This window comes from Nitrospira sp. Nam74 (genome assembly GCF_965152615.1).
In genome coordinates, this window is record NZ_OZ224220.1 from 1,718,236 (window position 1) to 1,775,906 (window position 57,671).

Below are 57,671 nucleotides of genomic sequence, written 5' to 3' on the forward strand. Positions count from 1 at the left end.
TCTTGACATGCCCGGTTTCGGCCGATAGAATTACAGCAGCATTTCCGATAGTTTGCCTACGTTTTCGTCTCACCGCAAAGCCACAGAGGAGGTAGGATGTTCGAACGATTCACGGATAAGGGTCGCAAGATCATCATCCTAGCCAGGGAGGAAGCAGAGCGCCACCAGAATGACTATCTGGGCACGGAACATTTGGTCTTGGCCATTCTCCGTGAGACGGACGGCATCGCCCTCATGATCATTAAGAAAATGGGTCTCTCCACTGAGCAGATCAGGTTGGAGATCGAACGGAATCTTCCCGGTGGCGGGACCACCATGACGTTCGGTGAAATCCCGTTCAGCCCTCGCGTGAAGAAGGTTATCGAATATGGGGTCGAAGAAGCTCGCCTGCTCGGTCACAACCATATCGGCGGCGAACATTTGCTGCTTGGACTTCTGAGAGAAGAAGAGGGCATCGGCGGAAAAATTCTTCGAAGCTTGGGCGCGAACTTGCTGACGGCTCGACAACTGACGGTGACGTTCCTCCGCAAGTCGGCGCCACGTGAACGCGATCGGAAAAGCAATACGCCGGCGCTTGATGAGTTCGGTCGCGATCTGACTCAATTGGCGCAAGAAGGTCAATTAGATCCGGTGATCGGACGTGCGGACGAGATTGAGCGCGTGCTGCAGATTCTGAGCCGGCGCACGAAAAATAATCCTGTTCTGATCGGAGAGTCCGGCGTCGGCAAGACCGCGATCGTGGAAGGTCTAGCTCAGCGTATCGTGCAATCCGAAGTCCCCGATAACCTGCTGTCGAGGCGTGTGATCGCGCTGGACCTCGGTTCGCTCGTCGCGGGCACTAAATATCGAGGCCAGTTTGAAGAACGGCTCAAAGTCGTGATGAAAGAAATCGCCCAGGCGGGCAACATCATCATCTTCATCGATGAGCTTCACACCTTGGTTGGAGCCGGCGCGGCAGAAGGGTCGATTGATGCCTCGAATATGTTGAAGCCCGCATTGTCGCGCGGTGAGATTCAGTGCATTGGCGCCACGACGTTGGACGAGTATCGCAAGCACATCGAAAAAGACGGCGCCCTCAAGCGGCGTTTTCAGCCGATCTACGTGCAGCCGCCAAGCATCGATGAGACGATCCGCATTATTCAAGGTCTGCGCGATCGGTATGAAGAACACCACGGCGTGGAGATCACAGAAGAAGCAATTGTGGAAGCCGCCAAGCTGTCTGATCGCTATATTACTGACCGGTTCCTTCCGGACAAGGCGATCGATCTCATCGACGAAACGGGGTCTCGTGCCAAGCTGCAGACGTATGCTTTGCCCGGCGAATTAAAGGCATTGGAGCAAGAGCTCAAGAAAGTGTCGCGTGAGAAAGAAGTCGCCATCTCACTGCAGAATTTTGAGGAGGCGGTCAAGTTTCGTGAGGAGGAGGAGCGGCTCCGGAAGCTCCTCGAAGAATCGAAGCGAGAGTGGAAGAAGACTCAGGAAAAGAATCGGCCCGTCATTTCGAAAGAGGACGTGGCCTACGTGGTCTCAAAGATGACCGGTATCCCGCTCTTCAAATTGGAAGAGGAAGAATCCAACAAGCTGCTCAATATGGAGGAGTTTCTCCATAAGCGGATCGTGGGGCAGGAAGAGGCTATTTCCGCCGTCTGCCGTGCGATTCGTCGCTCACGCGCCGGGATCAAGGACGCGAAGAAGCCGATCGGCTCGTTCATTTTCCTTGGACCCACCGGAGTCGGAAAAACGGAATTGGCGCGGGCCCTCGCTGAATTCCTGTTCAATACGGAAGATGCGTTGGTTCGAATCGATATGTCGGAGTATCAGGAGAAGTTCACGAGCTCCCGTCTCTTTGGGGCTCCTCCCGGATATGTGGGGTACGAAGAAGGCGGCCAGTTGACCGAGCGTGTCCGGCGGCGTCCGTATTCAGTCGTGCTGTTCGACGAAATTGAAAAAGCACATCCGGATATCTTCAACGTGATGCTCCAGGTCCTCGATGACGGAGTACTCACGGATAGCCTCGGGCGCAAGGTGGATTTCAAAAATACGGTCATCATTATGACCTCCAACCTGGGGACGAAGTTGATCCAGAAAGGCGTCTCGCTCGGCTTCCATCGAGTGGAGCAAAGCGATCATGATCGTCGGATCAAGGACGATGTGCTGGGCGAATTGCGTCGGTCCTTCAGTCCGGAGTTTCTCAACCGGATCGATGAAGTCGTGGTCTTCCACCCGCTTGAGAAGGAGCACTTAATCAGCATCACCGATATTCTGATCAAGGAACTCAACGCGCGCCTGCTCGAACGGGGTGTGCAGTTGGAAGTCGGCGATGACGTAAAGCAGTGGCTGATCCAAGAAGGCTATCAACCGCTGTACGGTGCGAGGCCCATGCGTCGGACGATCCAAAAGAACATCGGCGATCCGCTCTCGGAAGAATTGCTCAGAGGCCGGTTCAAAGATGTGCGGAGGATCAAGGTCGTATTGCGAGACAACGCACCCAATTTCATTGAAGCGGAGGCGATGGCCGGCGTCTAATCAGGCAGCTATCGCACATTCAACACGCATCGGTCAGTTCAAGTCACAATTAGCACGACCCTCGGGTGATTTCCACTCGAGGGTCGTGCTGTCTAAAAGCTAGTTCGGATTGAGTGATTACACAAGGTGACGGCATCGCAGCGAAATCAATATTTCCCGCTTCTATTTCTTCCGTGCAGGCTTCGGCTCTGACCCTGTTAGGCCTCGAAACATCATGTGATGAAACGGCGGCCGCCGTGATGCGTGGAGAGGGCATACTCCTTTCCAGCGTGCTGTATTCTCAGCACGATGTCCATCGGAGATATGGCGGTGTGGTACCCGAGTTGGCTGCGCGTCGGCATATTGAAACGGTGGAAGCGGTGGTGGCCGAGGCGATGACTCAGGCGAAGATTGAGTGGTCGGATCTCCATGCCGTGGCCGTCACGTCCGGACCTGGATTGGCTGGCGCATTGCTCGTCGGGGTGAGCGTTGGAAAAGCATTAGCCTATGCGAGAGGCATTCCTCTCATTGGAGTGAATCATCTCGAAGGTCATATTGCGTCTGCGTGGATGGAGTGCCCCGATTTGCCGCGCCCTTGTATGATCCTGGTCGTTTCGGGTGGGCACACACATCTGTACCTGACCGGGTCCGTGGGAGCCTATCAATTGGTGGGGCATACGCTCGACGACGCGGCCGGCGAGGCGTTTGATAAGGCAGCGAAGATGTTGGGACTGGGTTTTCCCGGCGGACCTGCACTGGATCGACTCGCCCAATTCGGTAATCCTGCTGCCGTTTCCTTTCCCCGGCCCTATCTAAAAAATAATAACTTGGATTTTAGCTTCAGTGGAATCAAGACGGCGTTACTGTATTATCTGCGCGACTTGGAGCGGTCGGGGACTCCGAGACCATTGGCCGACATTGCCGCGAGCTATCAGGAGGCCATTGTTGAAGTCCTTGTGGATAAAGCGTTTGCCGCCGTGAAGGAGTACAAGGCCTGCGCGCTCGCGGTGGTGGGGGGCGTGTCCGCCAATTCACGCCTCCGCACGCTGCTTACTGCTCGGGCTAGCAAAATGGGCATTCCGTTAGCCATTCCCCGAGGAGCCTTCTGCACCGACAACGCGGCGATGATTGCAGCGGCCGGGCGTCAAGCCTATTTAGCCGGACATCGGGCGTCCTGGGAGTTAGAAGCGGATCCTGAATGGTCATTGCACACCACCGATTCGAACGCCCCATCCTCTGTGCCGAGCGGTAGAGGCAAGGGATCGACTCGATTACGTCCTGCAGGGAGATCCTAAGATTCCAACCATCCTTGGGAATATTCATGGCTTAAAAGCCGGGCAGCTTCTGCGGCTTCAGCATCTCTACCGGCGTCGTGTGCCGGTTGACAAGGTGGTCACGCCTGAACTCGCTCGTGCCTGCACGGAACTGTCGGCCGAGATTCGCTGCCAGATCGGCCTCGTCATCAATCGGCGTGGCAGCATCGAACAAGTCATTGTTGGAAATGGCCGAGAATTGATCTTAAACGACCTCTGGAAATACCGAGTGGGGGCTCGGTCATTGCGGGGCGTGAGACTCGTTCATACTCATTTACAAAATGAGCCCCTCAGTCAGGACGATTTAACCGATCTCGCACTGTTGCGACTGGATTTGATGGCCGCAGTCGGCGTGGGCCAAGACACGCTTCCCGCTTCAATGTATGTGGCGCATATTCTCCCGGCAAATCCGAAAGGGCAATTATGTGAAGTATTGCCCGAATCGTCGTTCCATGCGTTTCATTTGGATTGTGCCGAATTCATACACGCGCTCGAAGATGAGCTGGCACGCGAGGCGGCCAGCCATGAGATCAAGGCCGGAAACTCCACGGCCATTGTCGTCAGCGTCTCGACCAAGGGCCGTTTGCTCCAGGAAGAACGGGTGGAGGAGCTCATCGAACTGGTGCAATCCGACGGTATGACCGTCCTCGACACGGTACGGCAACGCCCAAAGGAAATCCACCCGAAATATTTGCTCGGTATCGGGAAGCTGAAGGAAGCGGTCATGAAGGCCTTGCAGCAGGGCGCGGATCTCTTAATTTTCGACCAGGATTTGACGCCGGCCCAGGTGCGCGCTATCGCCGAGATTACCGATATGAAGGTGGTGGATCGCACCCAGGTCATTCTCGATATTTTTGCGCGTCGTGCTCATAGCCGCGAGGGCAAGATTCAGGTTGAGCTGGCCCAATTGCGATACCTGCTTCCCAGGCTGACCACTGCAGGCCGCACCCCTGTCCTATCGCGGTTGGGTGGAGGCATTGGCGCGCGAGGGCCTGGAGAAACGAAATTGGAGACGGATCGGCGAAGAGTTCGCGATCGGATCACCCATCTGGAACGGGAATTGTCGGCCTTCACACGCCACCGTGACCAACGCCGCGCTCAGCGCTCCCGACGAATGATGCCTGTAATCTCCATTGTCGGCTACACGAACGTGGGAAAATCGACCCTGCTGAACGCCTTAACGGATAGCCATGTGTCGGCCCAAGATCGGCCGTTCGAGACGCTCGATACGGCGAGTCGCCGTCTGAGGTTTCCTCATGATCGCGAGGTCATCATCACCGATACTGTAGGGTTTATCCGGGATCTTCCTAAAGATCTGCTCGGGGCCTTCAGTACGACCTTGGAAGAACTGCAGGATGCCGATGTCCTCTTGCATCTTGCGGATGCCGGTTCCCGAGATCTTGATGGTCAGATCCAAGCGGTCGAAAAGACGCTGTCCGATCTAGGGCTGAACCATATTCCGCGCCTCTTGGTGCTCAACAAGATTGATCGCCTGGAGGCGAAGGACGCTGAGGTTTTGCGTAAACGCTATCAGGCGGTCGCCATCTCAGCGCTTCGCCCTGAAACATTGCCACCCTTGATCGACTGCCTGGATCGGTCTCTGAACCACGCCAAGATCGCAGGCAACGGTCTGGATACTGATCCGATCAAACGACCGTTTGCGATGATGGAAAATGCCGCCGGGTCTTAGTCGCATTGAGGTCTCATGAGAACCGCCAAAGCGCGACCGGCGTCGAGCCGATCCATCAGGCAGCGCGTGTCGCGAATCCTGTCCAGGCTCCATCAAGCCATGCCGAATGCCAAGGTGGAATTGAATCATCGCAATCCCTTGGAACTGTTAATCGCGACAATCTTATCCGCCCAATGCACTGATCAACGAGTCAATGAAGTGACGCCGGCACTCTTCCGCCGATATACGAATGCGGCAGACTATGCCAAGGCCGATCCATCCGAGTTAGAAACCATCATCATGCCCACCGGTTTTTACAAAAGTAAAACGCGCAGCTTGATCGGCACCGGCAGGATGTTACTGGAGCGATTCGGCGGGAAGGTGCCGCAGACTATGGAAGAATTAGTTCAATTGCCCGGGGTGGGACGTAAGACGGCGAACGTTCTCTTGGGCAATTGTTTTGATCAGCCCGCCGTGGTGGTCGACACACATGTGAAGCGAGTGGCGCATCGACTGGGGCTGACGCAGAGTCAGGATCCCGAGGTGATTGAGCAGGATTTGCAGCGGGTGATGCCGCTTGATGAATGGACTTCAGGCTCTGAGCGGCTCTTATTACACGGCCGCTATATCTGCGTGGCGAAGCGTCCGAAGTGCGAACAATGCGCCATCTATAGCGATTGTTCATGGGAAGGAAAGCGACCGCGATGATCATCAGCATGACCGGATACGGACGAAGTGAAGGCGCCTGGTCTGGCGGAACGGTGACGGCCGAATTGCGATCCGTCAACCACCGGTTCTGCGAAATCGTCGTTCGTCTTCCAAAGGCACTGTCTTCGCTGGAAGAAGAACTGAAGCGGATGGTCCAGCAGCGTTGTGCACGAGGACGAGTTGAGCTGACGGTGTCATTATCAGGGGGCAAGGAGATTGGCAAACAACTGAGTCTTGACCAGGCCCTCGCAAGACAGTACCATGGCTTGCTTCGTGATCTGAAAAAGCAATTACGCCTAAGCGGTTCAATTGACGTCGCGATGTTGGCCGGCTATCGAGATCTCATTTCGGTCAGCGATCGTCCCGTTGACGAGAAACACCTCGTTCAAACCGCGAAACGAGTGACGACGGAGGCGTTGTCGATGCTGGATCAGATGCGTCGGCGTGAAGGAGCGGCGCTTGAAAAGGACCTGAAGCATCGTCTGCACACCGTTCGGGAAGAAATTGGGCATGTGGAGAAACGGAGCCCGCACGTTGCGCAGGACTATCTCGGACGCTTGAAAGCCCGCATAGCAAAGTTAACCGAACTTCCCGAGCTTGACGAAGGGCGGCTTTCCCAGGAATTGGCTCTGTATGCGGATCGGTGTGATATCTCCGAGGAAGTGACGCGGTTGGCCTCGCATCTTGCGCAGTGTGACACGACATTAAAGGCTGAGGAGCCGGTGGGTCGAACACTTGATTTTCTCCTTCAAGAAATTGGCCGAGAAGTGAATACGATCGGCTCTAAGGCCAATGATGCCGACATCGCGATGCATGTGGTGAAGCTTAAGGGCGAATTGGAAAAAATCCGCGAGCAGGTTCAGAATATCGAATGACGGAAGACGCTATCGGTAATCAGCTCTCTTGCATCGAGGCCGACTGGTGACAGCGGACAGCTCAAGGCGCAATTAAATTTATGGAACGTCGGGGTTTGTTGTTTGTCGTGTCTGCGCCATCCGGGGCCGGGAAAACGACGCTGTGCAAGGAATTGGTGGCGCGCGTTCCTCACCTTAAGCATTCAATTTCGTATACCACTCGATCGCCGCGACCCGGGGAGATGCACGGGAGGGAGTATTTTTTTGTCGAGGCTCGCTACTTTCAAGACCTCGTCGAGCGCGATGAGTTTGCGGAATGGGCGCAGGTGTATGGCCATCGATACGGGACCCCTCGCACGCCGTTGATCGAGATGATGGACAGGGGGATTGACGTGCTCTTGGAGATTGATGTGCAGGGAGCGCGGCAGATCAAAAAGATTTTTGAAGATGCCATATACACGTATATATTGCCTCCATCGATCGACGCCTTGCGACTCCGGCTGGAGCAGCGGGGCGGAGACTCCACGGAAGAGATCCACCGCCGTTTGCAGAAGGTCCGCGAGGAAATGTGGAGCTATCGGGAATACGATTACATCGTCAAAAACGACGATATGACACACGCGATCAAGGAGCTTGAGGCCATCGTGCTGGCCGAACGGATTAAAACCAAACGCGTCGATTTGCATTGGCTCGAAGAAAACTTTATTCGGGAAAAGGAGCTCCATTCACGGAGCGCCAACGATCAGTCTGATTGAAAAGGAGAGAACGATCATGATCGACATGCTGGCCTTACTGCCGGAAAACAGCAAAAATAGATATGATTCACGCCATCGACTCGTGATTGCGGCCTCGCAGCGAGCCAAACAGATCATGCAGGGTTCACGGCCGATGATCTCAACGAAATTTACGAAAGAAACGACGGTGGCCATCGACGAAATGGTGCAGGGCCGTCTCGAGTTCCTCATGGGTCCCGATGCCCGTCAAGCGATGAAGGAGATGAAGCGAAAGCGGGAGAGTGAGTTCGAACGGATGGCGACGGCCGGTACGACGCTGGGAGAGGATGCGCGAGAGATTAAGAAAGAACTGAGTGTGTACGTCGATGACTCGCCAAAAGTGCAAGAGGTGGAACCTGAGGCCGCCGCTGATTCCGAGCCGGATATTGAGGAGTAGCTCCCGCCAATTGCGATGAATCTGCTCGGCGCTCGAATTGTCCTCGGCGTGAGTGGCAGCATCGCTGCCTACAAGGCGGTGATGCTCGTGCGCACCCTCGTCCAAGAAGGGGCTGAGGTGACCGTGGCAATGACGGAATCGGCGACCAGATTTGTCAGCCCGCTCACCTTCGAAGTGCTGTCAGGGCGTCCCGTCGCAACGAGCGTTTTCCACCCCGGTCAAGCAATGCTCCATCTTACTCTTCCGGAACACGCTGATGCGATCGTCATCGCTCCGGCCACCGCCAATCAACTCGGAAAATATGCGACGGGGTTGGCGGACGATCTCCTCAGTACGATGGTGCTCACCGCAACCTGTCCCCTGATTCTGGCTCCCGCGATGGATGGAGGGATGTGGGATCATCCGGCTGTCCAGGCAAACGTACGCACGTTGCGTCAGCGAGGGGTGAAAGTCCTTGATCCCCAAGAAGGCGCGCTCGCGTCCGGTAAGGTTGGGAAAGGGCGTCTGACCGAAGAAGGCCTCATCATGGCCGCCATTGAAGCGGCCTTGATGCCGCAGCGCGATTGTGCGGGCCACCACGTCCTGGTCTCGGCAGGGCCGACACAAGAAGCGATCGACCCCGTTCGATTTATTTCCAATCGTTCATCGGGGAAGATGGGATATGCCTTTGCGGAAGCGGCTCGACATCGGGGGGCGGAGGTGATTCTAGTCACGGGCCCAACGGACTTGCCGACCCCTCCGGCGATTGAGTCGGTTCGCGTCTGTACCGCCGAAGAAATGACAAAAGCCATGCAATCACGACTGTCCTGGGCGACTGTCGTCATTATGGCGGCCGCAGTGGCTGATTTTCGCCCCAAGCGTCCATGGTTGAAGAAGATCAAAAAGGGCGGCGGTGCCTGGCAGCACCTTGAGTTAGAGCCGACCGATGATATCCTGACGCTATTGGTTCAACAACGTTCCTCACAACTGATTGTGGGATTTGCCGCTGAGACGGAAGCCGTGGCTGAACACGCAGCGGACAAGTTGAAGCGCAAAGGACTGGATCTCATCGTTGGCAATAATGTTGCTGAAGCGGGGTCTGGCTTCGGGTCGGATACCTCTGCTGCCGTCTTGATCGATCGGGAAGGACGAACAACGTCGATTCCGGTGATGTCTAAGCGGGCGTTGGCCGATAGAGTATTAGACGCCATCTTGATGCTTGGTCCACAGCGTAAGCCCGCGCGGTAGCATGCATCAGTCCGGGCGCTCATCTCACGCCTCCACGCTGCCCAGTTCCGACTTCGCCTTTCTTTGAAACCCCATCGGCCACGGGCATATAGAGTTGCAAGATTTCACCGTGCGATCTCGCCTAAACTCCGTGTGAACATGGATAAGTCCACCGGGACTCACGGACATTCCCGTCAGCGACTTTGTTTGACCCCTCGGATAGGCCCTGCTAGAATAAGCGCCATTTTCGTAAAAATAACTGGACGAACAGCGGACATTTCTCACGATGACCAGCATTCTTGTCCTACATGGCCCAAACCTGAATCTCCTCGGGACGCGGGAACAATCGATATATGGATTGCTCTCTCTCAAGGAGATTAATGCGACTATCGAAGATTTGGCGAGACAGGAGGGCGTTCGAGTGGACATCAGGCAGTCCAATCTGGAAGGGGAATTGGTGACGTGGATTCAAGATGCGAAGAGTCGGTTCGATGCCATCGTCATCAATCCAGCCGGCTACACGCATACCAGCATTGCAATACGCGATGCAATCGCCGCTGTGGCGATTCCAACCGTTGAGGTGCATCTTACCAATATCTACAAGCGGGAATCTTTCAGACATCGTTCCTACATTGCCGGGGTCGCGGTCGGGCAGATTTCCGGCTTTGGTCCAACCGGGTACTTGCTTGGAATGAGGGCGGCCCTGAGCCATCTGAAGTCGGTCCGTTCCCAGGCACAGTAATGTATGCTCGTGACAGAAGAAGGGAGATAGGTTTGTGATTTCGACCGCAGATTTCCGTAACGGATCTCGATTGCTCATTGATAAAGAGCCGTTTTATATCGTTGAATTTCAGCATGTGAAACCGGGAAAGGGCGGTGCCTTCGTCCGCACGAAATTGAAGAGCTATAGAACAGGGAACGTCCTCGACCGCACGTTTCGGTCGGGTGAAAAATTGGAAGAACCGGATCTCGAAGAACGCGACATGCAGTTCCTATATGCCGCGGGTGATACCTATACCTTCATGGACACGGAAACGTTTGAGCAATTCACGTATGAAAAAAAACAGTTGGGCGTGAATGCCGACCTGTTGAAAGAGAATACGATCTCGAAGGTGCTCATCTATGAGCATCAGCCACTGGCGGTGGAGTTGCCGATCTTTATTGAGCTGAAGGTCGTGGATGGAGAGCCGGGTGTCCGCGGGGATACGGCCTCGGGCGGCACGAGGCCGGTCATTGTCGAAACGGGCGCTATGATCAAGGTTCCTTTGTACCTTGAGATCGGCGAAGTGATCAAAATCGACACGCGGACCCGCGCGTATGTGGAGCGTGTACGGTGAAAAAGTCAAAGCGGTCAGCACGCGCCGGAGGAACCCGACACTCCTCGGTCGGGCCGCCCACCGTATCCAGTCGTCCACAATCTTTCAAAGACGACAACGGCCCGCTGGACGAGCCCAGCCGGTCCATTCAAAGCTTTATCAATCTGCTAAAACAGCATAATCTGGCCGAGCTGGAATTCGAGCGTGAAGGCTTTCGCATTCGATTGAAACGTGAGTCCGCTCCCGGAACGGCGCTCGTGACGAAATCCGACAGCATGACGGGCGGCACACCGCCACAGACGGATAGCCAGGCCGTCTCAGTCTCGGAAAATACCGCCGGGATGGTCACGATCACATCGCCCATCGTCGGCACGTTTTATCGATCTCCGTCCCCCGATGCCGATCCCTATGTGGAAGAGGGAGACGTTGTGAAAAAGGGGCAAGTGTTGTGCATTGTGGAAGCCATGAAGTTGATGAACGAAATCGAATCTGAGCTGCATGGGCGTGTGGTGAAGATTTTGGCCGAAAGTACGAAACCGGTAGAATACGGGCAACCCCTGTTCTTAGTCGACCCATCCCAAGCGTCTTGACCAGGATGTTGAATAAGCATCCAACGGCGTCTCGGATCGTCACGATCTTCAACGCATCCCAAGAAGAGTGCCGGGTCTTCGCTGACTCTGATTCGAGCGGGTGTCAGAGTCGGCCTTTTGTATGTCCTGCTGTTGTTGCGTGAAGGTCCGTCGTGTTTAAAAAAGTCCTTATCGCCAATCGTGGAGAAATCGCCCTTCGCGTGATTCGAGCCTGTAAAGAGCTCGGCATTTCCACGGTCGCGATCCATTCGGAAGTCGACGTCAATTCGCTGCATGTGCGGCTTGCCGATGAACACATCTGTGTGGGGCCCGCGGAAGACGGGCTGAGCTATCGCAATATTCCCAACGTGCTCAGTGCGGCAGAGGTGACGGGCGCCGAAGCCATCCATCCCGGCTATGGGTTCTTGGCTGAAAATGCGCACTTTGCCGAGGTGTGCGAATCCATCGGGATCAAGTTTATCGGTCCCACCTCAGAGAATATTGCGGCGTTAGGAGATAAGGCGCGGGCGCGAGAGATCATGGTGCGCCGCAACATCCCGGTTCTTCCAGGCAGTCCCGGTGAATTGCGCAGTGACGCGGACGCCATGGAGGCGGCGCGCAAAATCGGGTTCCCGGTCATCATCAAAGCTACCGCGGGCGGCGGTGGACGGGGGATGCGCGTCGTCAATAAAGAAGACGAACTGGTGCGCGCCTTCCAAGCGGCGCAGACCGAGGCCAAGTCGACGTTTGGGAACGAAGCGGTGTATCTCGAACGGTATTTTATCGAGCCGCGTCATATCGAAGTTCAGGTCTTGGCCGATGAGCGTGGACGCACGGTCTACCTGGGCGAGCGCGACTGCTCCATCCAACGACGCTATCAAAAGTTGGTGGAGGAAACGCCCTCCCCGGCTGTCGATGAAAAACTCCGACGAGAAATGGGACGGGTCGCCGTTGAGGCGATCAAGGCGGTGCATTATCGCAATGCGGGCACCGTGGAGTTTCTGCTCGATAAAGATCAAAATTTCTTTTTCATGGAAGTGAACGCCCGTATTCAGGTGGAGCACCCGATCACGGAAATGATCACGGGCATCGATCTCATTAAGGAACAGATTAAGATTGCAGCCGGGATGCCGCTCGCGTTTCGCCAGCAGGACATCAAGTTGACCGGTCACAGTTTTGAATGTCGCATCAATGCCGAAGACCCGGAGAAATTCACGCCCTGTCCCGGACTGATTACCCGCTACCATCCACCCGGGGGCATCGGTGTTCGCGTGGACTCCGTCATGGAATCGAACAGCATGGTCGTCCCCTACTATGATTCGATGATCGCCAAGCTCATCACGCACGGTCAGGACCGGGAAGAGGCGATGGCCAGAATGCGGCGGGCCCTGGAAGAATTTGCCATCGAGGGCATCAAGACGACCATCCCGCTGCACCGGCGTATCTTCGTGGACTCTGAATTCATGAAGGGACGCGTCTCCACGACATTTCTGGACCGGCTTCTGGCCAATCACGCTTCTGCGAACAAGTAGCTCGTGTCAATTCCACCGAGTCGGAAGACACTTCACGGCCTTTACATAATCGTGGACCCTCACTTCGTGCGACGGCTTACGCTGGTCGAAGCGTTAAAGGAAGCCGCAGCCGGCGGAGCTATGCTCTTTCAATATCGAGATAAGACCGCGACCGGGAGAGACCTCTATCATCAGGCAGAGCAATTGCGGCAGGCCGCTTGTGATGTCGGGGCGACGTTTATTGTCAATGACCGTTGCGATGTGGCAATGGCGGTAGAAGCGGATGGCGTGCATCTTGGACAGGGCGATCTGCCGCTGTCATTGGCAAAGGCCGTCATGGGTTCCGACAAGCTTATCGGCATCTCCACGCATACCGCCGAGCAAGTGCGTGAGGCGACGGCGGGAGGTCCCGACTATGTGGGATTCGGCCCGATTTTTCCAACCGCGTCGAAAGCAGACCATGAGCCGGTTGTCGGAGTGGAAGGCCTTTGGCACGCTCGGCGGTTGACGCCGCTCCCGATGTTTGCCATCGGCGGCATTACGATCGCCAGTGCGGAAGGCATCATGCAAGCAGGCGCGGACGGGATTGCGGTCATGTCGGCTGTCTGGGCAGCGCCGGATATTGCTACCGCCGTGAATGTGTTTATAGACCGGATTGCACGAGCGACTCGGCCAATGAGTGAATAGCCGGCTCCTGCGTGATCTTGCCCACTCCTGCCATCCAATCCAGTCGGCACGCCGATTGATAGGGGATTGGTCCAAAGACAGGCACTCCGCTTCGCTCTCGGATCAAGTTGGCGGTCGATTCACTTTGCTCGTGGTTTGGGGTAGGGAGCAGCTGATTCAGCAGAATGCCGACAACGGGAATTGCCCGCTGCCGTAATGCCTCGATCGTCAGAAGCGCATGATTGACGCCTCCCAACGCGGTACGCCCGACGACCAAAGCCGGCAAGTGGAGGGAGGCAATCATGTCGCGGACATCCATCTTGTCTGAGACAGGCACCATGACCCCTCCGACACCCTCCACCAAAATACAATCCTGATCGTTCGCGAGGATATGAAACGCCGCTGCAATACGATCCATCTCAATCGTCACTCCTGCTGCACGGGCGGCATCCAATGGAGCAAGCGGCATAGAAAAGCGGTAAGGGTTCACGAGATCGAGGGCAACCGTTCCCTCTATGGCATTCAGCAAGCGGGATGCATCCGAGCCAAGTTCCTCCGCGTCCAAGCAGCCTGTCTCAATCGGCTTCATGACCCCAACACGAACCCCGCGCTGCTTTAGGCAAACCGCCAATGCAGCAGTGGCGACTGTTTTCCCGACTCCCGTATCGGTCCCCGTGATGAAACAGCCGTGGTTGTGCCGCAATGAGAACTGCTGAATCATGACAGACGGCTATCCAGATTCCAGACTTGTCCGGACATGTCCTGCGAAGTCGCTAGATGAACGATGGAGCAAGCGATGTCCTCGAGGGTCGGAGTCCGTCCCAACATATGATCATTGATCTCCGCCTCGCTCGGCATGGCAGTACCGGATAATTCTGTCTTGTGCCAACCGGGCAAGACAGCGTTCACCCGAACATTGTGCCGGCCCCACTCTCGCGCCGCCACTTTGACGAGTCCCAGCAATCCGGCTTTCGAGGCGGCGTAGGCTGATTGACCGACATCGCCATGCAAACCTGCATAGGAGCTGACGACGACGATGGATCCGTCGCCTTGCTCGATCATTTGTCTGCCGGCTGATTGAACGCAATGAAAAGTCCCGGTGAGATTCGTGGCCAGGATGTTGCCCCATTCCTCTGAAGTGAGGCGTAGGAGAAGACGACTGGCCGACACACCGGCATTGCATATCATGACATCGAGTCGACCGTAGGAGGCTACCACGTTCTTGATCATTAGCTCGACCTGCATAGGATCACGGATGTCCGCTTGATGCGTCATCGCTTCGCTGCCGTCCTCAGCCATGAGCGCAATCGTGTGCTCAGCCTCCGCCTTGCGTTCACGGTAATGGACACCGACCTGCCAGCCGGCACGTGCGAATGCGAGGCATAAGGCCCGACCGATACCTCGTGATCCTCCGGTGATGAGGACGGTACGTGCTCTACGGTCCTGTGCCAAGTCGGTTCTGTTCGGGGCTTGAGTGAGTCTGGACATCAGAGGTGGCGATATTACGGGAATCCCCAAAGACAAGGCAACGAGGTCTTCCGCGACGCTTGCTGGGAGTCAAGACGTTGTGTTATGCGTAAAGCAACCGTGGAGGAGATCTATGCCGTGTCTAGTCGGCCGTCATGCGTTCGCGCACATCGCTTCCGTCACTGTCTGGGCTCTCATGATCGTTGTCCCGACGAACGTCTGGGCCCTTGAACCTCCTGCCGGTCACGAAAAGGAACGAATTGCCAACGCCGAGGATTATTTCCCCGATAGCCCGGGAATGCAATGGCGGTATCGTGGGGAAGTGATGGAAGGGCCGCTCCAGACCATTGCGCGAAATGGATTTGTGAATGTGTCCACGGTCAAAGGAACGGACAAGATCAAAGGTGTCACCGTCAAGGTGTTCCACGATACGAACCCCGGTAACCATGGCCCATCCGATAGTTATTACCGGAAGGATGTCGCAGGGATCGTCTACTATGGCTCTGATCCCGGCACACCGCTGGAGAAACAACTGGTTCCCTATCAGATTGTTCGGTTTCCTATCGAGATCCCCTCCTCCTTTCAACAGTTCAATCGAAAGGGGCTCGATTTCGGCAGCGACCTCGATGGCGACGAACAGAACGAGCAGGCCGATATGGAGGCCGTCGTCACCGCCATGGGTCGAGAGTCCGTGACCGTTCCGGCCGGCACCTATCCGGATGCCATCCGGGTTGAGGCGCGTATGACCATGCGGATTACGTTGTCCGGTAATCGCCGATCAGCGGTGGGGTCGGATGTCATGACGGCGTGGTTTGCGAAAGGGGTCGGGTTGATTAAGTATGTCGAACGGCAGGAACTGCCGCCATTGAAAAGCGACCGGGGAATGGTGACGGAAATCACCGAAGAGTTGGAGTCCATGTCCACGACGCCGCAGACGAGCCGAATTCCTTAATAGGCCTATTCCCATTCTGATGGGGCGAATCCCCGCCGCAACGTGTTCTCGCTCACGACGCGCGCAATCATAAACTGGCTCAAATAGTCTTCTCCACCCGCCTTCGCCCCGACTCCTGAGAGACGATGTCCGCCGAATGGTTGCCGGTTTACGAGTGCGCCGGTAATTGGACGGTTGATATAAAGATTCCCCACGTCAAACTGAAGTCGAGCAGCCCGAATATTTGCCGGACTCCGGGAGTAGACGCCTCCCGTCAATGCGTAGGATGTGTCATTAGCGATGTCAAGGGCCTCTTGAAATGACCGTGCCCGCATGACGACAAGCACCGGCCCAAAAATCTCATCCTGAGCAAGCCGATGAAACGGCTGAATATCGGCGACGATCGTCGGCGTAACAAAATAACCAGGCTCCTGCTTCCGCCCCATGACGACAATTCGACCTTCCTTCCTTCCAATCTCGATGTACTCTTCAACCTTTGCGAGAGCGCGCTCGTCGATCATGGGGCCCATCACGTTCGATGGATGTTCAGGCGGGCCGATGTGAAGACTCATCACGGCCTCCGTGAGTCGGCTGAGAAAGAGTTCGTAGACCGACTCGTGTACGACGGCACGCGAACAGGCCGAGCACTTCTGTCCCTGATATCCCGTAAAAGACTTCACCACGCCAGTGACCGCCTCGTCGAGATCCGCCGTTTCATCGATGATAATCGCATTCTTCCCGCCCATCTCGGCGATGACCCGCTTCAGCATACGTTGACCGGCAGTCACATGCGTACTCAGGCCTAACAGGTGCAGACCGACTTCCTTAGAACCGGTAAAGGCAATCACGTCGACGTCCGGATGCGTCGCCAATGTATGTCCGATATCGGGTCCGCCTGGCAGGACGTGAAGCACGCCCTCCGGTAGGCCGGCTTCTTTGAGCAGGTTCACCAGCAACAATCCGATGATGGACGATCGTTCGGATGGCTTGAACAGCACGACGTTGCCCGTGACGAGTGCGGCGGACACCATACCGGTTGGAATCGCGAGTGGAAAATTCCAGGGCGCAATGACGGCCGCCACGCCGCGCGGTGAATACAGTAGTTCGTTCAATTCGCCCGGCTCATGTCCTAACCGGCGCGGATGGCTCAGGCGTCGCATTTCTCGGGCATAGAACTCTAAAAAGTCGATGGCCTCTGCCACATCTGCGTCGGCTTCGCGCCATGGCTTACCGGTTTCGAAAATTTCCCAGGCGGCGAAGTCAAATCGACGCCGGCGCATCAGTGCCGCGGCCTTGATCATGATGTCTGCGCGCTCATCCGGCGTGTGGGATCTCCAATGAGACGCACGGGTTGTGGCGCTGTTCAGAGCACGTTGAACATCGCTGGTTGAACAGCTTTGGAGGCGGCCAATTATTTGGTCCGGTCGGCTCGGATTGCGTGAAACGAATTCAGGCCCGGACGGGCTGCCGCCTGTGAACGAACTCGCAAAGTGTCGGCCGAACTGTTTCTTGACACGGTCGATGGCTTCTTGCATGGCGGATCGGGAAGCGTCGCGGGAAAAGTCCGTGAGCGGTTCATTCACAAAGCGATCTACGGACACGGCGGGATCGCCCGATGGATCGGCCGCGCCATTGCCGCCAATGTCCGGGGACCCTGATGTCTGAAGAGGTGGATTCAAGAGCAGATCAAGCCGTTCCTTCTCCGAATATTCTTTCCGCAAAAAGGATTCATTAGACGTATTCTCCAACAGTCGCCGGACGAGGTACGCCATGCCGGGAATCAGTTCCCCAATGGGAGCGTAAATCCTCACGCGTCGCCCTGAGCTGGCCACGGCAGTTTGGTACGATTCAGCCATGCCAAACAGCATTTGAAATTCGTAAGCTTCCGGCGGAAGACCGCTGGCTTGAGCCAGCGCTTCGGCATGGGCTAGGCTCCGAAGATTATGCGTCCCAAACGCCGGTCGAATGACATTGATGTGCTCCAGTAACGTTCGGCTGAGCCGCTCGTAATGAGCATCCGTGTCGGCCTTCGATCGAAAGACGGGGATCGTCCACCCGCGCTGTTGGCTCCGTATCATTTCGGAGTCCCAGTAGGCGCCCTTGACCAAACGTACGGTGATCGGTGCGCCGCGTTGCTGAGCCCATCTCACCAGTCGATCCAAGTCTTCAGCCGAGTCGGTCAGATAGGCTTGCAGTGCAATGCCGGCATGCGGGTAGCTCCGATACGCCTTTTCGGAAAGGAGTCGCATGAAGGCGGTCAGAATGATGTCTTTGATCTCTACCTGCTCCATATCGAACGTAATGGCGGCGGGGATGGTCTGGGCCAGATCAAGTATGGGGCGAAGACGAGCGGCGATTGCCTGATAGGCGCCCTCGGGGTCGACGGGATCAAGCTGCGAATAGAGCGCGGACAGCTTCACGGAGAGATGGACGCGAGGAATGGTTCCGAGATGATCGCGTTCCAAGAGGTTGTCGAACGACCAGGTGGCAGTATCGCGACCAAGCAGGGTGAGGGCTTCAAGGCAACGCCTGCGATAGCGGTCGGCCTCGATTTCTGAGACGCTCGCTTCCCCCAGTAAGTCAATGGAGCAGGCTCGTCCGCTCTTCCAGAGTTGCGACAGCTTCGGCCCCGCATCTTGCACCGTCGTCCCGGCGATGAACATCCGGGCCATTTCTAGGATTTGTTGACGCAACGTATGGCCGGCGAGACGCGCGCCAAGTGTTGTGACGGAGGCGGCTCGAAGTCCCCATTGCAGGGGCGTGGCTAAGGTCCGGAGATCTTCAAAATATTCCGCGACTAGCTTGGTCACTTGACGATCGTCCTTCAAGGATGGCAAGAGGTCGATGAAACGAAACAGGCGGACCTTGAAGGCCTCATCCTTCATGCACCAGTCCAGCAGCGTATTCGACCACCATCGTCGATTGAAGAGGGTGGGCGCTAAACCGGCGGAGCGACCGGCGAGTTCATGAGCTATTCGGTCGATCGCCGATTCGAGATCGGGAACGCTATGTTTTTCAGTGACATTCGGGATTAGACGTGTCATCTCTTATAGTATACACTCACTGTGAATCCCCTTGAAAATTGCGCGACCGATCGATATCATAGGCGCCAATTTTTCTGCCTGATCGACTAACTTAAATTCCATAGTCACTGGAGGGTAAGAGTGGAGCAACCGCAATTCAAAACGGACTACCCAACGATTGTCCTCTTTTTCACCATGACGGTGGCGACTGTCATTGGTGTGCCGCTGTTTGGGTACGTCTACGGATTTTCCGCACTCGATTGGACCATGTTCGTGCTGCTGTATCTGGTTACCGGTCTCGGTATTACCGTCGGCTACCATCGTCTGATCTCGCATCGAAGTTTCGAATGCAAGCCGTGGGTGAAGGGCTGTCTCCTCATAGCGGGCGGCTGGGCCCTCGAAAACTCGGCCTTGCGATGGTGCTCCGATCATATTCGGCATCACGCGCGCTGCGATGGACAGGAAGACCCCTACAATGCGACCAAGGGGTTTTGGTATAGCCATTGCGGATGGTTGTTTACCAAGTCGCCCTATCGGGAAGAAAAATATGAAAGGACGCTGAGGAAAGATCCCCTGATCATGTGGCAGGATCGGTATTACTTGCCGATTGTCTTATCAGGATTGGCGCTGCCGTTTGTCGTGGGATTTCTCTATGGCGGCTGGATGAGTGGACTCAGTTGTTTTATCTTGGCCGGTGTAGGGCGTACGTTTTTCGTGCTCAATTCGACTTTCTGTATCAACTCGATCTGTCATATGTGGGGGGCGCAGCCGCACGGGACCGGGGACAGCAGCCGTGACAGTTGGTGGATCTCTCTCATCACGTTCGGCGAGGGATACCACAACTATCATCACATGTTTCTCCGGGACTATCGCAATGGCGCCGAATGGTATCATTTCGATCCCTCGAAATGGCTGATCTTCACGCTGTCAAAGCTTGGATTGGCCTATAATCTTCAACGTCACGAGGCGTAGCCCCTCCTTATTCCTGCCCGGTTCAGGGTCCAGCATCTTGTCTCGTCGAAAATGGTTAGCGTATGATGAAGGGACAGGGGTGTACGCGGCGAAGGCCGCGCACACCCCGGTGCGATGTCAGTGTGATGGCCGTCTTGTTTAGATCTTGTTTAGATTCGGTAGGAAGGAGAGATTGTGGCAGAAGGTAATCCGGGGGCGACCGGACAGGCACAAGAGAATCTGATCCCTGGCGTCAAACACGTCATTGCGGTGAGCAGCGGCAAAGGTGGCGTGGGGAAATCGACGGTCGCTGTCAATCTAGCCGTCGCCCTTGGACAGTTGGGTGCGCGTGTCGGTTTGATGGATGCGGATGTGTATGGGCCCAACATTCCCATGATGATGGGAGTCACGCAGCCTCCGGAGCAGCAGGACGGAAAGATCAAGCCCGCCGAAAGCCATGGAGTGAAGTTAATATCGATGGGATTTTTCGTGGCCGAAGACACGGCAGTGGTCTGGCGTGGACCGATGATTCATACTGCGATTCAGCAGTTTTTTCGGGACGTCGTCTGGGGGGAACTGGATTATCTCCTGATTGACCTGCCCCCGGGGACTGGGGATGCACAATTGACCATTTCACAACTGGTGCCATTGAGCGGTGCCATCACAGTCACGACACCACAGGAAGTCTCGCTTCATGACGTGCGCAAAGGGATGATGATGTTTCAAAAGGTGAATGTTCCCTTGTTGGGCATCATCGAAAATATGAGCTATTACGTCTGTGCGCACTGTGGGACTCGGGATGAGATTTTCTCTCATGGTGGCGGCCAGCGGGCGGCCGAAAAACTGGGGATTCCATTTCTCGGTAATATCCCCATCGATCCGGCGATCCGTGCCGGGGGGGACACTGGAATGCCGCTCGTTGTAGCCGATCCCGATTCACCCCAATCGAAGGCGTTCAGAAGTATTGCCCAGAAGATACAATCTGGACTCGGCGCCGGATCGGACACAAGCGCCGGTTCATCAACAATTGAAAGTCTGCTAAAAAAAATCAAGCGGCCACTCTCGAACGGATAACGCGGATAGAGTGCAGCGCATCATAATGTGGAGGAGCTGATGGCGGATTTTACACGAGTGGCTGGAGTGGATGATGTCAAGCCCGGGACCGGCATGGTGGCCGAGATCAATGGGCAGGCGGTCGCGGTTTTTAACGTAGAGGGGACGTACTATGCTGTCGATAATACGTGCGTGCATCGCGGGGGACCCCTCGGTGAAGGGGAGCTTGAGGGCGACGTGGTGACCTGCCCTTGGCACTCCTGGCAATTCAATGTGAAGACGGGTGTCTCGGTCAATAATCCGTCAGCCTGCGTGAAGACCTACCAGGTGAAAGTCGAGGGACCAGATATTAAGGTCCTGCTCTAGGGCGGTCTGTCTCAATCGTTCTTTCCTCGCTCAGTTACAGGGCAGTCACGAATCGGTTCTCTGCTCAACTCTTTAAGCGATGGCGTTTGGTGCTGTCGTGTGCCAACTAGCACACCGCGCGCAGCCTTATCTCATCTTGTGTCCCCTTGTGCCATCCGGCATAATGACGTGGTGGAATCGGACGATCTCCTATCCCTCTACCGCCAAATGCTGCTCATTCGCCGATTCGAAGAAAAATCGGCGGAAATGTATGCGCTCGCCAAAATTGCCGGCTTTCTGCACCTCTACATCGGGGAAGAAGCGGTCGCTGTTGGCGCCATTGCGTCGATACGGCCGGATGACTATGTGATCAGCGCCTATCGAGATCACGGCCATTGTCTTGCCAAAGGATCCGATTCGGGCAAGGTTATGGCAGAGTTGTTCGGAAAAGTAGGCGGCTTATGCAAGGGCAAAGGCGGCTCCATGCATTTGATCGATGCTGACCGGCATTTCATGGGCGGGTACGCGATTGTCGGCGGCCATCTACCATTGGCAACGGGATTGGCCTTTGCTTCCCAATACCAGAAGAGGAATCAAGTTGTGCTGTGTTTCTTTGGAGAGGGAGCCGTCCCAAGCGGACAAGCCCACGAGGCATTCAATCTCGCTGCACTCTGGAAATTGCCGGTGATCTTTATCTGCGAAAACAATCGCTACGGAATGGGTACGCCGGTGCAGCGCGCCGTGGCCTTGTATTCGAATCTGACCGATAAAGCTCGTTCCCACGGGATCGAGGCGACACAAATGGATGGGATGGATGTCTTGGCGGTGCGCGAAGGCATGCGTAAGGTCGTGGATCGCGTACGCCAAGGTCAGGGACCGCATTTTATCGAGGCGGTGACCTACCGCTTCATGGGACATTCAATGGCTGATCCTGCGCACGGTCATTATCGAAGCAAAGAGGAGGTTGAGAAGGAACGCAAGCGTGATCCGTTGGTTATATTGAAGCAGACGATGGTGGACGCACATGGCATAAGTGAGGACGAGTTCAAGCGCGTGGAACGAGAGGTAGCTACCGAGGTGACCGCCGCAGTCAAATTTGCCGATGACAGTCCGTTTCCGGCGAAAGATGAATTGTATACCGACGTCTATATGAGCTCCTAGGCGGTGGCAAGCATGATGATGTCTTATCGCGACGCCTTGAATCAAGCTATGCGGGAAGAGATGCGTCGTGACGAGAAGGTATTTTTGATAGGCGAAGAGGTCGGGTACTATCAGGGGGCATTTAAAGTCAGTAAAGGATTCGTCGAAGAGTTCGGCCCGAAACGGGTGCTCGATACGCCAATCACAGAGGCCGGCTTCACGGGGCTTGCCATCGGTGCCGCGATGGCCGGCTTGCATCCCATTGTAGAGTTAATGACGTTTAATTTCGGGATTCTCGCGATGGATCAGATCGTGAACAACGCCGCGAAGATCCGGTACATGTCCGGCGGACAATTGTCCGTTCCTATTGTTATTCGCGGACCGGGCAGTGCGGCCCACCAACTCGGTGCGCAGCACTCTCAAAGCTTGGAAGCCTGGTTCGCCCATGTGCCGGGGCTCAAAGTCATCGTCCCGGCGACGCCGCATGATGCTAAGGGTCTGCTAAAAAGCGCCATCCGCGATCCCAATCCGGTCATTTTTATCGAAGCACAACTGCTGTACGGCACGAAAGGCGAAGTGTCGGACGGAGACTATACCATTCCCATTGGTCGTGCGGACGTGAAGCGCAAGGGACGTGACGTGACAGTCGTCGCGTATTCAAAGATGTTGTTACTGGCGTTGGAGGCGGCGGAGGAACTTACTCGCCAAGGCATTGATGTCGAGGTCGTCGATCCGAGAACATTGAAGCCGTTGGACGTGGATACCATCGTCGCATCGGTCAAAAAGACGGGACGATTGGTCGTTGTCGAAGAAGGATGGCGCTTTGCAGGAATGGGCGCTCAAATCGTGGAGACCGTCTATAGCGCCGCGTTCGATTATCTTGATGCACCAATTGTGCGTGTCACGGGCGAAGATGTTCCCATTCCGTACACTCGATCACTCGAGGATCTCGCTATTCCGGATCGGGCCCGTATCGTGCGGGCCGTTCAAACGCTCCTCGCCCGAGCATAGCGTAGAAAGGAGAACGCATGGCAACCGCAGCAACCACATCGGTGACGCCGCGTCACATTGAAGTCACTGAAACATTGGTACGGTTATATGTTTTTCTCGCGAACTATTTGGATCGATGTCTCAATGAGGCCGCGCGCCAAACCTATCCGGAAGCGGAGCTTCAGAAGCATCTCGCCGAGACGATCGCCAAGCTGTCCGAGATTCTGACTATTAATCGAGTCGTAAAGACGAAAGTACAGGAGGAGTGCGATCGAACAATTGCACTGGGATCCGCCTGCTTGCAGGCCGGGGCCACGGGAGCTATGGCCGAGGATATTAAAGCTGCGCGGGCAGTCTTGCAGAACAAGACGATTGCGTTGAGCGATTTACTCGCGGTATTCAGATCGATCTGAATACTGGGTCCAAGAGTCAGAAAGTCCGAAAGGCCCACACGTCGCCAAGTCGAGACGTAAACCTTTCGATATTATAACGTTATGGCTATGTTCGAGAACGTTGAAAAGCATCAAGTCGCGGGCCTTGATGAAAAAGAGCGGGGGTTTAATCGTCAGATCGACGTGGAACGGACCGACGCGTGCTACCGCGCCATTCTGCGGTATGAGCAAACACTGGTAGAAACGGCAGCATGCGACACGTCTGTGCAAGCCGTCGACGAATTGGTACGCATGCTACGTGACCGCGGCTATACCCAGCTGCGCAGTCGATTAAATTTTAAGGGGGCGGCTTATCTAGGAACCCAAGAGCCGTGGATTGAATATCCGGATCCTCATGGGCCGGCTGAGTTCCCTGAGGGGCCGGTACCTGAACAGTTGGCGCGCCGAACAGGCTGGATCGGGCGAGTGTTACAACTATTCCGGTCTTAAGTCTCAGTTGTTGATATGCCAAATGTAAGAGAATGATCAAAACGGTCATTCAAGAAGGCCTCAGGCGAAGTTAAAGCCGCAGGCGCAGCCTCTGAGCTACATCGAGGACTTTAACGAGACGAGACCGTAGCCTTGGGAAGGGGCACGTCCATGAGGAAAAGAGCCGTCTCGGCTCGGCGTGGGCGGGTGAAGTGAGCGCCTGAGGTGGGTGGGTGTAATAGGGCCGTCTTCAGCATTCTCCCGGGAGGAAAGTATGGCGACGCGTGTTGTGATGCCCAAGCTCACCGATACCATGGAAGAAGGCGTCGTGCTGGGATGGAAAAAGTACGAGGGTGATCAAGTGGCGGCCGGAGACGTTCTTGCGGAGATCGAGACGGACAAGGCGGTCATGGATCTGGAAGCCTTCGGGTCGGGAACACTGAGGAAGGTTTTGGCCGGTGAAGGGCAAACGGTCAAGTCGGGCGCATTGATCGCGCTGATCGCAGAGCCTGATGAGGATATTGATTCAGCGATGAATGAGGCCGTCGCGCCTGGACAGACCGCCGCGCCCGAGCAAAAGCCGAAGCCTTCCACCGAAGTCAAACCGGAGATACAACCCCAACGAGGACAACCCGAGGCGAAGGACGACAAGAAGGCGAAAGAAGCGGAACATACTCAGGAGGCCCAGGTCAAAGCATCGCCGCGCGCAAAAGCGCTTGCATCGGAGCGTGGTATTGATTTGCGAACCATCAAGGGGAGTGGGCCTGACGGACGGATTATTGAACGCGATCTTCCAGAGGCCAAGCCGGGTGCTTCGGCGGCCGCGACTGTTGATCGTCCACTGAGCCAGATGCGGAAGGCCATTGCCCGTACGCTGGTCCAAAGTAAGGCGCCCGTTCCGCATTTTTATCTGACCGCCGAGATTGCTATGGACGAGGCCGAGCGGTTGCGTCATCAGTTGAAGCGGTTGTATAAGGTCCATCCAAGTGTGACGGATCTGCTCATCAAGGCGGCTGCGCTCGCGCTGACGAAACATCCGGAGATCAACGTGTCGTTTGCCGGTGAGACCCTTCGCCAGCATGGAAGCATCGATATCGGCATTGCCGTCGGTCTGGACGATGGTTTGATTACTCCGATTCTGCGAAATTGCGTGTCAAAGACTCTTGACCAGATTTCCAGCGAAGCGAAAGAGTTGATCGATCGTGCTCGGAACAAGCGATTGCAACCCCACGAGTATGAAGGCGCGACGTTTTCGATTTCGAACCTCGGAATGTTTGAAGTCGAGAATTTTATTGCCGTGCTCGTACCGCCGCAAGCCGCTGCGCTGGCAGTCGGTGCGATTCGGGACGTGCCGGTCGTCGACAATGGCGCGGTGAAGGTCGGCCGACGTATGAAAGTCACCTTATCATGCGACCATCGTGCGCTCGACGGCCTGCAAGCCGCCAAGTTTCTCCAGCACGTTAAGGCGGTGCTCGAGGCTCCCCTTCAACTTGTGCTAGGAGATGGTTCACGATGAGCTTCGTGCCGCTCCATGAAATTCGTTCGGCAGTGCGACGATCTTCTGATGAACTCATGCCTGCATCGGACGCGCGGACGGGGCGGCTGCCGCCATGGTTCAAGGTGAAGATCCGGCAAGGCCCCGACTACAAAGACATTCGCAGCACGATGGACCGACTCGGTCTCCACACGATTTGCGAAGAAGCGCGATGTCCGAATGTCTGGGAATGTTGGAATGCCCGCACGGCCACGTTTTTGATTTTAGGCGATATCTGTACGCGTCGATGCCACTATTGTGCTGTCACCACTGGACGGCCGCTTGGCTTAGATCGCGAGGAGCCGTGGCGGGTGGCTCAAGCGGTGCAGGCTCTTGGGCTTCGCCATGTCGTCATTACTTCAGTGAATCGCGACGAGCTAGAAGACGGCGGCGCTGAAATCTTTGCCGAAACAATTCGGCAGATCCGCCATTCGATTCCAACCTGTACGATAGAGGTTCTCATTCCTGACTTTGAAGGTAATTACATTGCCTTACAAACCGTAATAAAAGAGGCGCCTGGGATAGTGAATCACAACATTGAAACCGTCAGGCGCCTCTTTCCATCGATCAGGCCCCAAGGCAAATACGATCGCTCTATCGAACTTTTGAACCGGGCGAAACGCCTCGGTGCACGGACGAAATCAGGCCTGATCGTCGGGATGGGCGAAACGCTTGAAGAAGCACGGGACGTGATGCGAGACTTGCGTGCGGCCGGTTGCGACATCATGACTATCGGTCAATATTTGCAACCTACCAAAGACCATCTTCCGGTCAACCGGTTTTACCATCCCGATGAGTTTGCCGCCTTAAAAGAAGAAGGCCTGGCCATGGGCTTTCACCACGTTGAGTCAGGCCCACTCGTCCGTAGTTCTTATCATGCCGCTCACCAGGCCTCTTAGGTCTCGCAGAATGTGCAAAAAGGCTTATTGCACCCTTTCTCCCAATGGCGCACCAAGACGCGGCCCCTGCCAACCGATATCTATGGGCGTCTAGCATCTCGTGATACAGCGCATATATTCCTTCAATTGACTCTCTTCCGACCCGCCCATATAATGACTCGATTGATCGATTGTCTGTCTTCCCACGGCTCAATGACCACGTTTTCAAAGGACAATCTGGCTCAGCGGCTCAACGGATTCACGGCCCGTTTACGACATGCGTTTGCCATGATGCCGGAGGGTCAGCCGCTGTCGGCTGATGATATGGCGCTGCTTGAACAAGTTGCCGATGCCGTGATTCGTCGCCGCATGGTGACCCCGGCGCTAGTATTTTTAGAGTCAATGGGACCGATGAACTTTCTTGGCAGCCAAGCCCTGCACTTCTTCACCCCACTACTTGATGTCGTATTTCCTCAACGTGACATTGAGCGCGTCGCCCTGCTTCTCGAACGGCGCGATACGCTCACACGGCTGGCGGCAATCATCGAGAGTCGAGCTGACGCACAGCAGGCCGCGAATCGACGATGAGTTCTGCCGCGCCGCCCGATCGCTCACTTCAGACCATCATTGCGACCGATTGTGGCAGTACGACCACGAAAGCCATCCTGATAGAAAAGACGCCGGACGGCTATCGTCAGACCTATCGCGGCGAAGCGCCGACCACGGTGGAAGCGCCCTTTGAAGATGTCACGCGCGGCGTCCTGAATGCCATCGCCGAGGTAGAAGAACTGTCCGGTCGGAAGATTCTCGACGGCGAAAAGATCATCACGCCGAGTGGGGCAGGTGGCGATTCGAAGAGCGGCGTGGATATTTATATCTCCACCAGCAGTGCCGGCGGCGGGCTGCAGATGATGGTGGCCGGCGCGGTGCAAAGTATGACCGGCGAGAGTGCGCAGAGGTGTGCGTTGGGCGCTGGTGCGATCGTGATGGACGTGCTCGCCTCCAACGACGGTCGGCTGCCACATGAGAAGATCGAGCGTATCCGCTCTCTTCGTCCCGATATGATCTTGCTATCGGGCGGGACAGACGGCGGAACCGTCACACATGTCGTCGAGATGGCAGAATACATCGCGGCGGCAGAACCGAGGCCCCGCCTGGGCATGTCGTATAACCTGCCGCTGATTTATGCCGGGAACAAGGATGTGCGGCCCCGGATCCAAGAGATTCTCGGAGAGAAGACGGCCCTCACGATTACGGAGAATATTCGTCCCGTGTTGGAGCGCGAAAACCTTGCGCCGGCCCGCAATAAAATCCACGACCTATTTCTCGAGCATGTCATGGCGCAGGCTCCGGGATACAAGAAACTGATTTCGTGGGCAGGAGCACCTATCATTCCCACACCCGCCGCCGTCGGCATGATTATGGAGAGCCTTGCGCGGCGCGACGGGATCAATCTAATCGGCGTGGATATCGGTGGCGCGACGACCGATGTCTTCTCGGTGTTCAATGGGGTATTCAATCGGACGGTCAGTGCGAACCTCGGGATGTCGTACAGCATTTCGAACGTCCTTACGGAGGCGGGCTTGCCGAATATCATGCGGTGGGTGCCGTTCTCGATCGAAGAGCAGACCCTCCGCAACCGCATCAAGAACAAAATGATTCGACCGACCACCATTCCCCAGACGCTGGACGAACTCCAAATCGAACATGCCATTTCTCGGGAGGCGTTGCGGCTGGCCCTGGATCACCACAAATCCTTGGCGACCGGATTGAAAGGCGTTCAGCAGGAGCGGACCATCTCGGATATTTTCGAACAGAAGGGGTCGGGAGCCACGCTCATCGATATGCTGAAATTGGACCTGATCGTGGGAAGTGGCGGAATCTTGTCCCATGCGCCGCGCCGCGTGCAATCCATGCTGATGATGGTCGATGCGTACCAGCCATTGGGAGTCACGACCCTCGCGGTCGATAGTATTTTTATGATGCCCCACCTCGGTGTCTTATCGACCGTGAACGAACAGGCCGCCACGGAAGTGTTCGTCAAAGATTGCCTTGTCTACCTCGGCACCTGTGTGGCTCCGATCGGGCAGGGCAAGGACGGCGAACGTTGCCTGGAATACACCATCACGTTTGAAGGAAGTCGACCGCCGGAGAGCGGGACGCTGGCCTTCGGCGAACTCCGACTGATTCCACTGACAGCCCATGAGCAGGCCAAGATCGAATTGCGTCCTGCAAAGGGTGTCGACGCGGGCGAAGGGAAGGGCAATGCGAGCACTCGTCCCGTCAAGGGCGGCGCGGTCGGGCTCCTACTAGATGGTCGAGGCCGGCCGCTCCAATTGCCTACGGATCCACAGACCCGCGTTGCAGCTCTGACTCGTTGGTATAAGGCAGTGGAGCTATATCCGAAATGAATCGGAAATTCGTAGCATCAGGTCCAGTCTGCTCAAAAAGGCTTTCCCGCAAGGCCGCAGAGAGCTTGGACCCGAGCTTGGACCCCCAGCGTACGAGTTGGTACGTGAAGAATTCATGCGACTGAGAACCCTGTTGGAAGGCTTTTTCAGCAGACTGCTATGGGACATTCGTATACACCAGGCTTAACCGTCACCGAGCGCACCGTGACACGCAAACGGCGGTTGCTCCCGATCCCGGGCACGGTCCTCGTTCAAGTAGGCGACCGGGTTGGGTCGGAGACAATAGTGGCGCGAACGGAATTGCCTGGCAAGGTGCATCCGCTCAATGTGGCGAACCTATTAGGCGCGGCCCCCGATGAAATTCACGAATACCTCATCAAGAAAACGGGGGAGGCGGTTCGGCGCGATGAAGTCGTGGCAGAGAACAAACCGCTCATAAAATGGTTCAGGACGGAAGTGCGTTCGCCGATCGACGGCACCATCGACTCGGTCTCGACCGTCACGGGTCAGGTGCTCCTTCGTGAACCTCCGCGATCGTTGAATCTGCTGGGATACATCGATGGCCGCGTCATCGAAGTGCATCCGAAACAAGGCGTGACGGTTGAAACCGCCTGCACGTTGATCCAAGGCATTTTTGGAATCGGCGGAGAAACGTGGGGTGAGCTGACCATGGCGGCGGAGGCCCCGGATGAGATCTTAGCTCCGGCAAAACTGTCGCCCGCCATGAAAGGCAAGATTGTCGTCGGGGGCGCGTTTTTGGGCGCTGACACAATGAAGCGTGCTCGGGAATGCGGTGTCGCTGCCTTGGTCATCGGGGGAATTCATGATAAAGACCTACGTGAATTATTAGGGTATGATCTGGGTGTGGCGATTACCGGTACCGAACGTGTCGGCTTCACCTTGGTAATTACGGAAGGATTCGGCACGATCCCGATGGCTGCCAAAACCTTTAAGCTATTGCAGGCACATGCCGGACAGAAAGCTTCGATCTCCGGTGCGACCCAGATTCGCGCCGGTGTCATCCGGCCTGAGATTATTATTGCCACCGATCAGGCGGCCGGTCCCCAACCAGCTATGCCTGCAAGAGGGGGCGAGGAAGAGGGTCCGACCGGTCTCAAGATCGGCGATCACGTGCGTATTATCCGCGATCCACTCTTCGGGCGCCTGGGGCAGGTCGTCGCATTGCCGCCCGAGTTGACGAAGATCGAGACTGAAAGCGACGTCCGTGTGCTTGAAGTGCAATTCGCGGACAAGGCCGTTGCGACGATTCCTCGCGCCAACGTGGAAATTATCGAAGGGTGAAGTTTCTGGTCAACGTCTCAAGCCAAGTGCTCACGCGATGGACAGGTCATCTTCTCCCGGCGCTTGTCCTCATCGTTGTCCCTGCCATTACGTTCTCACAGCAGCCCGTACAGCCACCTCAAGGCGTGAAAGCGTTTGATACCCCCAGCGATGCCGGGGGTTCCATCACCCTGGTCTGGTCCGCGGCACCCTACGACGGGCCGGACGTGCGTTACCAAATCCGCATGACCAATGGTGAGGACAAGGCAACGACTGAAGGCTCGAGTGGAAAGGTGCTTGCGGAGTTTCCCTCCGACACCCGTTATGTGCATGATGCAAAACTGCCGTGGTGGACACGGCCGGGGAAACCCGACGACCACTACTATGCCGTGAAGTCAGGCAAAGGCATTGAGCTGAAGAATGGCACGAGTTATTACTTCACCGTCTCGACCGTGAGGGGAGAGCAACGTGCCGATGCCCCAACAGTGCAGGCGGTTCCCGAGCCAAACTGGGTCAATTGGAATTCCATGAACAACCTCCTCGTCGTGCTCCTGTTCGGGGCCGTCGTAGTGGGATCCATCTACACCGCGAGACGGCGCGAAATTTTTTTGAGGCGTATCCCCGGATTGGATGCAGTGGATGAGGCGATCGGCCGTTCAACAGAGTTGGGCAAGCCGATTCTATTTCTTACCGGCGCAGGGGATATGAGTGAGCCGTCAACGTTGGCCGCCGCCGTTATTCTTGGCCGGGTCGCGAAGCGGGTGGCCTCCTACGAGACCGACTTACTGGTTCCGCATCGCGATCCGATTGTTATGGCGGTATGCCAAGAGATCACTAAACAGGCATACCTCGAAGCCGGGAAACCGGATGTCTTTAAGGAAGATTCGAATTTTTTCATTACGACCGATCAATTCAGCTATACGGCATCGGTCGATGGACTCATGCTCCGGAAACAACCGGCGGCGAACTTCTTCATGGGATCGTACTTTGCCGAGGCCCTCTTGCTGACCGAGACAGGAGCCAGCACCGGCGCCATCCAGATCGCCGGGACCGACTCCGACCATCAATTACCGTTCTTTGTCACGACGTGCGATTACACACTTATTGGTGAAGAATTGTATGCGGCTAGTGCCTATCTGTCGCGAGAGCCGGTTCAGGTAGGCACGTTGCGTGGACAGGACATCGGGAAAGGCATTGTCCTCGGCATGATTCTGATCGGCACGCTGCTGGCTACCGCGGGGGTGATGCTGAATGCGGAATGGCCGTCACTCGTGCTGGACCTGTTGAAGGATCTGAAATGAATTTTCTCCGACGCCAACTTCCGTTGATGATTACCTTCGTGATGGGCATTGTCTTCATCGCACAGTATTACATCCCGCATCCGGCGTCTGAAGAATTGCTGACCACCGTCAACAAGTGGCTCCAGATTATTGGCGGTTTTGCATTGATTCTCGGCGTGACGAGTTTATTTCATCAACATGCCGTCAAGATTCGTCGGAAGGAACCGGGGTGGGGCTATAGTTTCGTGCTCTATGCCGGGATGCTCGGCACCATTGCGGTGGGGCTGTGGGTGAACGGCAAAGAATCGATTAACGGCGGCATGACGGCCTTTGGATGGATCTACTCCTACACGATGGTCCCGCTCCAAGGCACCATGTTTGCCATACTGGCGTTTTTCATCGCCTCCGCCGCCTATCGCTCGTTCCGAGCGAGAAGTCGAGAGGCCGCCGTCCTACTGATTGCGGCCATCATCGTCATGATGGGTCGAGTGCCGCTCGGCGAATACCTCGTGCCGATCACCGGCGATATCACGCAATGGATTCTCAACGTCCTGAACGCCTCCGTCCGTCGCGCCATTTTGATCGGGGTCAGTTTGGGAGCGGTCGCGCTGTCACTGAAGATCATCTTTGGGATGGAGCGGTCGTATCTTGGCGGCGGCAAAGAGTAATGCTAGCAGGATGCTGAAAATGGCCACCAACTTTGTTCTCGGCTCGAAAAAATCCTCAACGTACCCCAGAGGGTACGCCTCCGGTTTTGTCTCGCCTGCGGCCGCGTTGGATGGCCATTTTGAGTATCCTGACGAGCCAAAGCAAAACGCAAATTTGACCATCACGGAAATTTCTAATTTTGAATTTTTAATTTTAAATTGCGAGGCGAAGGCATGAGTTTCGCCGAGCGGATGCTTCGCATCGATCGCCGGATTATCTTTTTGCTGATCGGCATCTGCACGTTAATTCCTTTGCTGTACCCGGTGGGGCTGGCCATCAAGGTGTCGTCGGAGGTGCGTGGGGTCTACGACTACGTCGAGGCTCTCCCCGAAGGCTCGGTATTTTTGCTATCGCTGGATTTCGACCCTGCATCGAAACCCGAGTTGTACCCGCAGGCCATCGCGTTGCTTCGCCACGCCTTCAAGAAAAACCTGCGAGTGATTGGGATGACGCTCTGGGTGTCCGGCACGGGCATGGCCGATCAGGTGGTCACGCAGGTCGCCAAAGAGATGGGCAAGACCAGCGGGAAGGACTACATCTTTCTAGGATGGAGCCCGGGCGTCAGTTCCCTCATCATCTCGATGGGCCAGGATCTCTACAAGGCGTTTCCCAGCGATTACTATGGAAATCCGACGAAAGATCTGGCGGTCCTGAAGGGCGTTCAGACGTTGCGCGACGTCAATTATGTCGTGAGCCTCGCGGCCGGAACCGCCGGCATCGAGACGTGGTATGTCTTCGGGAAAGACAAATACCGGTTTGAACTCGGCGGGGGCTGTACGGGCGTCATTGCGCCGGGTCTCTATCCCTTGTTACGCAGTGGACAGATCAATGGCTTAATCGGCGGACTGCGCGGCGCAGCGGAGTATGAGGTACTGATCGGCCAAAAAGGCCGCGCGGTGGCCGGAATGGATGCTCAGTCCGCGACGCATTTTGCGATCATCGGCCTAGTCATTCTCTGCAACAGTTTTTATTTCCTCATTCGCAGCGGCAAACGAAGAGGTGAGGCATGAGCTTTGAGATGATTCTCGGCGCATGGGTCGCCACTGGCCTCACTCTTTTTATCTTCAGCTTCCTGTACAGGGACAATCCGCTCTTCAAGCTCGCCGAACATTTATACGTCGGCATTTCAGTCGGGTATACGATCGTCAAAGCGTATGACACGGTCGTCGTGCGGCTCATTTACGAACCGATGGTCAAGCAGGGCGATTGGTCGTTGTTGTTGCCGCTGGCCATCGGTCTGTTGATGCTGGCCCGGTACGCGCCGAAGGCCGCCTGGCTGTCTCGAATCGCTTTTGCGTTTGTGGTCGGCGTCGGGTCAGGGCTAGCGATTCCTCGCGTCATCTCTTCCTATGTGCTGAAGCAAATCGAAGATACTGTTCGACCGCTGGTGTCGATGGGCTCGGACGGCCTGACGTTCACGGCGAGCCTCTTGAGTCCGGCCAGTAATCTAAACGCCATCATCCTGTTGATCGGCGTCATCACCGTCCTGTTTTACTTCTTTTTCTCAGTCGAGCATACGGGACCCGTGCATCTCGCGGCGAGAACCGGCGTCATGTTTCTGATGATCTCCTTTGGAGCCGCCTTCGGGTACACCGTGATGGCCCGCATGTCTCTTCTCATCGGTCGCCTGGGCGATCTCATTGAATACGGCAGCCCGCAATATGGCAGCGCCACCGTGGTGCTCGGGCTGGTCACCATCGTCCTATTGATCGTCTGGAGCCGCCGCCAGAAGGAACATCCTTCCGACCAGCCTGAAGTCTAGCCTAGATAGTCATGCACGCCTGCTGCGATAGCCGATCCTCTCAACGGCGTTTCTCGTTCGGTGCCGCACTCAATGGCGGAGAGTTGCGGAGGACCCGCCGGCTCAGGTACCATCCTGATCGAGGAGTAATGTATTGCCATGAGTGAGTCACAGAAGCATTCGCCGCAGCCTCCACGATTGCGTAACTTGCAATTTTCGCCGATCAAGCAGCAGGACGAGCAGTACATCGTCCTCTGGGATCCCACCGGGCTGAGCGCTGAAAAATTAATCATTCCGCTGAACTATTTTTACTTGATGCAGTTTTTCGACGGCGAACATTCTCTCGAGCAAATTGGCGCCGAGTACTTGAAGAAGTTCGGAGAATTCATTCTGCCGGATCGAATGGCAAAACTGATTGCCGATTTGGATGAAAAATTGTTCCTCGAAGGTGAGCGCTTCGACACGGCGCGGAAGGCCGCCATTGAGGCCTATCGAGCGGCGCCGGTCAGGCCCGCTGCATATGCCGGGAAGTCCTATGCGGCTGAGCCGGAGCCACTGAAACGGGAACTCGAAGGGTTCTTCACCTCTAAGGAAGGTCCGGATTGGAAGCCGTCGCCTAATGCCGGCAAGGCCCTGAAAGGGATCGTTGCACCGCATTACGACCTGCGACAAGGCGGTCCCATCTATGCGTGGGCTTACAAAGAAGTGCAGGAAGCCGAGGTACCCGATCTCTTCGTGCTCATCGGCACCTGCCAGGCCGGCCTAGAACAGGGGTACGCGCTCACCGACAAGGATTTCGAAACACCGCTAGGCACGGTGCCCATTGATCGCCATGTGCTGGACCTTCTTCGGAAGAAAGGCGGGGCATCGTACTTTGACGAAGAGCTGAGTCATAAGAATGAGCATAGCCTCGAATTTCAATTGCCCTTCCTTCAACACACCGTAGGGATCAAAAAACCCTTTACCATCGTGCCAATTCTCACCGCATTTGCACCGGACGATCTCGCACATTCGGAGTTTCTCGAGAACGTCGAACGGTTCATTCGCACCATGAAGGACGCGCTGGCCGAATCCGGCAAAGCCGTCTGCTTCGTGGCCAGCGCAGAACTAGCCCATATCGGCTTGCGCTATGGCGACAATAAGCCTCCCACCGATTTTTCCTTCCATAAATGCATGCAATGGGACATGGAAATGCTGAAGCACGTCGAGCAACTGGATCCCGACGCCTTTGCCAGCTTCATTAGAAAAGAAGGCAACGCGCGTCGCATCTCCGGCTTCGCCGCAATCTATACGATGCTCAAACTGATGAAGGCGGAAAAAGGCGAGGTGCTACGCTACGACCGCGGCGTGACGGATCAGTTTAATTCGACGGTGACGTACGCCAGCGTGGTGTTCTACTAACAGGTCAGGCTGCTGAAAAAGATCCCCAACTGCGTTCTCGGGTCAAAACAATCCTCAACGTACCCCAGCGGGTACGCCTCCGGTTGTTTTTCGCCTGCGGCCTTGTTGGATGATCTTTTTGAGCAGCCTGTCATGATTTTGCACCCTCGGCCATCTCCGCTTCAAGGTAGAGCCACTCGGACCCATCTTAACGCTCCACGCCGGCTCATCGCATCTACTCACCGCTTTCCGAGTGATGTCATTGATGCATTGCTTGCGGCGTACAGTGAAATTGAGAACAACTATGCACTCCGGAAATGGAAAGCAAGTGAACTCGATGCAGGCCATTTCGTGGAGGCGGCGCGACGGATCATCGAACAAGCCTTGTTTAAATCACACACCCCGATTGGGAAGGAATTACCTGACTTTTCTGACGCTGAGCTCAAACGCTATGAACAGGCCTCCGGCGACGAATCTTTTCGCATTCTGATCCCTCGCATACTTAAAGCCGTTTACAATATCAGGAATAAGCGTGGGGTTGGTCATCTCGGCGTCGTATCTCCGAACGAAATGGATGCGACATATATACTCTACACCGTTAAATGGGTATTAGCAGAGCTCGTTCGTCTAACGTCGGGTGCTAACGTTAGGGAAATACAAGCGGCGGTTAACTCTATCGTTGAGCGCCATCTTACAGTTCTTTGGAAGCATGAAGGAATTGTAAGAATCTTAGCGAGCGGTTTGGCTACCCGCCAGGAAGTTCTTATTCTCCTGTATGATCGGAGTCCACAAGCCGAAGAGGAGCTTCGCTCAGTAGTCGAATATAAAAACGAAAGCAATTTCCGAAAAATACTCTCACGGCTCCACAAAGATCGCTTCATTGAATATGTCAGTACTATGGCGGTACACATCACCCCTAAAGGGGTGTTACAAGCTGAACAGGTATTGCTCAAGCTTCAGGAAAAGTGATGCCGGGCCAATAAAGGGGACTGTCTTATCTATTGAGCTAGTCTCAGCCGTGGCGGGGAGTTTCGGAGCGGCATCTGCAGCGCATGGCAAACCGCTCAGCGAAGCGAGGGGGTCCGCATCGCGGGCGGCACATGTCTGAGCGGCGGTCAGCACGCCGGAGTTTGAGCGCCAAGCAAGTTACCAAGCGTCGAGTGGTCCGCCGACGACTTGAGTGAGAGAGTCCCCATCACGGCTGCTCTTGCCATGGCTCTGTTTCTGATCTCAGTTACGCCGATCCGTGCGCTCCACTATCAACCCAGCAATTCTATCTCTATGAACATGGAAGAGTAGAGAGCCTGGGCGGAGCTGATCTGAAATGTCCGCCTAAGCTGGGCGCGTTCCCTTAGACTGCTCTATTTGCTCATCTGTCTTGGCGGGCTCACCAACGGCCACTGCGTCTTCGGTGGGAATGATGTGGGAGCCGCACTCACTGGCATAGACGGCGGTGAACTCGGCGCCGAAGAGTAAGACCTGCGAAGAGTAATACGCCCAGAATAGGATCATGACAAAGGACCCGGCGGCGCCATAGAGAGATACAATCGCACTTCTTCCGAGATATAGCACGATGAACTGCTTGCCGATGGTGAAGAGCACGGCGGTCACGATCGCGCCGGTCCACACATCGGACCAGGCCACCTTGGCTTTCGGTAGCAGCTTGAAGATCATGGCAAAGAGCAGCGTAATCACCCCGAAGGACACCAGCGAGATCACGGTTTGACCAAGAAGATCGGGACCGGGAATCCTGGATGAGAATGCCTGCCCGAAGGCGCTCAATCCGGCGCTGACCGCCATGGAGACGAGAAGTAGAAAAGCGGTTCCTAAGAGACCGAGGAGTGACAGGAACCGCTGTCTGACCCGTAGAAGGACACCCCCCGGAGATTTAGGTTCCACCCCCCAGATCGCGTTCAAAGCGTCTTGAAGTTGGTCGAAAGCGCCGGCTGCGGCAAAGAATAACGTGACGACGGCGGCACCTGTCGCAATGCCCCTCGATTCTGCACGTTGCCAGTTATCCAGCAGATCGTGGATGGCTCCGGCACTTCGTTCACCGATGAATCCTTCAATTTGCTTAATCAGATAGGGTTCGGCGTTCGGTCCGACGATGAGCGCCGCAATTTCAAGCACGACGACGATGAGCGGAATGACGGAAAACGTCGTGTAATAGGCAAGCGCTGCTCCAAATCGCAAGACCGGATCGTCGTTCCATTTCGAGACGGTTTTCTTAATGAGTGCCCGAAAGGTTCGCGGGTCCCGCAGGCTGAGACTGATGGGGGACGGCGTATATCTGCCGTGGCGCGGGGTTTCCTCCTCCTCGTCCGTTTGTCGCGGGCCCACGTATCACCATGATTGTGTGGCTCGAAGTATGTCTCCTCACTTTACGGAAGTTCCGAAACTAGCGGTAAGAGGGTCCGCCTGCAGATTCCCGTACAAAGCTGGCCTACAGTATGGAGTCGTCTTAAAGGGCACTAAACGACCGGCCTATTGAATGATTTTTATACGTAAGTAAAATAGGGGCACATTTAGCCTGCCTAAAGGAGGTTCTATGTTACTGTTCAGATACGCACCATCTATTTTTACCGCCGCGTTTCTCTTAGGAGGCTGCACATCAGTTGGAAACCTCGGCATTGTTACCAAGCCATCAGCAAATAATGTTGGTCTCCTAAGAAACGGTACTTCCTTTCAAGAGCTTGGGACGGTTGAGGCGACTGTATGCCGCCATTTCATTGTTGCGGTCATTCCATTCGGCAACTCTACATTTTCAAAAGCAGTAGAAAAGGCTCTTTCTGAAAGGGGCGGTGATGCGTTGATAAATGTCACCGTTTCAACAAGCCTGTACGGCTTCATTCCAATCTATAACGTGTACAGTTTCACCTGCACGACAGTAAATGGTGTTGCAGTGAAGTTTGCGGAAAAAGCTCGCAGCTAAAGAGTCATCCACCTCTGAATAGGAGGATTTATGTCCGTGTTTGGCTGTTTTGATCTGCGCCTTATTCTAGTTGTTTTTATGGCCACTGTATTGGCCGCTTGCAGCACTAAACATATCCCTATTAGTCCAGAACATGTGAAAGCGCTCCCGTCAAGGACCGTTAGCGTGGTGCACTACAACCCGGAGCCGTTCATGGTCTGGCGGGGAGAACAAAAAGCCAGAAGCGTTGCCTTAGGGTTCTTTGCCTTAATCGGAGGGGTGATTGAGGGAGGCATGCAACTGGCTGATGCTAAAGAAGAGGGAGCCAAATTCATATCACAGACTCAACTAACAGACCCATTACCCAAGTGCAGGCGCGTTTCTTAGAGGTTTGGCTGCCCGAATTAGGATTGAGAGAACTGACGGAGTCTCAATTAGCAGCCGATAATGATGAGGGGAGCCTCCAAAAAAGGTTCAGGACCGATTATGTGCTTGATTTCAAGACGACAGGTTGGGCGATTACATTCGTTCCAAGCGCATTTTCGAGCCAGGTGAAGACATTTCGGGCGATCTATGCAGCACGTGCGCGCTTGATTCGACTTCCTGAGAACACCGTCGAATGGGAGGAGGTGTGCACCTATGATCGAGACAGCAGTCTTACGCCTGTTCTGCCCCTTGCTGAGTTATTAGGCCCGGATAACGGTACGAAGGCAAAGGCTGCCATGCAGACATTGGCGATGAATTGTGCCGATTTGCTATGGCGCCAATTCTTTGGACGCAGCACAGGACCCGATTTACCTATGCCAACTTATTCAGTGAACGTTATTAAGTAACAGTCATGAAAAGGGCTGTGCCGATGAAGAAAGGAACGGCCGTGACGCTGCTGGGTTCTCTCCTTGCTGTCGGATCCGGCTGTAGTGCGACACCAAAGCCCACTAGTGATCTTCCCCCGAATTCATGGACACCGAGTTAAGACCGTCTCGCCATCGCTTCGAACTCGGCGGGGGATCGATAACCGAGGGTCGAATGACGGCGGGCCCGATTGTAGAAAACTTCCAGCCACTCAAAGATGTCCTGCTTGGCCTCCGCCCGTGTCCGATACCGTCGATGGTGCACGAGCTCCGTTTTCAATGTATGAAAGAAGCTTTCAACGACGGCATTGTCCCAGCAGTTGGCGCGTCGGCTCATACTGACTGTGATGCCCTGGGTCGTGAGCCGCGCGCGGTAGGCGGTGGCGGCGTACTGCGCCCCGCGGTCGGTATGATGCAGGAGTCCTTCCGCGGGCTGTCGGTGCCCCAACGCCATCGTCAGCGCTTCATGGGCCAACGCCTCCGTGAGCCGGCTGCCCATCGCCCAGGCAATGGCCCGGCGCGAGTAGAGATCCAGCACAATGGCCAAATACAGCCAGCCCTCCTCGGTCCAGACATAGGTGATGTCCCCCGCCCAGACCCGATTAGGCGCGGCCACGGCAAACTGACGATTGAGCGTGTTCGGGGCCACGGGATGCGCATGAGCAGAATCCGTCGTGGCCCGCCACTTCTTCACCATCTTGGCGCGGATGGCGTGCGCCCGCATGAGCCGCGCGACCCGGTGTTCACCAACCCGGTGTCCGTGCGCTCGGAGCGTCGCATGGACCCGGGGGCTCCCGTACGTCTGCCGCGACTCGGCATGAATCACTCGGATCGCGGTTACCAGCTGCCGATTCTCCGCTCCGCGATGACTCTCCCGTCGAGACGCCCAGGCATAGTAGCCCGCAGACGAGATGGCCAGGGCCTGACACATCAACGTCACTGGAAAGCGGCCGGCATGCGCCCGAATGGCCCGGCATCTCATCGCGGGGCTTTCGCGAAGTATGCCGCCACACTTTTTAAAAAATCCCGCTCCTGCGTCACACGGGTGAGCTCCCGCGTGAGCCGCGCCAACTCCTCCTCGTGGGGCTTCCGACGCCCCTTCCCCGGAAAGGAGTCGGCCGGATCGCTGGCCAGTTCCTGCTTCCAGCGGCGCAGCACATTGGGCCGGAGGCCGAGGTCTCGCGCCACCTGGGCCACTGGATTCCGGCTCTCCGTCACGAGTTTGACGGCCTCGACCTTGAACTCTCGCGTAAATGATCGTCTGACTTTGCTCATCGTGCACACCTCAAAGGTTAGCATGATCCACCCTTTTCGAGGTGTCCACTAAATTGGGGGAAGATCGCTAGATACTATCAAGCGCGATGGGCAAAGCCTGTCGATGTCGTAAAATTACCGGGACTTAATGCCTTGGCAATGTACGGGTTTGAGATCACTAAGAACGAAGCACTGTATATCGAGGGATATGTACCTCGGACCTGGTGGGGGGAGTTATGCGCCCCTGGAGGAGAGACGACTGGCGTATGGCTAGAGCAAATGGGTCATCATAACCAGGGTGTCAATCACTACAGCTAAATCGTTCTTTGGGATAGGGTGTCAGAAGGACTGGACTGACCCTCTGTTGGACGAAATGTTTAAAAGCTTGAGAGGTGGCCCTGAGGTTAATAAGTGATCCCCAGGGATTTTAATTGGACCGTAACGTGATACTGATCCGGTCTGATTCCAATTTTCATTTAAGATAGCGTCCGTCACGTCTCCTTCTCCGTCTGCCTGCCTCGAATCTCCTCCATCAATCGCGGTGAGATCTCGCCGGCTTTTGAGAAGTCCTGTTTGGCGTTAGTGGGTTCGTTAAGCGCGAGGTATACGAGGCCGCGTGCCAGGTACGCTTCGGCATTCGTGGTGTCGAGTGTAATGGAGATGGAGGTATCGGTGAGGGCGCCGATCAGATCTCCAGTTTCGAGCTTAGCCAGGCCCCGCAATAGATATGGCTCGGCATAGCGAGGGGCGATGGAGACCGCACGGGTCGTATCCTCGAGCACGGCTTGGTATTTATGCAGTGTCAGTTCCACCCGGCCGCGCGCGGCATAGGCGTATTCATAGTTCGGGCTCAGTTCGATCGCGCGCGCCAAATCATCCAACGCACCTTGAGGATCTTCCAGCAGAAACTTCGCCCAGCCGCGATTGGCATAGACAATGGGATCGTGAGGAGCGAGGCGAATAGCCGCCGAATAGTCGTGTATGGCCTCGGAGAGATCGCCGAGGGAGAGCCTTGTCTTGCCTCGTGCAAAATAGGTTTGGGCATTATCTTCGCCCATCGAGATGGCCCGACTTAGATCGTCGAGCGCGGCGGCAAGTTGACGTGTCTTGATGTGCGCTTCGGCTCTCAAGACATACGCCGCCGTGAGGGAGGGATTGTAATGCAACGCTTTCGATAGATCGATGACCGCGCCGGTTGCATCGTCCTGGAGCAGTTTGGCCCATCCACGATTGACATAGGCATCGGCGTGCTGAGGGTTGTACGAGAGGGCTGCCTCCGCATCATGATGAGCCCCATGAATGTCACCAAGCTGAATTTTGACGTGACTGCGGTTGGTCAGGACCTCGGCATCAGCGGATTGCAGTGCCACGACCTGGTTGTAATCGTTTAGTGCGTCCGACCAGGCACCGATATCTACATGGACTGCTCCGCGTAACAGATAGGCCCAGGCATTATTCGGTGCCAGTGCGATCATGTGAGATAAATCCTCTAGCGCTCCCTGAGAATCACCCATTTTGCGCTTGGTGCCGGCCCGATTTGCATAGGCCAAGACGTTGGTTGGAGACAAGCGAATCGCCTCTGTCGTGTCGTTGACCGAGCCTGCATAGTCCATGAGGTTGTATTTCGCGACCGCACGAATCACATAAGTGTCCGTCTGGTTTGGATTTAAGCGGAGTGATTCCGACGCGTCGGTGATTGCGCCAATGTAATCGCCCGTCTGAAGTTTCACCGTGGCCCGGGTCGTATAGGGGACCGGTTGTTGTGGGGACAATTCGATCGCGCGTGATACGTCTTCCATCGACCCGGCATACTCTCTCACGCGATATTTGGAGACGGCACGAGCGGTGTAGAAATCGGCTTCGCCTTTCACCTCAGTCGACTCATCAGTCTTTCCCGCCGAGAAAGGACTCATCGATGTGTTGGGCTGGCCGACATGCGTACATGCCGCAAGCAGGGTCACCCAGGTACCGTGCCAGAAGAGTCGCGAACAATGCTTTAGCCAGTGTGTCGACACAATGCCCCCTTTGGGTGCATTGTGGGTGATACGGCTGCTATCTGCCTATCATTGTCTTAGGAAATAAGCGTGAAAGGTTGCGCTTACACCAAACGTGGTAGTACCCGCCCATGTGGGTGTAAATGTCGTATAGTAAATAGTAAATTGACGAGGTGAAGAGGCGGCGCTAATTGAGGGAAATGCTAATCAATTGATCAGGGCCACAGAAAATGAAGTGGTCATCCATCGCTTACTCTCTGACCGTGATGGTCATTTCTACCGGTTCTAGAGGATTGTCTCGCTCATCTCGTGGCAGAGCCACAATTTTATCAAGGACTTCGACACCTCGATAGACTTCGCCGAACACTGTATAGCGCCGATCCAATCCGCTCGCATCCGCTACACAAATAAAAAACTGTGACCCACTATCGTTGAAGTCGCGCGTGCTGTTACTTTCGCGCGGCATTTTCGCCATGGACAGTGCACCACGCTTATGCGGCTGATCGTTCGGTTCGGGAGGAAGCCCATATCCGGGCCCACCAGTGCCATGCAACTCCCGCTCAGGCAACTTGCTGGCCGGATCGCCGCCTTGGATCATAAAGCCTGGGATGACGCGGTGGAAGCGAATGCCGTTGTAAAATCCCATCTTGACGAGATTGATGAAATTTTCGACGTGTCGGGGGGCCGCATCGGGATAGAACTTGACGAGCATGTCGCCAAATTTCGTCGAAATGACGGCACGCGGATTCTTCTTTTCAAATTGCAATCCCACGGGGGAAATTTATCAGCACTGGCCATCATTACGCAAGATAACAACGGTCGCTCCGAAGAAGGAGTCACGAAAAGCTTGAGAGAGGATTAAGCCCACTCATCCTCTTGCGCCTTGCGGCTCGGCCAAATTCCTTCTCCCGGTTTGATTTGGCTCCACATCAAGCCGCCGGCAAGCGCGACACACGCGGCGACTCCAAGTGCTCCAGACCAGCCAATCTGCTGCGCTAACCAGGGGGTTAGAGTGGGTGAGAGGACACCTCCAAGGTTGGCGCCGGTATTCATGAGGCCGGAGAGCGCTCCGGCGTGGCGCTTTGATAAATCCACCGTTGATGACCAGTACGCACCGACCGGAAAGTAGAGCCATCCTGCACCACATGAGAGGAGTGCGATGGCGGCATAGGGTGAGTCTGTAAATGCGCCTAGTACGATAGATACGGCTGCCAAGACCATTCCGGTCCCGCCGACGAGAGCCCGCCCTCGGTTAATACCCCATCGCATAGCCAGCCGATCCGTGACCCACCCTCCCACCGGACAGAACACCGCCATGGCGACAAACGGGGCGGAGGCGAACACCGCGCCGCGGAGAACTCCGAACCCGCGCACATTCACAAGGTACAGATAAAACCATGACATGTACACATAAGCGACATAGCCGAGGCAGCTATAGCTCAGCACGAGCCACCAAACTGTCCGGGTTCTGGCAATCTGCGCCCAAGTCGGGCTCATGGCGGCGGCCGATTCCTTCGCAGCCGGCGGTGTTTCTATCAGCGCGACTTCCGCTGCATTGACATGAGGATGGTCTCGAGGCTGGTCGGAGGCGTAAAGAAACCAGGCCAGGGCAACGACTAAGCCTAACAGTGCGGCAGCATAAAAGGCGGTCTGCCAGCCGAAGTTCACCATGATCCATGCCGTGACCGGCGGCGTTATGGCGGACCCAACGCCGATACCGCCGATGGCGATTCCAATGCCGAGCCCTCGCTCATGGGGAGCCAACCAGTTCCCGACAGTGCGATTGAAGTTTGGAAGCGCGGCCGCCTCACCGATGCCGACCAGGAACCGTACCAGGATCAGCGATCCAAGCGGGCCGATCAGATAGACAAGAGGAAGCACGGCCGCCACGGCGGTCAGCGCCGTAAAAATCGACCACCAAATAATCGCCACAGTCAGCACGCGTTTGGCGCCCAAACGATCGCCTAACCATCCTCCAGGGATTTGGCATAAGGCATAGCCGAACACGAATGCCGAAAAGACCTGCCCCATTTGTAGATCCGTCAGTCCAAGTGCAGGCATCATCTGGCGAGCGGTCACGGAAATGTTGACGCGATCGATATAGGTCACGACACTGATGGCAAACAGGAGGCCGGCAATGCGCCATCGGATGCGGGTCGGGGCGGCGTTGGTCATGGATTGGTCACGGTGATCATTGAACGCTTTATTGAAAGGGGCTGGCGAGGCACTCTACTTAGCATAGAGACAGGAATCAAGCGTACGGCGTCAATCAGTTGGACGACGGTGCCGTTTGACGGCGATCATAAGAACCGGTTATAGAAGATCACCTTATGCTGAGTGAAGTGCAAAGACGACGGCGTCGGCGACGTTCCCGTCGTCTCTTTTGGATCATCACGCTAGGAGTCTTGGCTCTCGGTAGTGTGCTGTTAGTTCGGACGCTGGCGCTCACATCTCGGCAGATTCCCGTTCTCCCTGGACCACCCATTCAAATCGATGTCGATGCCGCTGCCGCTCGGCTGGCGCAGGCAGTATCGTTTCGGACTATCTCCTATCAAGACCATTCGCAGTTCAATCGTGACGCGTTTACCGGCTTGCATCAATATCTCATCAAGGCGTTTCCGGAGACGCATCGAACGCTTCAGCGGGAGCTGATCAACGACTACAGTCTGCTGTACCTGTGGGTAGGAACGGACCCGACGCTTCCCCCCGTACTTTTGCTGGGCCATATGGATGTCGTGCCGGTCGAGATAGAAACCGAGAATGAATGGACGTATCCACCGTTCTCAGGAACCGTCGCCGATGGTTACATTTGGGGACGGGGCACGATGGATGACAAAGCCGCCGTGCTTGGACCTCTGGAAGCGGTGGAACACCTGCTTCGTCAACGCTATACGCCCCGGCGTACGGTATTACTGGCGTTCGGCCATGATGAAGAAGTCGGCGGGCAGGCCGGCGCCAAATCCATTGCCGCGCGGTTGGCACAAACTGGAGTGCGCCCCGCTCTGATCCTCGATGAAGGGATGGCGCTTCTCGAGGGAATTGTACCAGGGGTCGATCGTCCGATTGCTTCGATTGGCCTTGCCGAAAAGGGTTATCTGAGCGTCGAGGTCACCGCCGAGGGGGCCGGAGGACATTCCTCGATGCCGCCGGCGCAGACAAGTGTCGGTATTCTGGCGTCGGCCATCCAGGCGCTGGAATCCCATCCCATGCCCGCGCATACCGATGGACCGGCGGGAGCGCTGTTTCAGTTTCTCGGACCCGAAATGTCAACGGGCCATCGCGTGGGGCTGGCAAATCTCTGGCTGTTTGATCCGGTTCTGAAACTGCTGCTGGATAGAAGCGCCCCGACGAGAGCATTGATCCGAACCACCTTCGCGCCCACCATGCTCGATGGAAGCAGCAAAGAAAATGTCCTGCCTTCACGGCCGCGAGCGGTCGTCAATGTTCGGGTTCATCCATCAGATAGTATTGAAGGTGTCATCGAACATATCACTCGTGTCATTGGTGATCCACGTGTCATCGTGCGCCGTCTTCCAGGAATTATCAGCGAACCGTCCGCTGTCTCACCGATAGAGTCCCAGGCATTTACCACCCTCCAGCATACGATCGGCCAACAATTTCGTGATGTGATCGTGGCTCCAGGGCTCGTCTTGGGCGCCACGGACTCGCGCCATTATCAATCGCTCAGTCAGCATATCTATCGGTTTCTTCCTCTTCGTGTGACTGCTCAGGACATGGTGCGCATTCATGGTGTCAACGAACGGCTGGCCGTCGGCAACTACGCCGATGTGATTGCGTTTTACATACGTCTCATCCGCAACTTTAACGAGTAACATTGACGTTTTTATTCGGTGGTCGAATGCGCATGAACGGTTAGCCTCAGTTCTGGGGAGAGCCGGACGTCTGTCTTCAACATGGTTGCCATGTGTTCCAACGCCGCCGTATTCGCGCGTGCATTGGTGGATAGGACACAGTCGGATGGGACGGTGAGTTCGAACTCGCGCATATAAGCATCGGCCGCTGTGTGAAGAACGCAACTATTGCCGGCCACCCCCGTGAGGATCAGACGCCTTACATTCAGATAGGTGAGCAGCAGTTCGAGTGGCGTGGCGTAGAAACCGGAATGCTTCGGCTTTAGGACGAAATAATCATCCTCCTCCGGGGACAGTATCTTCGTGACTTCTTTTCCCCTGCATGGCTCTTCAAGGCATCGCGCGACTACTTTTCTAAAGTCGGATTGCCATTTCCCGAAATTGTCATTCACATAGATCACGGGATACCCGGCGCCCTTCACCCGTCGCTTCAACGCGGCGATGCGTTCAGCCATGCCAATAATAGCCGGAAACATGGTCATTGCATCCGGAAACGAAAATTCATTAATCATGTCGATGATCAATAGGCCGGTATGCGCCGTATCCGGCACATTGCCATGGAGATCGTGTCGACTGTTACGAGACATCAGGCCTTTCGGTCCTCCGTTCGTCTTCCGTCAGTTTGCGACGGATTTGCTTGAGGTCTTCCACGAATTGTCGATACTCCGCCTCTTGCTGCACTCGGTCGGGATGGCGAAGAATCGAAGATGGATGAATTGTGACATACGTGGCCGGCCCCCACTCAGTTCTCATGAATTTCCCGCGAGTTTCATTGATGCGCACGACTTTGCCGAACACCGACTGCGCGGCGGTCGCTCCGAGGCACACCAGAATATGCGGATGGATCGCGTTCAATTCCGCGGCGAGCCATGGACGACAAGCCGCAACCTCTGCGGACGACGGGCGTTTATGTTTGCGACGCTTGCCCTGCGGCTCCCATTTGAAATGCTTGACCGCGTTCGTAATGTAGACCTTGTTGCGATCAAGACCGGCTTCCAAGAGTGCTTTGTCGAGCAAGCGGCCGGCGGGTCCGACAAAGGGATGCCCCTGCAAGTCTTCCTGATCGCCGGGCTGTTCGCCGACGAAGATAATGGTGGCGTCGTAAGCGCCCTCTCCAAACACCGTCTGAGTTGCCTGTTGATACAGATCGCAGCCGGTGCAAGATTTCGCCGCCTGCCGTAAGTTCGGCAGTGCCGGTGTAGAAGGAATGAAATCAGCCGCGGAACGTGTGAGTGGTCGTTTCGCCATGACTTAACATACCACGCCTCTTTCATCCCATTTGCCCCACGGATGTGGTTCGGTCGTATCCTGATTTATTCCCACAACGTGTAGGTCTGTGACGGTCAACGTCACGACGCCGAAGCTCTCTTCGATCAAGCCCTTCAGTACGTAGGGTCGATCGGGAGCCAAAAGATGGCAACAGCGGCGATAGACCTCCGGAAAGATCGTGGCATCATAGAGGGCCGTCTGATCTTCGAACGTGGCGAATTCCATCGGCAGCCCCTCTTTTGTCTCAGCAAACTTTTCCGTAATCAACCAGCCGATCATCGTGACGCGGCGTCCAATGTAAGATGCCATGTCAGATCCGGCAACGGGGCGCAGTGAATCGAACTGAGCTTGATAGAGTTGAAGCGGATGGCAGCTCACAACAAATCCAAACGCCTCGGCTTCGTGGACAATGGTTTGTGAAGGGGCGTACTCATCCGGAATCGGGAGGCCGGAGATGGCTTTTCGTCCTGTATAGGTTCGCCACAAGAGCGCCGGACGGGTCAGTTCCCCGGCAATGGAATCGCAGCAACCGGCTTTAATGAGCGTTCGAGCGTGCGCAGGCTCAGGCTCGATACGTGCGAGAAAATCTTGGAAGGATTGAAAGAGTCCCCCTGTGCCCCGTTCTGTCACAATGCGTGTGCTTAAGGCTTTGGGCAGCGTCTTCACTTGCATCAAGCCCATACGAATCTTTCGGCCACAACCCGTATAGGTCCACTCGCTGGCATTCACGTCTGGCGGCAAGATCTCTAGTCCCATTCGGCGGGCTTCTGACAGGTACGCAAAGGTCGAATAGAAGCCGCCTTGGTTGCCGATCACTGCGGCGATGAATTCGGCCGGGTAGTGAGCGCGAAGATAGGCACATTTGAAGGAGACCTGCGCATAGCTGGCGGAATGCGGTTTGCAGAAACTATACCCGGCGAAACTCATGATCATGGTCCAAATGCGATCGATGGTGGCGGGCGGCACACCCTTCTTGGCGGCGCCGGTGCAAAATTGCGCGTGATAATCCCGGAGCTGCTTTTCTTTATGTTTCTTGCTGATGACCTTCCGCAGTTGATCGGCATCTTCCAGGGAAAAGTCGGCCAAGGCCATGGCGGTTTTCGTCACATCTTCCTGGTACACCATGATGCCGTGCGTGTCATCCAAGATTGATTTCAGAAGCGGATGCCACGGGTCTCGCTGACCGCTGTGCACACGTCGAATGAATTCTTCCACGAAGGGATTAGCAGCCGGCCTGATGAGTGAGGAGACCATCACGAGATACTCAAAGACGTTCACGTCGGGAAGGCGATCTGCGGGCATGCCGCCCCAGAGTTTTTTCAGCAAGAGTCGCGTCGCGGGGGACTCGATGTAAAAACAGCCGATCGTATTTCCCTGCCGGATCAAGGCCTGTGTGGCAGGATCATCGATCGGATCCCATGTCGCATAATCGATCTTCCGACCCGTATTTTTTTTGATGGCTAACACCGCATCGCGGATGACTGCCAGGGACCGATTGCCCAGCAGATCGATCTTGACCAAACCGGCTTCCTCGGTCTGATCTTTTTCCCATTGAATCACCGGCACGCCCTTAGCGGCGATTTCGACGGGCACGTAGCGCCGGATCTCGTCCGGTACGATGACAATGCCGCCGCAATGAAGCGACAGGTGGCGAAAGTGGTTTTGGACCAGGACGGCCGCATGAAGAATGTCGGGCCATGGCGTCTTGAGTTGCAGTGATGCGGACAATTCGCGTGCCCACGCCGCAGCCGAGGGCCTATGGTCGAACCACAGAAAGCCTTTGCGGCGTGCAATGAGCGTCGAGATGCGGCTGATTTCAGCCGCCGGCATGCCATAGACTTTCCCGATTTCACGGATCGAGGCTCGGAGCCCCAAGGTGTTCTGATTTGCGACCATGGCTGCTTGTTCGCCGCCATAGGTCTGGAACACCCAGTCGACAATGGAATCGCGCTCGTCCCATGGAAAATCGATGTCGATGTCCGGTGGATCTTTCCGGCCGGGATTGAGAAAGCGTTCAAAAAATAAGCGGTGGCGAATGGGATCGACGTGCGTGATGTTCAGGCAATACGAGACGATGGAAGCCGCGACTGAACCGCGGCCGCACGTGCGCGGCGCTTGCCGGACAATTTCATCGACAATCAAAAAATAATGAGCAAAGCCTTTGTCACGGATGACGGCCAGTTCTTGCTCGATCCGCGCTCGGATGGGCGGGTGAATCGAGCCGTACCGTTGTTGCGCACCGGTATAGGTCCTGTCTTGCAACAGAGTGAAGGCCTCGTTGTCCGGGAGCCAGCGGAAGGCGGGGAAAATCGTGTTTCCAAAATTCCACTCCGTGTGGCAGGCATCGGCCATGCGCAGAGTATTTTCCAGCGCCTGCGGGACGTGCGGATACTGTTTCTCCATCAATGCAGGCGGCATCAGCCAATGGGTGGGCGCGCAGCACGCCTGTGGTGGAAGACGGGAGAGAGTCGTGTTCAAGGCAATGGCTCGCAGAAGGCGATGCACGACAAAGCCACCCGGCTGGACAAAGCGAACGCGATTGGTGGCGACGGGCGGCAGGCCAGTCCGGCGGCTCACGGCCAGTGCCTGGTGCATCGAGGGACCGGGCGTTAACTCCACGTAGAGATCTTCCGGCGAATCATTCATCCAGGTGGCGAGGGCGCATTCATCGTCGGTCATAAGTAGGTTCCCGCTGCGATATCGGCGTACGGCTTCAATAAAGTTGAAGGAGGGGTCACAGTGCCGAGCAGAGAGCAATCGGCACAGGTTGGCATAGCCATCAGGAGTTTTGGCCAGGATGACGGCTCGGTGAGTCCCACTTACCAGTTCGGTTCCTATGAGCGGGGTGAGTCCGGCGTCACGGGCAATCGCCACAAAGCGAATTACACCGTAGAGGCCGTTCGTATCAGTCAGGGCAATGGCAGTTGAGCCCTGCGCTGCGGCGACCTTGCAGAGTGTCGTCAGCGTGGAGACGCCTTCCATGGGCGAATAGTCGGAGTGGACATGGAGATGAACGAAGGGCGGCATGAAAGCGTGTCCTGTTCAACGGTGTCCTGCGAGTCCCCATGTTATGGCCGGCTCTCCAAACCGATCGCGAATACGATCCAGAGCAAGTGCCAGTCGATGGGACCGCTCCCGGCGTTGCCTTGCATCACATATGTCTGCATCGAACAGCGATAATTGTTCTCCAGACGGTCCACTGAAGGACTGAAGGGCTTCCGCCCTGAGGATCATAGTGCGGAGACGAATCCGTCGTTGGAAGCATCGGAAGAAAAGATGCGTCAGAGGCGGGTACAGGTCGGCTTCCCAATAGGTTGGTGGATCAATGGGCTGCTGCTGACGAATTTCTACATGATCGCTATGCCGGATCGTGAGGGCGAGACGCCCGCAGACGCGCTGTTGTCGACGGAGGGTCCGGCAAATTTGTTCCAACAGCCCATACAGCAAGCCACGGAGGCGGTCGTCATCGATTTCATCCGGCGACACGGAGTGCGATCGCTCGACGCTGATCTGTTGCATGGGCGGAAGAACGGGTGAGAGGTCGATGCCATGTGCCCACTCATGCAGCAAGGCGGCGGTCGGACCTAGAACGAGTTGTAAATGAGAGAGGGGAATGTCGGCGATGGCGCCCAATGTACGCAGATTTAAATCTTCAAGTAATGCTAGAGATGAGGCAGGTAAGATCTTATGCATACGACACGGTAGGGACGTTGGAATGGGAGCCATGAAGCTTCGTTCGAACCCGGGCCGAATTTCACAAAGTTGCGGCGGGTCTATGATCGTCCCGGCCGCATGAGACACAAGTTTATTCGTGCCGATGCCTGCCACGCCGGTCAAGTTCTCACGGCGGATGATCTCGCGTTCAATGCGAAAGGCCGTATCGACTGCTGCACCAAAGAGCCGGTGTGTCCCGGTGATATCCAAAAAGAGGTGGCCCGGCTGAACAGGCTCCCACACGGGAGCGAATTCGGCCACGATATTTTGGATGTCCCGATAAGCGCTGTGAATACGTACCGAGTCAGGTGGAATGAGACGGACAGTAGGACAGAGTCGTCGAGCCAGTTCGACCGACATACCGGGGCGTAGGCCGTCACCGTAAGCTTCGGCAGAGACCTCTCGCACACAGGCCCGGGAGTGATGGGTCGGCGCAATCGCCACCGGTCGATGGCGCAATGCCGCGTCCTGCCGCCGTGCCAGCGAAATTTCGAACGAGGGGATTTGGAAGTAGACAATCTGACGGTCCATGTGCTTGAAGTCGGCCTTCAATGTAACCAATGGTTACATAAGGAAAGGAACGAGTCAAGAGAGGGTCAGGCCGGTACAGCGGGAAGCCAAACTAGGTAATTATTAAGCCGCTACATAGGACGTCAGTTATAGGTGCGGATGCCCTGGAGTGGTGCAGTAAAGCGCCAGGGCGTTGCTCTCGCGATGAGGAAGGACCACTAAGCGGATGCTGACAACGAGCGAGTTGAGATTGGTGCTGAGGACTTAGGTTGTATGACGTCTGTGCCCCTTCTCATCACGTTGACGCCGACCGCCTGCTTCGATAAATTATGGTCGCATGCTGACCAGCTCAAGAGATCCCTGCGACCCTTCTGATGATTTCGCTGACCTGTTTGAGAATGGCGCCGTGGGATTACACTTCATTGGTCCGGACGGCACTGTCCTCAATGCCAATCAAGCTGAATTAGACTTCCTTGGATATAGCCGAGAAGAGTATATCGGCCATCACATCGCCGAATTCCATGTCGATGCTCCCGTGATTGAGGATATTCTCGCGCGATTAAGCCGGAAGGAGACACTCAAAAATTACGAGGCGCGCCTGCGGGCGAAAGACGGCTCCATCAAACACGTCCTTATCACATCGAATGTTCTTTGGAAGAACGAGGATTTCATTCACACACGATGCTTTACGCGAGACATTACCGACCGTAAAAAAGTGGAAGAAGAGCGCGAGAGACTTGTCCTAGAGCTTCAGCAGACCCATGAAAAACTCGAAGAGAAAGTTCGAGAACTGGAAGAGTTTCATGATGTGGTTGTCGACCGGGAGTTGAAAATGATTGCGCTCGAGAAAGAGGTGGAGCGACTACGAACGGAGAACATGCGCCTCGTGGCCAAGGTACAGCAAGTTAAGAACCCCGCTTAGGTGCTGAATCCTTCCAGTTGAGGTTTTTCAGTCTCAGACAAATCCCAGCCATCAGGCAATCATCCGTACCAGTGACCGTCATCAGCGCTTTTTGAGCCATCTCAATCTTTGGGCGGACATTTAACTCCCCAGAAGTTTCCTGTCTGTTGCAACAGCTGAATCCCAATCTTCCAGGCCCTCGTCCCGTCCATATCGCAGCGGATCACACGCGCCTCCGTCACTTGGCTGCTATGGAGAATGTCCAGACGAAGGCGAGTTCCAAGAGGCAGGGTGCGTCGTAGCCGAAGCAGTGCGCCATTGCTGCTCACGTCAAGCGTGTCGCACATCGCCTGGCACTTCAAGCCGGTATCCAGGCTTGTCACCATGACCGGGACTGACAAGGTGATTCGGGCACGGCATCGGAGTTCCTTCACGCTTAACTGCTGGCTCATGGTCTGGCCTGCTGCCGGTTTGGTAGACACGCTCTTACGCTAATCCAGCCTGTTTTTCGAACTCCATCGGGCTGAGATAGCCCAACGTCGAATGCCGCCGCCGCGGATTGTAGAAGCACTCGATGTAATCAAACACATCGGCCTTGGCCTCGGCTCGTGTACGGTACATCTTTGCGGCCGTGCGTTCGGTCTTCAGCGAGGAGAAGAAGCTCTCCATCACCGCATTGTCCCAGACATTGCCTGCCCGACTCATGCTGCAGGTGACCCCGTGGTCGGCCAGGAGCCGTTGGAAGGGCTCACTGGTATACTGGCTCCCGCGATCGGAGTGATGCAGGACCGTGTGAGGCGTGCCCCGCCGCCAGATCGCCATCACGAGCGCATCGGTGACGAGCTGGGCCGTCATCGTCGCACTCATGGACCAGCCCACGACCCGCCGCGAGAAGAGATCGAGAACCGCCGCGACATAGAGCCAGCCTTCAGCGGTCCAGAGATAGGTGAAGTCGGCAACCCATTTGCGGTTCGCCGAGGCGGCATCAAACGTCCGGTTGAGCACATTGGCGGCGACGGCGTTCGTCGAGCGCATGCCGGTATCCGAGGGCATCCGTCGCCGTCGGGGGCGGGCGCGCAAAGCGGCGTGGCGCATGAGCCGCTCAATGCGATGGAGGCCGCAGGCGAGGCCCTCCACGAGCAGGTCGTGCCAGACCCGCCGCGCCCCGTAGGTGCGATCGCTGGTGTGGAAGCTGGCCCGCACGCGGATCAGTAACTGCTCGTTGGCCCGCGCCCGGACACTCGGCGACCGGGTCCGCCAGGCATAGAAGCCTGCGCGCGAGACACCGAGCGCCTCACATAACCATGCCGCCGGCCAAATTCCCCGGTGCTTCGCGATGAAGGCAAACTTCACAGCGCCTCCTGCGCGAAGTAGGCCGCGGCTTTTTTTAGGATGTCCCGCTCCGCTTTGAGCTTGATGACTTCACGACGGAGCCGGGCGAGTTCCGCCTGCTCAGGCTTCATCTGCCCCTGGCCCGGAAAAGCCTGCTGTGAATCGGCCCTGCACTCCTGCACCCATCGACGCAACACCGTCCCATGCACGCCCAAATCCCGAGCGGCTTGTGCCACAGTGACCCCGCGTTCTCGGATCAGCTTCACCGCCTCCAGCTTAAACTCTCGCGTAAACTTGCGTCGCTCCATGCCCTTACCTCCGGTTTCATTCATACACCTAACTGGGTGTCTTTAAAACCGGCAGCAGGCCAGTCGTCCTCCGTTCATTGAATACAGTATCGTCATTGCGCCTTCATGCTTCCGATCGAAGGCCACCCGTACTCAGGAACTATGCCAGGTATTGCGTTAGGACTTTCTGGATAGAATCGAAGGCTTTTGTGAAGGATCTACATCGCGAACAAGCAAGAGCTTCTTCTGTCTCATGTGTTTCAACTGAGACACTTATGAGGCACCATAGCTATGCGAATGCGATGTGACAAAAGATCGGAAACTCGACCTTTTGCAAACTAGCCACAGGGACGGTTGCACGGTCAATCGCAGCGGGCAGCTAGGACAGTTGCGAGAAAGGTTGCGGTTCTTGGCCGATATCGTGACATCAAGATTGAACGAGTAGAGTTATAGCGGTCAGACAAATCGCAATGGCGGCAGTCAAAGGATCGGAAACCGGGGGAGTGCCTTGCGAACGGTACCGCGGTCTGCACACCGGCTCCGAGCATGGGACACGGTTGTGTCGTTCATCAATACTGAAATATCTGTCTGCGCGCAGTCAGGAATTAGGAATGGCGATAGAGGCCGCCACAGCGTGAGCGCGGCCCGCTGATAGATAGCTTCCTGTTTCGGGGACACCTTTACTCGTCATCATCCGATAGGCCGCGCTTAAGGCTCGGTCGTACACTTTGGTTGAGATTGCTTAACGAAGGAGCACCTATGCGGACATTCCGAATCGTCATAGCACTGGCCTTGTTGCTATCCTCGTCGTTCGTTAATGCGGCCTTGGAAACACAGATCGTAGATAAGGAGTGTTGGGTTGAGCTTTACGAGGACGACGACTTCGATCGAGATGATCCATTTCTGCGCCTACAAGGGCCAGCTCAATATGCGACGCTTAACAATCTTGAAGGAAAGGATTGGGGCAATGATATTGAAAGCGTCATTATGGGTCCAAATGCGTATATGAAAGCCTATGACCGCAAGGATTTCAAGGGTAACGAAATTGCTTTCGTGCCCAATCAACGTGTCAAAGACCTCGGGAAGTTCGATATGGCCAATGCGATCGACTCGTTTCAACTAACATGCGGGAAGGCATCGGAATTGCCGCAGATTCGCTAAGAGTTTGGCGTCCTTCCCTTTGAGTAATGGCCTTTGTCAAGCGTAGCCCGCATTCAATCTCTTCACTTTTGCGGTCAGCTTATCGCCGATCTCGCGGGCCGGAAATGATTCCAACTCAGGTTGGCCATAGTGAATCTTGCGGTGAAGATCAAACTCATTGTTGGACTCAGTGGACAGCAACCAAGCCTCATCAACGCACGTAAGAGGAAGATTCATCCCGTCGTGCTGGAGCGTCAGCAGCTCGCTGATGCGTTGGCGAGATACATGGCGCGGATTGGATTGAGCGCCGTGCTAGGCCGACTCAGAGTCTCAGCGATCTTCTCGCCAAAGACACCCTGCCTGCCTCCTCATAACTATACCTACCATCGACCCGTTGATTGAGAGCTGCTCAGATCCGTTATCCGACATAACTTAAGACGACCTATCACAAGATAAAACCGAAGTTTTGGAAGAATGATGATCTTGATGGATCATGCTGAGCCGGGTTGTTCTGCTAGCAGCGTGGTAGCAGAAAAAGGCAGAGGCCCCCTCGATGAAGTTTGGCTGCTCCGAACAAAAAGCGTTTACCGATGCCTAGGGGCAATTGGATCAATCGCTTTGCGACCCCAACATCTATCATAATAAGTGAGGTTGCTTTGCGTACAGCGATAGGCCTAGGACTTCTCGCTAGAATTATTCGACATGGTCATTGAACTTTGGTTCTATCTCACCATAGTTCTTATATGCACGGGGTATACATGGTTAATGCAAAACTATCCCCAATGGAAGATTTATTTTTCCATTGGACTTGTGACCTTCACCGTTGGTGGCGCCGTGCTTGTCTATTTTGATGCCCAAAAAAAAGAGGAAATGCGAACAAAGATCGGACAGATGGAGCGCATGCAGGAAGTCGCAAACAAAGAGAAGGAGAAACAAGAGTCATTGACCAGGGATGCAACTGATAGGGCTCGTTTACTGGCCGAACAATTAAGGTTGAAGACCGAAGAAATTGCGAAGGTGCTTAAGGATAAGCCGCGAATAGAGGGGGAGATTACGAGAGTACGACTATTTCCATGGCAGCGTGCCTCTGCATCACGAACAGGCACGGATGAGATGGCAACGGCTATGGGGGTCCTGGTCTTTGCGCATCTTCGGAACGATGGTTCCAGCACGACCCTCGCGAATTGGGAACTAAGCATTCAGCTTCCCGATAACACAATTGTTAAAGGGCAGGAATGGCGGGTGCAATCCAACATGCGAATTCCTTGTGAGGATGGTCCCATCAATATTTCGCAAAACGAATCCTTGGAGGCGAAGAGGGAGCCACTTCACAAAACTGGAGATCGCTCCGGTGTCACAGTGTGGATGGTGAAAGGCGTATCGTTACTGCCTAATCGGACCAAGGATTCTTTCTATACCTTGACAGTGAGAGATGAAAGCGGCATGGTCCACGCATTGGAGAGATATAAGCTGGTTTCTTTACCTGAGAAGTGCTTTGGATTTGTGGCCAATTAGTACTCTTCTTTCGTAGCACCTATGCGATATAACGCAACGTAACTCACCCGCCACGGACGCGCTAGAGGGGATTCGCAACCGGCAATTAACTAAACGAGTATTCACCTTTATGGCGATCCCTGAATTAGCCCGTCTGCTGGGGTTCTACCCGTTTCCGCGGACGATTGAGTTAAAAGTCGTTCACCCTGTGGCTGCCTAGCGAGTCTTCGCCGCTGACGCGGATTGTGACACCGCCCGATGGAGATATCGCCTCTGGCTTCCGTTCGCGTCCGGTACTGCCGCCGGTTCACGCGCTCTCGTTTGAACCCGCCAAAGAAACTTTCCGCGGCCTCGTTGTCGGCGCAACTGCCCACCGCGCTCCAAGTATAGAATGACGGGCGGGCGGGCCGAGCGCTGCCGGACCGCCATCGGCACGGCGTGCACCACTACCTGGCGGTCCTGCCGCGGACTCATCGACCCGCCCACCACGAGGCCCGAATACAAATCCAGCACGACGCAGAGGGATAGCCAGTGTTCCGTGCGTGCGAATATAGGTGATATCGGTGACCCAATGGTGTTGGGGCAGTCGCATTGAAGTCCAGATCTTCAATTGGTCCGATCGCCCCACAATCAAACCGATGCATCCGAAGGCGCTTTATCGGCGATGGGAAAAACCTCGCAC

Annotated in this window: 56 protein-coding genes and 1 pseudogene (1 of these 57 running past the window's edge); 42 read left to right on the forward strand and 15 right to left on the reverse strand. The window is 55.7% G+C overall.

Annotated elements, in window-relative coordinates; all coding sequences use genetic code 11:
• Window positions 1–96 precede the first annotated feature (96 nt).
• From ACWHYZ_RS08245 to thiE, 13 genes are all read left to right on the forward strand, one after another.
• Window positions 97–2,526: an ATP-dependent Clp protease ATP-binding subunit gene (locus tag ACWHYZ_RS08245; protein WP_447986801.1), complete on the forward strand. Its 2,430-nt coding sequence runs from the start codon at window positions 97–99 to the stop codon at window positions 2,524–2,526.
• A gap of 188 nt (window positions 2,527–2,714) precedes the next feature.
• Window positions 2,715–3,800 carry a tRNA (adenosine(37)-N6)-threonylcarbamoyltransferase complex transferase subunit TsaD gene (tsaD, locus tag ACWHYZ_RS08250; protein WP_447987539.1) on the forward strand — a complete coding sequence of 362 codons (1,086 nt, stop codon included), beginning with the start codon at window positions 2,715–2,717 and terminating at the stop codon, window positions 3,798–3,800.
• 79 nt (window positions 3,801–3,879) lie between these two features.
• Entirely contained in the window at window positions 3,880–5,508 is a 1,629-nt protein-coding gene (gene hflX / locus ACWHYZ_RS08255) for a GTPase HflX (protein WP_447986802.1), read from the forward strand.
• 15 nt (window positions 5,509–5,523) lie between these two features.
• Window positions 5,524–6,195 (forward strand): endonuclease III, encoded by a 672-nt coding sequence (gene nth, locus ACWHYZ_RS08260; protein ID WP_447986803.1) that lies wholly within the window; start codon window positions 5,524–5,526, stop codon window positions 6,193–6,195.
• Window positions 6,171–7,070, forward strand: a complete 900-nt coding sequence (locus ACWHYZ_RS08265) for a YicC/YloC family endoribonuclease (protein ID WP_447986804.1) — start codon at window positions 6,171–6,173, stop codon at window positions 7,068–7,070. Before nth ends, ACWHYZ_RS08265 begins: the two co-directional genes overlap by 25 nt.
• A gap of 80 nt (window positions 7,071–7,150) precedes the next feature.
• Complete coding sequence (gene gmk, locus ACWHYZ_RS08270; RefSeq protein ID WP_447986805.1) at window positions 7,151–7,804, forward strand: guanylate kinase; 654 nt, start codon at window positions 7,151–7,153, stop codon at window positions 7,802–7,804.
• Window positions 7,805–7,820: 16 nt separating this feature from the next.
• Window positions 7,821–8,219: a DNA-directed RNA polymerase subunit omega gene (gene rpoZ, locus ACWHYZ_RS08275; RefSeq protein WP_447986806.1), complete on the forward strand. Its 399-nt coding sequence runs from the start codon at window positions 7,821–7,823 to the stop codon at window positions 8,217–8,219.
• A gap of 15 nt (window positions 8,220–8,234) precedes the next feature.
• On the forward strand, window positions 8,235–9,446 hold the full coding sequence (gene coaBC, locus ACWHYZ_RS08280) for a bifunctional phosphopantothenoylcysteine decarboxylase/phosphopantothenate--cysteine ligase CoaBC (RefSeq protein ID WP_447986807.1): 1,212 nt from the start codon (window positions 8,235–8,237) through the stop codon (window positions 9,444–9,446).
• A 265-nt stretch (window positions 9,447–9,711) separates the two neighbouring features.
• The gene (aroQ, locus tag ACWHYZ_RS08285) at window positions 9,712–10,167 is read left to right on the forward strand and encodes a type II 3-dehydroquinate dehydratase (protein WP_447986808.1); all 456 of its coding nucleotides are present in this window, start codon (window positions 9,712–9,714) and stop codon (window positions 10,165–10,167) included.
• A gap of 34 nt (window positions 10,168–10,201) precedes the next feature.
• The gene (efp, locus tag ACWHYZ_RS08290; RefSeq protein ID WP_447986809.1) at window positions 10,202–10,762 is read left to right on the forward strand and encodes an elongation factor P; all 561 of its coding nucleotides are present in this window, start codon (window positions 10,202–10,204) and stop codon (window positions 10,760–10,762) included.
• Window positions 10,759–11,331 (forward strand): acetyl-CoA carboxylase biotin carboxyl carrier protein, encoded by a 573-nt coding sequence (gene accB, locus ACWHYZ_RS08295; protein ID WP_447986810.1) that lies wholly within the window; start codon window positions 10,759–10,761, stop codon window positions 11,329–11,331. The genes efp and accB overlap by 4 nt, the downstream gene beginning before the upstream one ends.
• A gap of 152 nt (window positions 11,332–11,483) precedes the next feature.
• Window positions 11,484–12,842: an acetyl-CoA carboxylase biotin carboxylase subunit gene (gene accC / locus ACWHYZ_RS08300; RefSeq protein WP_447986811.1), complete on the forward strand. Its 1,359-nt coding sequence runs from the start codon at window positions 11,484–11,486 to the stop codon at window positions 12,840–12,842.
• Between the two features lie 51 nt (window positions 12,843–12,893).
• Window positions 12,894–13,508 carry a thiamine phosphate synthase gene (thiE, locus tag ACWHYZ_RS08305; protein ID WP_447987540.1) on the forward strand — a complete coding sequence of 205 codons (615 nt, stop codon included), beginning with the start codon at window positions 12,894–12,896 and terminating at the stop codon, window positions 13,506–13,508.
• Here the strand turns inward: thiE and bioD are convergent.
• Together bioD and ACWHYZ_RS08315 are read right to left on the reverse strand one after the other, a co-directional pair.
• Window positions 13,465–14,208 carry a dethiobiotin synthase gene (bioD, locus tag ACWHYZ_RS08310; RefSeq protein WP_447986812.1) on the reverse strand — a complete coding sequence of 248 codons (744 nt, stop codon included), beginning with the start codon at window positions 14,206–14,208 and terminating at the stop codon, window positions 13,465–13,467. The two genes, thiE and bioD, sit on opposite strands and share 44 nt — an antisense overlap.
• Entirely contained in the window at window positions 14,205–14,939 is a 735-nt protein-coding gene (locus ACWHYZ_RS08315; protein ID WP_447986813.1) for an SDR family NAD(P)-dependent oxidoreductase, read from the reverse strand. The genes bioD and ACWHYZ_RS08315 overlap by 4 nt, the downstream gene beginning before the upstream one ends.
• A gap of 148 nt (window positions 14,940–15,087) precedes the next feature.
• Between ACWHYZ_RS08315 and ACWHYZ_RS08320 the strand changes: the two genes are divergently transcribed.
• Window positions 15,088–15,906 (forward strand): hypothetical protein, encoded by an 819-nt coding sequence (locus ACWHYZ_RS08320; RefSeq protein WP_447986814.1) that lies wholly within the window; start codon window positions 15,088–15,090, stop codon window positions 15,904–15,906.
• 5 nt (window positions 15,907–15,911) lie between these two features.
• Here ACWHYZ_RS08320 and ACWHYZ_RS08325 read toward each other — a convergent pair whose 3' ends face one another.
• Window positions 15,912–18,929, reverse strand: a complete 3,018-nt coding sequence (locus ACWHYZ_RS08325) for a proline dehydrogenase family protein (RefSeq protein WP_447986815.1) — start codon at window positions 18,927–18,929, stop codon at window positions 15,912–15,914.
• A 120-nt stretch (window positions 18,930–19,049) separates the two neighbouring features.
• Between ACWHYZ_RS08325 and ACWHYZ_RS08330 the strand changes: the two genes are divergently transcribed.
• The 19 genes from ACWHYZ_RS08330 (at window position 19,050) to ACWHYZ_RS08420 (ending at window position 36,429) form a co-directional block, all read left to right on the forward strand.
• A complete protein-coding gene (locus ACWHYZ_RS08330; protein WP_447986816.1) occupies window positions 19,050–19,880 on the forward strand; it encodes an acyl-CoA desaturase in 831 nt (276 codons plus the stop codon).
• 174 nt (window positions 19,881–20,054) lie between these two features.
• A complete protein-coding gene (locus tag ACWHYZ_RS08335) occupies window positions 20,055–20,933 on the forward strand; it encodes an Mrp/NBP35 family ATP-binding protein (protein ID WP_447986817.1) in 879 nt (292 codons plus the stop codon).
• Window positions 20,934–20,972: 39 nt separating this feature from the next.
• A complete protein-coding gene (locus ACWHYZ_RS08340) occupies window positions 20,973–21,278 on the forward strand; it encodes a Rieske (2Fe-2S) protein (protein WP_447986818.1) in 306 nt (101 codons plus the stop codon).
• Window positions 21,279–21,449: 171 nt separating this feature from the next.
• Window positions 21,450–22,418: a pyruvate dehydrogenase (acetyl-transferring) E1 component subunit alpha gene (gene pdhA, locus ACWHYZ_RS08345; RefSeq protein ID WP_447986819.1), complete on the forward strand. Its 969-nt coding sequence runs from the start codon at window positions 21,450–21,452 to the stop codon at window positions 22,416–22,418.
• 12 nt (window positions 22,419–22,430) lie between these two features.
• Window positions 22,431–23,408 carry a pyruvate dehydrogenase complex E1 component subunit beta gene (locus tag ACWHYZ_RS08350; protein ID WP_447986820.1) on the forward strand — a complete coding sequence of 326 codons (978 nt, stop codon included), beginning with the start codon at window positions 22,431–22,433 and terminating at the stop codon, window positions 23,406–23,408.
• A 17-nt stretch (window positions 23,409–23,425) separates the two neighbouring features.
• The gene (locus ACWHYZ_RS08355) at window positions 23,426–23,800 is read left to right on the forward strand and encodes a hypothetical protein (RefSeq protein ID WP_447986821.1); all 375 of its coding nucleotides are present in this window, start codon (window positions 23,426–23,428) and stop codon (window positions 23,798–23,800) included.
• An 81-nt stretch (window positions 23,801–23,881) separates the two neighbouring features.
• Window positions 23,882–24,268 (forward strand): hypothetical protein, encoded by a 387-nt coding sequence (locus ACWHYZ_RS08360; protein WP_447986822.1) that lies wholly within the window; start codon window positions 23,882–23,884, stop codon window positions 24,266–24,268.
• Window positions 24,269–24,521: 253 nt separating this feature from the next.
• A complete protein-coding gene (locus tag ACWHYZ_RS08365; protein ID WP_447986823.1) occupies window positions 24,522–25,763 on the forward strand; it encodes a dihydrolipoamide acetyltransferase family protein in 1,242 nt (413 codons plus the stop codon).
• Window positions 25,764–25,819: 56 nt separating this feature from the next.
• Window positions 25,820–26,680: a lipoyl synthase gene (gene lipA, locus ACWHYZ_RS08370; protein ID WP_447987541.1), complete on the forward strand. Its 861-nt coding sequence runs from the start codon at window positions 25,820–25,822 to the stop codon at window positions 26,678–26,680.
• A 192-nt stretch (window positions 26,681–26,872) separates the two neighbouring features.
• A complete protein-coding gene (locus ACWHYZ_RS08375; protein ID WP_447986824.1) occupies window positions 26,873–27,247 on the forward strand; it encodes a hypothetical protein in 375 nt (124 codons plus the stop codon).
• Complete coding sequence (locus tag ACWHYZ_RS08380) at window positions 27,244–29,070, forward strand: glutamate mutase L (protein ID WP_447986825.1); 1,827 nt, start codon at window positions 27,244–27,246, stop codon at window positions 29,068–29,070. The genes ACWHYZ_RS08375 and ACWHYZ_RS08380 overlap by 4 nt, the downstream gene beginning before the upstream one ends.
• Window positions 29,071–29,229: 159 nt before the next feature.
• Complete coding sequence (locus tag ACWHYZ_RS08385; protein WP_447986826.1) at window positions 29,230–30,372, forward strand: hypothetical protein; 1,143 nt, start codon at window positions 29,230–29,232, stop codon at window positions 30,370–30,372.
• Entirely contained in the window at window positions 30,369–31,652 is a 1,284-nt protein-coding gene (locus tag ACWHYZ_RS08390; RefSeq protein ID WP_447986827.1) for a DUF6754 domain-containing protein, read from the forward strand. The genes ACWHYZ_RS08385 and ACWHYZ_RS08390 overlap by 4 nt, the downstream gene beginning before the upstream one ends.
• Window positions 31,649–32,299 (forward strand): hypothetical protein, encoded by a 651-nt coding sequence (locus tag ACWHYZ_RS08395; protein WP_447986828.1) that lies wholly within the window; start codon window positions 31,649–31,651, stop codon window positions 32,297–32,299. The genes ACWHYZ_RS08390 and ACWHYZ_RS08395 overlap by 4 nt, the downstream gene beginning before the upstream one ends.
• A 19-nt stretch (window positions 32,300–32,318) precedes the next feature.
• The gene (locus ACWHYZ_RS08400) at window positions 32,319–32,516 is read left to right on the forward strand and encodes a hypothetical protein (protein WP_447986829.1); all 198 of its coding nucleotides are present in this window, start codon (window positions 32,319–32,321) and stop codon (window positions 32,514–32,516) included.
• Window positions 32,513–33,349 (forward strand): hypothetical protein, encoded by an 837-nt coding sequence (locus ACWHYZ_RS08405; RefSeq protein ID WP_447986830.1) that lies wholly within the window; start codon window positions 32,513–32,515, stop codon window positions 33,347–33,349. Before ACWHYZ_RS08400 ends, ACWHYZ_RS08405 begins: the two co-directional genes overlap by 4 nt.
• The gene (locus ACWHYZ_RS08410; RefSeq protein ID WP_447986831.1) at window positions 33,346–34,101 is read left to right on the forward strand and encodes a hypothetical protein; all 756 of its coding nucleotides are present in this window, start codon (window positions 33,346–33,348) and stop codon (window positions 34,099–34,101) included. The genes ACWHYZ_RS08405 and ACWHYZ_RS08410 overlap by 4 nt, the downstream gene beginning before the upstream one ends.
• Window positions 34,102–34,239: 138 nt before the next feature.
• The gene (gene amrB / locus ACWHYZ_RS08415; protein WP_447986832.1) at window positions 34,240–35,481 is read left to right on the forward strand and encodes an AmmeMemoRadiSam system protein B; all 1,242 of its coding nucleotides are present in this window, start codon (window positions 34,240–34,242) and stop codon (window positions 35,479–35,481) included.
• A 105-nt stretch (window positions 35,482–35,586) separates the two neighbouring features.
• The gene (locus tag ACWHYZ_RS08420; RefSeq protein WP_447986833.1) at window positions 35,587–36,429 is read left to right on the forward strand and encodes a hypothetical protein; all 843 of its coding nucleotides are present in this window, start codon (window positions 35,587–35,589) and stop codon (window positions 36,427–36,429) included.
• A 363-nt stretch (window positions 36,430–36,792) separates the two neighbouring features.
• Here ACWHYZ_RS08420 and ACWHYZ_RS08425 read toward each other — a convergent pair whose 3' ends face one another.
• Window positions 36,793–37,800 (reverse strand): YihY/virulence factor BrkB family protein, encoded by a 1,008-nt coding sequence (locus ACWHYZ_RS08425; RefSeq protein WP_447986834.1) that lies wholly within the window; start codon window positions 37,798–37,800, stop codon window positions 36,793–36,795.
• A gap of 208 nt (window positions 37,801–38,008) precedes the next feature.
• On the opposite strand from ACWHYZ_RS08425, the gene ACWHYZ_RS08430 reads away from it, so the two are divergent.
• The 3 genes from ACWHYZ_RS08430 to ACWHYZ_RS08440 all read left to right on the forward strand — a co-directional run bounded on the left by ACWHYZ_RS08430 (window position 38,009) and on the right by ACWHYZ_RS08440 (window position 39,204).
• Window positions 38,009–38,392 carry a hypothetical protein gene (locus ACWHYZ_RS08430; RefSeq protein WP_447986835.1) on the forward strand — a complete coding sequence of 128 codons (384 nt, stop codon included), beginning with the start codon at window positions 38,009–38,011 and terminating at the stop codon, window positions 38,390–38,392.
• A gap of 30 nt (window positions 38,393–38,422) precedes the next feature.
• Window positions 38,423–38,758 carry a hypothetical protein gene (locus tag ACWHYZ_RS08435; RefSeq protein WP_447986836.1) on the forward strand — a complete coding sequence of 112 codons (336 nt, stop codon included), beginning with the start codon at window positions 38,423–38,425 and terminating at the stop codon, window positions 38,756–38,758.
• 101 nt (window positions 38,759–38,859) lie between these two features.
• The gene (locus ACWHYZ_RS08440) at window positions 38,860–39,204 is read left to right on the forward strand and encodes a hypothetical protein (protein WP_447986837.1); all 345 of its coding nucleotides are present in this window, start codon (window positions 38,860–38,862) and stop codon (window positions 39,202–39,204) included.
• Between the two features lie 136 nt (window positions 39,205–39,340).
• Here the strand turns inward: ACWHYZ_RS08440 and ACWHYZ_RS08445 are convergent.
• The 4 genes from ACWHYZ_RS08445 to ACWHYZ_RS08460 form a co-directional block, all read right to left on the reverse strand.
• A protein-coding gene (locus ACWHYZ_RS08445; protein WP_447985459.1) for an IS3 family transposase occupies window positions 39,341–40,497 on the reverse strand; the annotation gives its coding sequence in 2 pieces (ribosomal slippage) (window positions 39,341–40,224 and window positions 40,224–40,497; 1,158 coding nt in all).
• Window positions 40,498–40,967: 470 nt separating this feature from the next.
• Window positions 40,968–42,491 carry a tetratricopeptide repeat protein gene (locus ACWHYZ_RS08450; RefSeq protein ID WP_447986838.1) on the reverse strand — a complete coding sequence of 508 codons (1,524 nt, stop codon included), beginning with the start codon at window positions 42,489–42,491 and terminating at the stop codon, window positions 40,968–40,970.
• A gap of 229 nt (window positions 42,492–42,720) precedes the next feature.
• Window positions 42,721–43,242, reverse strand: coding sequence for a peptidylprolyl isomerase (locus ACWHYZ_RS08455; protein WP_447986839.1), 522 nt, complete (start codon window positions 43,240–43,242; stop codon window positions 42,721–42,723).
• A gap of 86 nt (window positions 43,243–43,328) precedes the next feature.
• The gene (locus ACWHYZ_RS08460; protein ID WP_447986840.1) at window positions 43,329–44,645 is read right to left on the reverse strand and encodes an MFS transporter; all 1,317 of its coding nucleotides are present in this window, start codon (window positions 44,643–44,645) and stop codon (window positions 43,329–43,331) included.
• A gap of 155 nt (window positions 44,646–44,800) precedes the next feature.
• Here ACWHYZ_RS08460 and ACWHYZ_RS08465 point away from each other — a divergent pair, with 155 nt between their 5' ends.
• The gene (locus tag ACWHYZ_RS08465; protein WP_447986841.1) at window positions 44,801–46,303 is read left to right on the forward strand and encodes a M20 family peptidase; all 1,503 of its coding nucleotides are present in this window, start codon (window positions 44,801–44,803) and stop codon (window positions 46,301–46,303) included.
• An 11-nt stretch (window positions 46,304–46,314) separates the two neighbouring features.
• Here the strand turns inward: ACWHYZ_RS08465 and ACWHYZ_RS08470 are convergent, their stop codons facing one another.
• From ACWHYZ_RS08470 to ACWHYZ_RS08485, 4 genes are read right to left on the reverse strand one after another with little or no spacing between them, the layout of a single operon-like run.
• The gene (locus ACWHYZ_RS08470; RefSeq protein WP_447986842.1) at window positions 46,315–46,929 is read right to left on the reverse strand and encodes an isochorismatase family cysteine hydrolase; all 615 of its coding nucleotides are present in this window, start codon (window positions 46,927–46,929) and stop codon (window positions 46,315–46,317) included.
• Complete coding sequence (locus ACWHYZ_RS08475; RefSeq protein ID WP_447986843.1) at window positions 46,919–47,590, reverse strand: UdgX family uracil-DNA binding protein; 672 nt, start codon at window positions 47,588–47,590, stop codon at window positions 46,919–46,921. The genes ACWHYZ_RS08470 and ACWHYZ_RS08475 overlap by 11 nt, the downstream gene beginning before the upstream one ends.
• 3 nt (window positions 47,591–47,593) lie before the next feature.
• Window positions 47,594–50,638, reverse strand: a complete 3,045-nt coding sequence (locus ACWHYZ_RS08480; RefSeq protein WP_447986844.1) for a DNA polymerase III subunit alpha — start codon at window positions 50,636–50,638, stop codon at window positions 47,594–47,596.
• A gap of 15 nt (window positions 50,639–50,653) precedes the next feature.
• Window positions 50,654–51,856, reverse strand: coding sequence for a DNA polymerase Y family protein (locus ACWHYZ_RS08485; RefSeq protein ID WP_447986845.1), 1,203 nt, complete (start codon window positions 51,854–51,856; stop codon window positions 50,654–50,656).
• 316 nt (window positions 51,857–52,172) lie between these two features.
• On the opposite strand from ACWHYZ_RS08485, the gene ACWHYZ_RS08490 reads away from it, so the two are divergent.
• On the forward strand, window positions 52,173–52,757 hold the full coding sequence (locus tag ACWHYZ_RS08490) for a PAS domain-containing protein (protein ID WP_447986846.1): 585 nt from the start codon (window positions 52,173–52,175) through the stop codon (window positions 52,755–52,757).
• Window positions 52,758–52,858: 101 nt separating this feature from the next.
• Here the strand turns inward: ACWHYZ_RS08490 and ACWHYZ_RS08495 are convergent, their stop codons facing one another.
• Together ACWHYZ_RS08495 and ACWHYZ_RS08500 are read right to left on the reverse strand one after the other, a co-directional pair.
• On the reverse strand, window positions 52,859–53,188 hold the full coding sequence (locus ACWHYZ_RS08495) for a PilZ domain-containing protein (protein WP_447986847.1): 330 nt from the start codon (window positions 53,186–53,188) through the stop codon (window positions 52,859–52,861).
• A 34-nt stretch (window positions 53,189–53,222) separates the two neighbouring features.
• A protein-coding gene (locus ACWHYZ_RS08500) for an IS3 family transposase (protein WP_447986848.1) occupies window positions 53,223–54,376 on the reverse strand; the annotation gives its coding sequence in 2 pieces (ribosomal slippage) (window positions 53,223–54,118 and window positions 54,118–54,376; 1,155 coding nt in all).
• A 738-nt stretch (window positions 54,377–55,114) separates the two neighbouring features.
• Between ACWHYZ_RS08500 and ACWHYZ_RS08505 the strand changes: the two genes are divergently transcribed.
• The 3 genes from ACWHYZ_RS08505 (at window position 55,115) to ACWHYZ_RS08515 (ending at window position 57,010) form a co-directional block, all read left to right on the forward strand.
• Window positions 55,115–55,516: a hypothetical protein gene (locus ACWHYZ_RS08505; protein ID WP_447986849.1), complete on the forward strand. Its 402-nt coding sequence runs from the start codon at window positions 55,115–55,117 to the stop codon at window positions 55,514–55,516.
• 129 nt (window positions 55,517–55,645) lie between these two features.
• The gene (locus ACWHYZ_RS08510; protein ID WP_447986850.1) at window positions 55,646–55,897 is read left to right on the forward strand and encodes a hypothetical protein; all 252 of its coding nucleotides are present in this window, start codon (window positions 55,646–55,648) and stop codon (window positions 55,895–55,897) included.
• A 300-nt stretch (window positions 55,898–56,197) separates the two neighbouring features.
• Entirely contained in the window at window positions 56,198–57,010 is an 813-nt protein-coding gene (locus tag ACWHYZ_RS08515) for a hypothetical protein (RefSeq protein ID WP_447986851.1), read from the forward strand.
• A 110-nt stretch (window positions 57,011–57,120) separates the two neighbouring features.
• On the opposite strand, the pseudogene ACWHYZ_RS08520 reads toward ACWHYZ_RS08515, so the two are convergent.
• Window positions 57,121–57,572, reverse strand: a pseudogene (locus ACWHYZ_RS08520) (DDE-type integrase/transposase/recombinase); the annotation flags it as partial.
• 55 nt (window positions 57,573–57,627) lie between these two features.
• Between ACWHYZ_RS08520 and ACWHYZ_RS08525 the strand changes: the two are divergent.
• Window positions 57,628–57,671 carry the beginning of a tyrosine-type recombinase/integrase gene (locus ACWHYZ_RS08525; RefSeq protein ID WP_447987542.1) on the forward strand. It continues 241 nt past the right edge of the window, so the window shows 44 of its 285 coding nt (coding positions 1–44); its start codon is at window positions 57,628–57,630; its stop codon lies off the right edge, out of view.

Bases quoted from the DNA above. Each gene is read 5' to 3' on its own strand.
- ACWHYZ_RS08375 (WP_447986824.1), top strand. From the start codon at position 26,873: ATGACCACGTTTTCAAAGGACAATCTGGCTCAGCGGCTCAACGGATTC.
- ACWHYZ_RS08405 (WP_447986830.1), top strand. From the start codon at position 32,513: ATGAGTTTCGCCGAGCGGATGCTTCGCATCGATCGCCGGATTATCTTT.
- ACWHYZ_RS08350 (WP_447986820.1), top strand. From the start codon at position 22,431: ATGATGATGTCTTATCGCGACGCCTTGAATCAAGCTATGCGGGAAGAG.
- ACWHYZ_RS08480 (WP_447986844.1), bottom strand. From the start codon at position 50,638: ATGCCGCCCTTCGTTCATCTCCATGTCCACTCCGACTATTCGCCCATG.
- gmk (WP_447986805.1), top strand. From the start codon at position 7,151: ATGGAACGTCGGGGTTTGTTGTTTGTCGTGTCTGCGCCATCCGGGGCC.
- ACWHYZ_RS08475 (WP_447986843.1), bottom strand. From the start codon at position 47,590: ATGGCGAAACGACCACTCACACGTTCCGCGGCTGATTTCATTCCTTCT.
- ACWHYZ_RS08400 (WP_447986829.1), top strand. From the start codon at position 32,319: ATGGCCACCAACTTTGTTCTCGGCTCGAAAAAATCCTCAACGTACCCC.
- ACWHYZ_RS08265 (WP_447986804.1), top strand. From the start codon at position 6,171: ATGGGAAGGAAAGCGACCGCGATGATCATCAGCATGACCGGATACGGA.
- ACWHYZ_RS08495 (WP_447986847.1), bottom strand. From the start codon at position 53,188: ATGAGCCAGCAGTTAAGCGTGAAGGAACTCCGATGCCGTGCCCGAATC.
- lipA (WP_447987541.1), top strand. From the start codon at position 25,820: ATGCCTGCATCGGACGCGCGGACGGGGCGGCTGCCGCCATGGTTCAAG.
- ACWHYZ_RS08470 (WP_447986842.1), bottom strand. From the start codon at position 46,929: ATGTCTCGTAACAGTCGACACGATCTCCATGGCAATGTGCCGGATACG.
- ACWHYZ_RS08505 (WP_447986849.1), top strand. From the start codon at position 55,115: ATGCGGACATTCCGAATCGTCATAGCACTGGCCTTGTTGCTATCCTCG.
- ACWHYZ_RS08340 (WP_447986818.1), top strand. From the start codon at position 20,973: ATGGCGGATTTTACACGAGTGGCTGGAGTGGATGATGTCAAGCCCGGG.
- ACWHYZ_RS08435 (WP_447986836.1), top strand. From the start codon at position 38,423: ATGTCCGTGTTTGGCTGTTTTGATCTGCGCCTTATTCTAGTTGTTTTT.
- ACWHYZ_RS08460 (WP_447986840.1), bottom strand. From the start codon at position 44,645: ATGACCAACGCCGCCCCGACCCGCATCCGATGGCGCATTGCCGGCCTC.
- ACWHYZ_RS08325 (WP_447986815.1), bottom strand. From the start codon at position 18,929: ATGACACGTCTAATCCCGAATGTCACTGAAAAACATAGCGTTCCCGAT.
- nth (WP_447986803.1), top strand. From the start codon at position 5,524: ATGAGAACCGCCAAAGCGCGACCGGCGTCGAGCCGATCCATCAGGCAG.
- ACWHYZ_RS08395 (WP_447986828.1), top strand. From the start codon at position 31,649: ATGAATTTTCTCCGACGCCAACTTCCGTTGATGATTACCTTCGTGATG.
- coaBC (WP_447986807.1), top strand. From the start codon at position 8,235: ATGAATCTGCTCGGCGCTCGAATTGTCCTCGGCGTGAGTGGCAGCATC.
- ACWHYZ_RS08515 (WP_447986851.1), top strand. From the start codon at position 56,198: ATGGTCATTGAACTTTGGTTCTATCTCACCATAGTTCTTATATGCACG.
- rpoZ (WP_447986806.1), top strand. From the start codon at position 7,821: ATGATCGACATGCTGGCCTTACTGCCGGAAAACAGCAAAAATAGATAT.
- bioD (WP_447986812.1), bottom strand. From the start codon at position 14,208: ATGATTCAGCAGTTCTCATTGCGGCACAACCACGGCTGTTTCATCACG.
- ACWHYZ_RS08465 (WP_447986841.1), top strand. From the start codon at position 44,801: ATGCTGAGTGAAGTGCAAAGACGACGGCGTCGGCGACGTTCCCGTCGT.
- amrB (WP_447986832.1), top strand. From the start codon at position 34,240: ATGAGTGAGTCACAGAAGCATTCGCCGCAGCCTCCACGATTGCGTAAC.
- ACWHYZ_RS08410 (WP_447986831.1), top strand. From the start codon at position 33,346: ATGAGCTTTGAGATGATTCTCGGCGCATGGGTCGCCACTGGCCTCACT.
- aroQ (WP_447986808.1), top strand. From the start codon at position 9,712: ATGACCAGCATTCTTGTCCTACATGGCCCAAACCTGAATCTCCTCGGG.
- ACWHYZ_RS08360 (WP_447986822.1), top strand. From the start codon at position 23,882: ATGGCTATGTTCGAGAACGTTGAAAAGCATCAAGTCGCGGGCCTTGAT.
- ACWHYZ_RS08490 (WP_447986846.1), top strand. From the start codon at position 52,173: ATGCTGACCAGCTCAAGAGATCCCTGCGACCCTTCTGATGATTTCGCT.
- ACWHYZ_RS08365 (WP_447986823.1), top strand. From the start codon at position 24,522: ATGGCGACGCGTGTTGTGATGCCCAAGCTCACCGATACCATGGAAGAA.
- ACWHYZ_RS08380 (WP_447986825.1), top strand. From the start codon at position 27,244: ATGAGTTCTGCCGCGCCGCCCGATCGCTCACTTCAGACCATCATTGCG.
- ACWHYZ_RS08355 (WP_447986821.1), top strand. From the start codon at position 23,426: ATGGCAACCGCAGCAACCACATCGGTGACGCCGCGTCACATTGAAGTC.
- ACWHYZ_RS08430 (WP_447986835.1), top strand. From the start codon at position 38,009: ATGTTACTGTTCAGATACGCACCATCTATTTTTACCGCCGCGTTTCTC.
- ACWHYZ_RS08485 (WP_447986845.1), bottom strand. From the start codon at position 51,856: ATGGACCGTCAGATTGTCTACTTCCAAATCCCCTCGTTCGAAATTTCG.
- ACWHYZ_RS08245 (WP_447986801.1), top strand. From the start codon at position 97: ATGTTCGAACGATTCACGGATAAGGGTCGCAAGATCATCATCCTAGCC.
- ACWHYZ_RS08320 (WP_447986814.1), top strand. From the start codon at position 15,088: ATGCCGTGTCTAGTCGGCCGTCATGCGTTCGCGCACATCGCTTCCGTC.
- ACWHYZ_RS08385 (WP_447986826.1), top strand. From the start codon at position 29,230: ATGGGACATTCGTATACACCAGGCTTAACCGTCACCGAGCGCACCGTG.